The 56,154-nt window shown below is 66.4% G+C and carries 54 protein-coding genes and 1 pseudogene (2 of these 55 running past the window's edge); 33 read left to right on the forward strand and 22 right to left on the reverse strand.

The features are described 5' to 3' along the window. Positions 1–987 carry the 3' portion of a LacI family DNA-binding transcriptional regulator gene (locus tag AC1DD3_RS12320; protein WP_230117270.1) on the forward strand. 24 nt of this gene lie to the left of the window's left edge, so only the last 987 of its 1,011 coding nucleotides appear in the window; its start codon lies off the left edge, out of view; its stop codon occupies positions 985–987. A gap of 61 nt (positions 988–1,048) precedes the next feature. Here AC1DD3_RS12320 and AC1DD3_RS12325 read toward each other — a convergent pair whose 3' ends face one another. Next, entirely contained in the window at positions 1,049–1,975 is a 927-nt protein-coding gene (locus AC1DD3_RS12325; RefSeq protein WP_230117269.1) for an AraC family transcriptional regulator, read from the reverse strand. Between the two features lie 275 nt (positions 1,976–2,250). Between AC1DD3_RS12325 and AC1DD3_RS12330 the strand changes: the two genes are divergently transcribed. From AC1DD3_RS12330 to AC1DD3_RS12370, 9 genes and pseudogenes are all read left to right on the forward strand, one after another. Next, complete coding sequence (locus AC1DD3_RS12330) at positions 2,251–3,600, forward strand: ABC transporter substrate-binding protein (RefSeq protein WP_476881797.1); 1,350 nt, start codon at positions 2,251–2,253, stop codon at positions 3,598–3,600. A 79-nt stretch (positions 3,601–3,679) separates the two neighbouring features. Continuing rightward, positions 3,680–4,648: a carbohydrate ABC transporter permease gene (locus AC1DD3_RS12335; RefSeq protein WP_476881798.1), complete on the forward strand. Its 969-nt coding sequence runs from the start codon at positions 3,680–3,682 to the stop codon at positions 4,646–4,648. After that, positions 4,645–5,586, forward strand: a complete 942-nt coding sequence (locus tag AC1DD3_RS12340) for a carbohydrate ABC transporter permease (protein ID WP_476881799.1) — start codon at positions 4,645–4,647, stop codon at positions 5,584–5,586. Before AC1DD3_RS12335 ends, AC1DD3_RS12340 begins: the two co-directional genes overlap by 4 nt. A gap of 39 nt (positions 5,587–5,625) precedes the next feature. Then, entirely contained in the window at positions 5,626–6,684 is a 1,059-nt protein-coding gene (locus AC1DD3_RS12345) for an NAD(P)-dependent alcohol dehydrogenase (RefSeq protein ID WP_230117265.1), read from the forward strand. A gap of 127 nt (positions 6,685–6,811) precedes the next feature. Continuing rightward, positions 6,812–7,813: a carbohydrate kinase family protein gene (locus AC1DD3_RS12350; RefSeq protein ID WP_476881800.1), complete on the forward strand. Its 1,002-nt coding sequence runs from the start codon at positions 6,812–6,814 to the stop codon at positions 7,811–7,813. A gap of 103 nt (positions 7,814–7,916) precedes the next feature. Then, positions 7,917–8,564: pseudogene (locus AC1DD3_RS12355) on the forward strand (mannitol dehydrogenase family protein); the annotation flags it as partial. A gap of 154 nt (positions 8,565–8,718) precedes the next feature. Next, on the forward strand, positions 8,719–9,798 hold the full coding sequence (locus AC1DD3_RS12360) for a LacI family DNA-binding transcriptional regulator (RefSeq protein ID WP_476881801.1): 1,080 nt from the start codon (positions 8,719–8,721) through the stop codon (positions 9,796–9,798). An 83-nt stretch (positions 9,799–9,881) separates the two neighbouring features. Further along, positions 9,882–10,313, forward strand: coding sequence for a YybH family protein (locus AC1DD3_RS12365; RefSeq protein WP_230117263.1), 432 nt, complete (start codon positions 9,882–9,884; stop codon positions 10,311–10,313). A gap of 103 nt (positions 10,314–10,416) precedes the next feature. Then, entirely contained in the window at positions 10,417–10,788 is a 372-nt protein-coding gene (locus AC1DD3_RS12370) for a VOC family protein (RefSeq protein ID WP_476881802.1), read from the forward strand. Positions 10,789–10,857: 69 nt separating this feature from the next. Here the strand turns inward: AC1DD3_RS12370 and AC1DD3_RS12375 are convergent, their stop codons facing one another. The 4 genes from AC1DD3_RS12375 to AC1DD3_RS12390 all read right to left on the reverse strand — a co-directional run bounded on the left by AC1DD3_RS12375 (position 10,858) and on the right by AC1DD3_RS12390 (position 12,042). After that, positions 10,858–11,022 (reverse strand): hypothetical protein, encoded by a 165-nt coding sequence (locus AC1DD3_RS12375; RefSeq protein ID WP_230117261.1) that lies wholly within the window; start codon positions 11,020–11,022, stop codon positions 10,858–10,860. A 140-nt stretch (positions 11,023–11,162) separates the two neighbouring features. Then, the gene (locus tag AC1DD3_RS12380; RefSeq protein ID WP_476881803.1) at positions 11,163–11,303 is read right to left on the reverse strand and encodes a hypothetical protein; all 141 of its coding nucleotides are present in this window, start codon (positions 11,301–11,303) and stop codon (positions 11,163–11,165) included. Next, positions 11,260–11,412 (reverse strand): hypothetical protein, encoded by a 153-nt coding sequence (locus AC1DD3_RS12385; protein WP_476881804.1) that lies wholly within the window; start codon positions 11,410–11,412, stop codon positions 11,260–11,262. Before AC1DD3_RS12385 ends, AC1DD3_RS12380 begins: the two co-directional genes overlap by 44 nt. Before the next feature lie 42 nt (positions 11,413–11,454). Beyond that, positions 11,455–12,042 carry a hypothetical protein gene (locus tag AC1DD3_RS12390; protein WP_230117260.1) on the reverse strand — a complete coding sequence of 196 codons (588 nt, stop codon included), beginning with the start codon at positions 12,040–12,042 and terminating at the stop codon, positions 11,455–11,457. Positions 12,043–12,256: 214 nt separating this feature from the next. On the opposite strand from AC1DD3_RS12390, the gene AC1DD3_RS12395 reads away from it, so the two are divergent. After that, positions 12,257–12,985 (forward strand): hypothetical protein, encoded by a 729-nt coding sequence (locus AC1DD3_RS12395; protein WP_476881805.1) that lies wholly within the window; start codon positions 12,257–12,259, stop codon positions 12,983–12,985. Positions 12,986–13,003: 18 nt separating this feature from the next. Here AC1DD3_RS12395 and AC1DD3_RS12400 read toward each other — a convergent pair whose 3' ends face one another. The 8 genes from AC1DD3_RS12400 to AC1DD3_RS12435 all read right to left on the reverse strand — a co-directional run bounded on the left by AC1DD3_RS12400 (position 13,004) and on the right by AC1DD3_RS12435 (position 21,986). Further along, positions 13,004–13,960, reverse strand: a complete 957-nt coding sequence (locus tag AC1DD3_RS12400) for a sugar kinase (RefSeq protein ID WP_476881806.1) — start codon at positions 13,958–13,960, stop codon at positions 13,004–13,006. After that, the gene (locus tag AC1DD3_RS12405; protein WP_476881807.1) at positions 13,957–14,643 is read right to left on the reverse strand and encodes a bifunctional 4-hydroxy-2-oxoglutarate aldolase/2-dehydro-3-deoxy-phosphogluconate aldolase; all 687 of its coding nucleotides are present in this window, start codon (positions 14,641–14,643) and stop codon (positions 13,957–13,959) included. The genes AC1DD3_RS12400 and AC1DD3_RS12405 overlap by 4 nt, the downstream gene beginning before the upstream one ends. A 97-nt stretch (positions 14,644–14,740) precedes the next feature. Continuing rightward, positions 14,741–16,129, reverse strand: coding sequence for an MFS transporter (locus tag AC1DD3_RS12410; protein WP_476881808.1), 1,389 nt, complete (start codon positions 16,127–16,129; stop codon positions 14,741–14,743). A gap of 101 nt (positions 16,130–16,230) precedes the next feature. Then, on the reverse strand, positions 16,231–17,283 hold the full coding sequence (locus tag AC1DD3_RS12415; RefSeq protein ID WP_476881809.1) for an alcohol dehydrogenase catalytic domain-containing protein: 1,053 nt from the start codon (positions 17,281–17,283) through the stop codon (positions 16,231–16,233). After that, complete coding sequence (locus tag AC1DD3_RS12420) at positions 17,280–18,797, reverse strand: mannitol dehydrogenase family protein (protein ID WP_230117254.1); 1,518 nt, start codon at positions 18,795–18,797, stop codon at positions 17,280–17,282. Before AC1DD3_RS12420 ends, AC1DD3_RS12415 begins: the two co-directional genes overlap by 4 nt. A gap of 2 nt (positions 18,798–18,799) precedes the next feature. Then, complete coding sequence (manD, locus tag AC1DD3_RS12425; protein ID WP_230117253.1) at positions 18,800–20,017, reverse strand: D-mannonate dehydratase ManD; 1,218 nt, start codon at positions 20,015–20,017, stop codon at positions 18,800–18,802. Then, positions 20,014–20,994, reverse strand: a complete 981-nt coding sequence (locus AC1DD3_RS12430; protein WP_230117252.1) for a 2-hydroxyacid dehydrogenase — start codon at positions 20,992–20,994, stop codon at positions 20,014–20,016. Before AC1DD3_RS12430 ends, manD begins: the two co-directional genes overlap by 4 nt. Further along, positions 20,991–21,986: a LacI family DNA-binding transcriptional regulator gene (locus AC1DD3_RS12435; RefSeq protein ID WP_230117251.1), complete on the reverse strand. Its 996-nt coding sequence runs from the start codon at positions 21,984–21,986 to the stop codon at positions 20,991–20,993. Before AC1DD3_RS12435 ends, AC1DD3_RS12430 begins: the two co-directional genes overlap by 4 nt. A 317-nt stretch (positions 21,987–22,303) precedes the next feature. Here AC1DD3_RS12435 and AC1DD3_RS12440 point away from each other — a divergent pair, with 317 nt between their 5' ends. From AC1DD3_RS12440 to AC1DD3_RS12465, 6 genes are all read left to right on the forward strand, one after another. Further along, positions 22,304–22,684, forward strand: a complete 381-nt coding sequence (locus AC1DD3_RS12440; RefSeq protein WP_230117250.1) for a VOC family protein — start codon at positions 22,304–22,306, stop codon at positions 22,682–22,684. A 51-nt stretch (positions 22,685–22,735) separates the two neighbouring features. Beyond that, positions 22,736–23,524 (forward strand): nucleotide disphospho-sugar-binding domain-containing protein, encoded by a 789-nt coding sequence (locus AC1DD3_RS12445; RefSeq protein ID WP_476881810.1) that lies wholly within the window; start codon positions 22,736–22,738, stop codon positions 23,522–23,524. Positions 23,525–23,662: 138 nt separating this feature from the next. After that, positions 23,663–26,371 carry an ATP-dependent RNA helicase gene (locus AC1DD3_RS12450; protein WP_476881811.1) on the forward strand — a complete coding sequence of 903 codons (2,709 nt, stop codon included), beginning with the start codon at positions 23,663–23,665 and terminating at the stop codon, positions 26,369–26,371. Positions 26,372–26,506: 135 nt separating this feature from the next. Further along, a complete protein-coding gene (moaA, locus tag AC1DD3_RS12455) occupies positions 26,507–27,583 on the forward strand; it encodes a GTP 3',8-cyclase MoaA (protein WP_476881812.1) in 1,077 nt (358 codons plus the stop codon). A 120-nt stretch (positions 27,584–27,703) separates the two neighbouring features. Further along, on the forward strand, positions 27,704–27,859 hold the full coding sequence (locus tag AC1DD3_RS12460) for a hypothetical protein (protein ID WP_230117246.1): 156 nt from the start codon (positions 27,704–27,706) through the stop codon (positions 27,857–27,859). A 175-nt stretch (positions 27,860–28,034) separates the two neighbouring features. Further along, positions 28,035–30,215, forward strand: coding sequence for an elongation factor G-like protein EF-G2 (locus AC1DD3_RS12465; RefSeq protein WP_476881813.1), 2,181 nt, complete (start codon positions 28,035–28,037; stop codon positions 30,213–30,215). 8 nt (positions 30,216–30,223) lie between these two features. Here AC1DD3_RS12465 and AC1DD3_RS12470 read toward each other — a convergent pair whose 3' ends face one another. Together AC1DD3_RS12470 and AC1DD3_RS12475 are read right to left on the reverse strand one after the other, a co-directional pair. Continuing rightward, positions 30,224–30,892 (reverse strand): alpha/beta hydrolase family protein, encoded by a 669-nt coding sequence (locus AC1DD3_RS12470; RefSeq protein WP_476881814.1) that lies wholly within the window; start codon positions 30,890–30,892, stop codon positions 30,224–30,226. 38 nt (positions 30,893–30,930) lie between these two features. After that, positions 30,931–32,802 (reverse strand): amylosucrase, encoded by a 1,872-nt coding sequence (locus AC1DD3_RS12475; RefSeq protein ID WP_476881834.1) that lies wholly within the window; start codon positions 32,800–32,802, stop codon positions 30,931–30,933. A gap of 200 nt (positions 32,803–33,002) precedes the next feature. Here AC1DD3_RS12475 and ligD point away from each other — a divergent pair, with 200 nt between their 5' ends. Further along, complete coding sequence (gene ligD, locus AC1DD3_RS12480; protein WP_476881815.1) at positions 33,003–34,025, forward strand: non-homologous end-joining DNA ligase; 1,023 nt, start codon at positions 33,003–33,005, stop codon at positions 34,023–34,025. Positions 34,026–34,094: 69 nt separating this feature from the next. Here ligD and AC1DD3_RS12485 read toward each other — a convergent pair whose 3' ends face one another. Beyond that, a complete protein-coding gene (locus AC1DD3_RS12485) occupies positions 34,095–34,715 on the reverse strand; it encodes an L-threonylcarbamoyladenylate synthase (protein ID WP_056626995.1) in 621 nt (206 codons plus the stop codon). Positions 34,716–34,849: 134 nt separating this feature from the next. Here AC1DD3_RS12485 and AC1DD3_RS12490 point away from each other — a divergent pair, with 134 nt between their 5' ends. The 4 genes from AC1DD3_RS12490 to AC1DD3_RS12505 all read left to right on the forward strand — a co-directional run bounded on the left by AC1DD3_RS12490 (position 34,850) and on the right by AC1DD3_RS12505 (position 38,848). Further along, positions 34,850–36,835 (forward strand): DUF4118 domain-containing protein, encoded by a 1,986-nt coding sequence (locus AC1DD3_RS12490; RefSeq protein WP_230117241.1) that lies wholly within the window; start codon positions 34,850–34,852, stop codon positions 36,833–36,835. Then, positions 36,832–37,506, forward strand: coding sequence for a response regulator (locus AC1DD3_RS12495; RefSeq protein WP_230117240.1), 675 nt, complete (start codon positions 36,832–36,834; stop codon positions 37,504–37,506). The genes AC1DD3_RS12490 and AC1DD3_RS12495 overlap by 4 nt, the downstream gene beginning before the upstream one ends. Positions 37,507–37,609: 103 nt before the next feature. Then, the gene (locus tag AC1DD3_RS12500) at positions 37,610–38,041 is read left to right on the forward strand and encodes a VOC family protein (RefSeq protein WP_230117239.1); all 432 of its coding nucleotides are present in this window, start codon (positions 37,610–37,612) and stop codon (positions 38,039–38,041) included. Positions 38,042–38,185: 144 nt separating this feature from the next. Next, entirely contained in the window at positions 38,186–38,848 is a 663-nt protein-coding gene (locus tag AC1DD3_RS12505) for a hypothetical protein (protein ID WP_230117238.1), read from the forward strand. Between the two features lie 43 nt (positions 38,849–38,891). On the opposite strand, the gene AC1DD3_RS12510 is transcribed toward AC1DD3_RS12505, so the two are convergent. The 5 genes from AC1DD3_RS12510 to AC1DD3_RS12530 form a co-directional block, all read right to left on the reverse strand. Beyond that, complete coding sequence (locus tag AC1DD3_RS12510; protein WP_476881816.1) at positions 38,892–41,294, reverse strand: phosphoketolase family protein; 2,403 nt, start codon at positions 41,292–41,294, stop codon at positions 38,892–38,894. Positions 41,295–41,401: 107 nt separating this feature from the next. Next, positions 41,402–42,154, reverse strand: a complete 753-nt coding sequence (locus AC1DD3_RS12515) for a maleylpyruvate isomerase family mycothiol-dependent enzyme (RefSeq protein ID WP_230117236.1) — start codon at positions 42,152–42,154, stop codon at positions 41,402–41,404. Then, positions 42,154–42,990, reverse strand: a complete 837-nt coding sequence (locus tag AC1DD3_RS12520) for a fumarylacetoacetate hydrolase family protein (protein WP_230117235.1) — start codon at positions 42,988–42,990, stop codon at positions 42,154–42,156. The genes AC1DD3_RS12515 and AC1DD3_RS12520 overlap by 1 nt, the downstream gene beginning before the upstream one ends. Next, on the reverse strand, positions 42,991–44,118 hold the full coding sequence (locus tag AC1DD3_RS12525) for a cupin domain-containing protein (RefSeq protein ID WP_230117234.1): 1,128 nt from the start codon (positions 44,116–44,118) through the stop codon (positions 42,991–42,993). Between the two features lie 123 nt (positions 44,119–44,241). Continuing rightward, positions 44,242–45,039 carry an IclR family transcriptional regulator gene (locus AC1DD3_RS12530; protein WP_230117233.1) on the reverse strand — a complete coding sequence of 266 codons (798 nt, stop codon included), beginning with the start codon at positions 45,037–45,039 and terminating at the stop codon, positions 44,242–44,244. A gap of 48 nt (positions 45,040–45,087) precedes the next feature. On the opposite strand from AC1DD3_RS12530, the gene AC1DD3_RS12535 reads away from it, so the two are divergent. From AC1DD3_RS12535 to AC1DD3_RS12585, 11 genes are all read left to right on the forward strand, one after another. Continuing rightward, positions 45,088–46,383, forward strand: coding sequence for an MFS transporter (locus tag AC1DD3_RS12535; RefSeq protein WP_476881817.1), 1,296 nt, complete (start codon positions 45,088–45,090; stop codon positions 46,381–46,383). Beyond that, a complete protein-coding gene (locus tag AC1DD3_RS12540; protein WP_476881818.1) occupies positions 46,376–47,626 on the forward strand; it encodes an FAD-dependent oxidoreductase in 1,251 nt (416 codons plus the stop codon). Before AC1DD3_RS12535 ends, AC1DD3_RS12540 begins: the two co-directional genes overlap by 8 nt. Positions 47,627–47,804: 178 nt before the next feature. Then, positions 47,805–48,605, forward strand: coding sequence for an IclR family transcriptional regulator (locus AC1DD3_RS12545; protein ID WP_476876825.1), 801 nt, complete (start codon positions 47,805–47,807; stop codon positions 48,603–48,605). 211 nt (positions 48,606–48,816) lie between these two features. Further along, positions 48,817–49,572, forward strand: a complete 756-nt coding sequence (locus tag AC1DD3_RS12550; protein WP_476876824.1) for an SDR family NAD(P)-dependent oxidoreductase — start codon at positions 48,817–48,819, stop codon at positions 49,570–49,572. 64 nt (positions 49,573–49,636) lie between these two features. After that, the gene (gene chcC1 / locus AC1DD3_RS12555; protein WP_230117228.1) at positions 49,637–51,310 is read left to right on the forward strand and encodes a 4-oxocyclohexanecarboxylate 2-dehydrogenase; all 1,674 of its coding nucleotides are present in this window, start codon (positions 49,637–49,639) and stop codon (positions 51,308–51,310) included. Further along, positions 51,307–51,597 carry a Dabb family protein gene (locus AC1DD3_RS12560; protein WP_230117227.1) on the forward strand — a complete coding sequence of 97 codons (291 nt, stop codon included), beginning with the start codon at positions 51,307–51,309 and terminating at the stop codon, positions 51,595–51,597. The genes chcC1 and AC1DD3_RS12560 overlap by 4 nt, the downstream gene beginning before the upstream one ends. A 99-nt stretch (positions 51,598–51,696) precedes the next feature. Beyond that, positions 51,697–53,082, forward strand: a complete 1,386-nt coding sequence (locus AC1DD3_RS12565) for an MFS transporter (protein ID WP_476876823.1) — start codon at positions 51,697–51,699, stop codon at positions 53,080–53,082. A 124-nt stretch (positions 53,083–53,206) separates the two neighbouring features. Then, positions 53,207–53,713: an HAD domain-containing protein gene (locus AC1DD3_RS12570; protein WP_230117225.1), complete on the forward strand. Its 507-nt coding sequence runs from the start codon at positions 53,207–53,209 to the stop codon at positions 53,711–53,713. Positions 53,714–53,868: 155 nt separating this feature from the next. Then, positions 53,869–55,086: an inorganic phosphate transporter gene (locus AC1DD3_RS12575; protein WP_290369706.1), complete on the forward strand. Its 1,218-nt coding sequence runs from the start codon at positions 53,869–53,871 to the stop codon at positions 55,084–55,086. Further along, on the forward strand, positions 55,083–55,304 hold the full coding sequence (locus tag AC1DD3_RS12580) for a hypothetical protein (RefSeq protein ID WP_230117224.1): 222 nt from the start codon (positions 55,083–55,085) through the stop codon (positions 55,302–55,304). The genes AC1DD3_RS12575 and AC1DD3_RS12580 overlap by 4 nt, the downstream gene beginning before the upstream one ends. 67 nt (positions 55,305–55,371) lie before the next feature. Next, a complete protein-coding gene (locus AC1DD3_RS12585; protein WP_230117223.1) occupies positions 55,372–55,923 on the forward strand; it encodes a dihydrofolate reductase family protein in 552 nt (183 codons plus the stop codon). Positions 55,924–55,997: 74 nt separating this feature from the next. Here the strand turns inward: AC1DD3_RS12585 and AC1DD3_RS12590 are convergent, their stop codons facing one another. Further along, positions 55,998–56,154, reverse strand: partial view of a hotdog fold thioesterase gene (locus AC1DD3_RS12590; protein ID WP_476881819.1) — the final stretch only. Its footprint extends 326 nt past the window's final position; only the last 157 of its 483 coding nucleotides appear in the window; its start codon lies off the right edge, out of view — the gene reads right to left on this strand; the stop codon is at positions 55,998–56,000.

Genomic DNA, 56,154 nt, shown 5'->3' on the forward strand with positions numbered 1-56,154 from the left:
CGCCCGAACATTTACGACGTGGCCTCCGCGGCCGGGGTATCAAAGTCTCTGGTCTCCTTGGTGCTGCGCGGTGCGCCTGGTGTCTCCCCTGCGCGGCGGGCTGCGGTTGAGGAGGCTATCGAACGGCTGAACTACCGTCCGAATCGCGCTGCCGCGACGCTGGCCGGTAACAGATCGCGCACCATTGGTGTTGTCCTTGATGATTACCGGAACCTCTGGTTCGTAGGGCTGTTGTCAGGTCTGCACGAGCAATTTGCGCCGCTGGGGTTCCGCGTTGCCGTCGCCGATCCCTCCTTCAATGCCCACCTGGACCGGACACCCGTGGATGGTCTCATGTCACTGCGTGTGGATGGCATCGTGATCGCAACCGAACCATCGGAGGAGATGTTCGCGGCTCTCGACGTTCCTGCGGTTGTCGCCGGCAACCGTGACATTCCCGTTCCGGGGGCCGACGTCGTGGCCAATGACGATCTGGTGGGGAGCCGGCTCGCCGTCGAGCACCTGGTCGGACTGGGCCACAGGGAAATCGGGCACGTCACCGGCGGCGGAGGCGCCGCCCGTTTACGCGCGCAAGGGTACGAAGCCGCCATGCGTGAGAACGGACTGCGGCCTCATATCAAGGAGGGCCAAGGACTCACAATGGAGTCCGATGGCTACCAGGCATCGCTGAAGCTGCTGGATCAGAACCCATCGCTCACAGCAATTTTTGCGGCCAACGACACCATGGCGCTCGGTGCAGCCGGCGCCGCCCGCGACAGGGGTCGGCGTATACCCGAGGACCTGTCCCTCATCGGTTACGACAATTCGCCTTTGGCGTCGGCCAACCTGCTGCGGCTCACCACGGTCGACGGCCGCAACGAGGAGGTCGGGGCCGGGGCTGCAAAGGCACTGCTGGACCGCATGAAGGATCCGTCGGCGCCGTTAAGAACAATGCTGGTGGAGCCGGAACTGGTCATTAGGGCCTCGACGGCGGCAGTTACGGTGTGACTGATAAGTTCCGCACCGGGACCGTCAGGGCTCGGTATCTCGCAGGCTCCCGTGCGGCGGCTCAGCCGCTCTGGACTCGTTGGCGGTAGTGCCGGGGAGTTTCACCGGCATCGTTGAGGAAATGCCGGTTGAAATTGGACAGGTTCGAGAAGCCCACTTCGTAGCAGATGTCGGAGATGGCTTGGTCGCTGCGCTCAAGGAGCCTCCGTGCATGGGCCAGACGGAGTTTGCGGACGAGGCCACTGAAGTTCTGGCCGGTGGCACGTTTGAAGTATTTCGAGAACGTCGGCTCGGACATTCCCACCAGCGCCGCCGCTTCGGACATCTTGACGCTGCCGGCATGATTGCTGAAAACGTATTCGAGGACTATGTCCACCACGGCCGCTGCCTGGCCATCCAGCTGGGGCCGGAACCATTCGTCGGCAAGGTAGCGTCGTTCCTCCTGCGGTGCCTGAGCAAGAATTGCAAAGAGTTCCAGGAGGTGATGAAGCCGCTCCAATCCGGAGGAGGCACCCATCGCCTCGATGGATGTCGCTGCCCTGCGGGCTGACTTCCCCAGGAATTCGATCCCGCGTGCGGACTGTTCCAGCAGGGGTTTGATCTCGGCCATTTCCGGAACAATCGAAGCTGCTTGCTCGACCCATTTTCCGTCAAACTGGATCACGGCATCGCGCCCATGGAGGACTTCTCCGGGCTCAAGGTCGCTGACCCAGTCGTGTGGCAGCCCCGCTCCCACCAGGGACACCTGACCGGCCTCAAACGTGCCGATGTGGTCTCCCACAATGAATTTTCCGGTGCCTTTCCGGATCAGGTGGATCTCGTATTCGGGATGGTAGTTCCAGCGTGCCAGCGGACTGGGATAGTCATGCTCGTGCCACCGGACCGAATGGTTCGGATCGGCCGGAATGACTTCCCGGTTGGCGCGCATGCCCAGCAGTCGTTCGGCAAGCCTTGCGGCTGCGCCGTCGCTCGGATCTGCAGCGCTCATGGTCGTTCCCCGTGCCTTCACTCTATGAAATAAGGACAGCGCCACGGGCGCCTTCCCCAAGGTTAGCCCCTACATCGAGCATCGTCTTGGGAAAATTAGTATCAGAAAGTGGCAACCAAGACGCTAGTTGTGCCCTGTCCCACAAGCCTAATGTTGAGGAACATCAGCGCGGCACATCGGATTCCCGGTCCCAGGCCTCGCTCCAGTCCGATCCTTCGACACAGCAGTTGGAGTGTGGTGACTGTGCACCCCCATGAAGAACAAAGGAGTCCTTAATGCGCTCAAAAATGCGCGCTGCCTCACTGGCCGCCGGAGCAGTTTGCCTGGTCCTGTCCGCTTCGGCCTGCTCCGGTGCCGGTGGCGGCACGGCTGCCGGTGATCAGAACAGCATTAACGTCCTGATGGTGAACAATCCGCAGATGGAGGACCTGCAGCGGCTGACGGCGGATAACTTCACCAAGGACACCGGCATCAAGGTGAACTACACGGCGTTGCCGGAAAATGATGTCCGGGCCAAGATCAGCCAGGAGTTCTCCAGCCAAGCCGGCCAGTACGATGTTGCGTCCCTCTCGAACTACGAGATCCCCTTCTATTCCGCGAACAACTGGCTGGCGCCGCTGGACAATGTCGCGAAGGATGCCCAGTTCAACCAGGGCGACATCCTTCCGGCCTACACCGCCTCCCTCACGGGCAAGGACGGCAAGCTGTACGGGGAGCCGTTTTACGGGGAGTCTTCCTTCCTGATGTACCGCAAGGACATCTTCGACGCCAAGGGCCTGACCATGCCCGAGAAGCCCACGTGGGACCAGGTTGCTGACCTCGCGGCGAAGGCGGACGGTGCGGCTGCGGGGATGAAGGGCATCTGCCTGCGCGGGCAGCCGGGCTGGGGCCAGGTCTTCGCGCCGTTGACCACGGTGGTGAACACGTTCGGCGGGACCTGGTTCGATAAGGACTGGAACGCGAAGGTCAACGCCCCCGAATTCACCGCGGCGACCGAGTTTTACACGAAGCTGGTGCGGGAGCACGGTGAGGCGGGGGCCGCGCAGGCCGGGTTCACCGAGTGCCTGAACAACATGAGCCAGTCCAAGGTCGCCATGTGGTACGACGCGACGTCCGCCGCCGGTGCCCTGGAAGCGGACGCGTCCCCGGTGAAGGGCAAGATCGGTTACGCCCAGGCCCCGGTGAAGAACACGAAGTCCTCCGGCTGGCTGTGGACCTGGTCCTGGGGTGTCCAGGCTGCGTCGAAGAAGCAGGACGCTGCCGGCAAGTTCATCGCCTGGGCCAGTTCGAAGAAGTACGAGGAACTGGTCGCCTCCAAGCTCGGCTGGGCGAAGGTCCCATCCGGCAAGCGCATCTCCACCTACGAGAACGCCGAGTTCCAAAAGGCGGCCCCGTTCTTCAAGGCCGAACGCTCAGCGATTGAGAACGCGGACCCGAAGAACCCCGGCGTGCAGGAACGCCCCGTCGTGGGCATCCAGTTCGTCGGGATCCCCGAATTCGCTGATCTGGGCACCACGGTCTCCCAGGGTGTCAGCTCCGCCATCGCCGGCCAGGGCAGTGTCTCAGACGCTCTGGCCAAGGGCCAGGACGCCGCACAAAAAATCGGCGACAAGTACAAGAAGTAACCAGTACACGAAGTAATCATCCACTAACCGGTTCCGTGGCCCGCCTGACGGGCGGGCCGCGGGACCGCAGGAGAGCATCATGACTACCGCAACAGCGCGCCTTCCCCGTTCCGGGCACAGCGCACCCAAACCATCCAAGACCGCCAGATCACGTGAACGCGCTCTGGCCTGGGCACGGCGTGCGCCGCTGCTGCCGGCCCTGATCTTCCTCATCATCGTCACCCAGCTGCCGTTTGTGGTGACGCTGGTCATCTCGTTCCTGAACTGGAACAGCCTCCGCCCGGACCAGACCGGATTCGCCGGCCTGGAAAACTACCTCCAGGTCCTGACCAACGCGGACCTGCGCCAGGCGATCTTCACCACCATCCTCCTGACCGTCTCGGTGGTCCTGGCCAGCCTGGTCATCGGCCTCGGACTGGCGCTGCTGCTGGATAAGAAGTTCATCGGCCGCGGCCTGGCCCGGACCCTGCTGATCGCCCCGTTCCTGGTGGTCCCGGTGGCCGCTGCCCTGATCTGGAAGCACGCCCTGCTGAACCCGACGTACGGGCTGATCAACGGCGCCCTGACCTGGATCTGGTCCCTGTTCGGCTCCGACACCCCGCCGCAGCCGGACCTCCTGTCCCAGGCACCGCTGGCCGCCGTGATCGTCTCCCTGGTCTGGCAGTGGACCCCGTTCATGATGCTGATCCTGCTCGCCGGGCTGCAGTCCCGGCCGATGGACACCGTCGAAGCCGCGCAGATGGACGGCGCCACCTCCTGGGCTATTTTCCGGCACCTGACCCTCCCGCACCTGCGCCAGTACCTGGAACTCGGCGGGCTGCTCGGCGCAATCTACATCGTGCAGAACTTCGACGCCGTCTTCACCCTCACCTCCGGCGGCCTGGGCACCGCGAACCTGCCCTACGCGATCTACCAGACGTTCTACTTCGCCAACGAATACGGCCTGGCCTCCGCCGCCGGCGTCGTGGTGGTCATCGGCACCATCATCGTGGCCACCTTCGCCCTGCGCACCGTATTCTCGCTCTTCAAGAAGGAGGCAGCACGATGAGCACCCTCACCCCCGCCACACCCCAAAGCACACCCCGCAGCCCTGTAACAGGCCCGAACGCCACCGGCACCCGCCGCGGATTCGGAAAGTCCGGCCGGGGCAAGTCCCGGATGGACCCGACCCGGAACAACACCGCCGCCGGCATCGCGGCCTGGCTGCTGGCGCTGCTCTTCGCCACCCCGGTCCTGTGGATGATCCTGACGTCCTTCCACTCCGAAACCGACGCCGCCACCAACCCGCCCTCGATCGCGGCCAACCTCACCCTGGACGCGTACAAGGAGTTCTTCGGCGCCAGCTCCGGCGTGAGCCCCTGGCCGCCGCTGATCAACTCCGCCACCGCCTCGATCCTCTCCACCGTCCTGGTCCTGGTCCTGGCCATCCCGGCCGCCTACGCCCTCTCGATCCGGCCGGTGAAAAAGTGGACGGACGTGATGTTCTTCTTCCTCTCCACCAAGATGATGCCGGTCGTCGCCGCGATCCTGCCGCTCTACCTGTTCGCCAAAAGCACCGGCGCCCTGGACAACATCTGGTTCCTGGTCCTGATGTACACCTCGATGAACCTGCCCATCGCGGTCTGGATGATGCGCTCCTTCCTCGCCGAAGTACCGGTGGAAATGCTCGAGGCCGCCGAGATCGACGGCGCCGGCCTGCTGCTGATACTCCGCACGATCATCGCCCCCGTGGCCATGCCCGGCATCGCCGCGACCGCCCTGATCTGCTTCATCTTCAGCTGGAACGAACTGCTCCTGGCCCGCGTCCTCACCGGCGTCATCGCCGGCACCGCCCCGGTCTTCCTCACCGGCTTCGTCTCCAGCCAGGGACTGTTCCTCGCCAAAGTCTGCGCCGCCGCCGTCGTCATCTCCCTCCCGGTACTCTTCGCCGGCTTCGCCGCCCAGGACAAACTCGTCCAGGGCCTCTCACTCGGCGCCGTCAAATAACCGGCCACCCCCACTTTCGATTCGCAGAGGATTACTTCGATGACAACACCCACCGCCCAGACCGTCACCCCTAGCACGGACGTGCCCGCCACGATGCGCGCTTCCGTCCTGAAGCGCCAGGGAGACATGGCCATGGAAACCTTGCCCGTTCCGCAACTGGAGGCCGATCAGGTCCTGGTCCAGGTAGCCGCCGTCGGCGTCTGCGGCAGCGACGTGCACTACTACGAGCACGGCCGGATCGGCGATTACGTGGTGGACCACCCGCTCATCCTCGGCCACGAACTCTCCGGTCGGATCGCCGCCGTCGGAAGCGCCGTCGACGCTGCCCGCATCGGCAAGCGGGTCGCCGTCGAACCCCAGCGGCCCTGCCGGACATGCAAGCAGTGCAAGGCCGGCCGGTACAACCTCTGCCCGGACATCGAGTTTTACGCCACCCCGCCGATCGACGGCGCGTTCGCCGAATACGTGACCATCCAGAGCGACTTCGCCTACGACATCCCGGTCAGCGTCAGCGATGAGGCAGCCGCCCTTATCGAACCGCTCTCCGTCGGACTCTGGGCCTGCGAACGGGCCGGCATCAAGCCCGGCAGCCGGGTCCTGATCGCCGGCGCCGGCCCGATCGGCATCATCGCCGCCCAGGCCGCCCGCGCCTACGGCGCCACCGAAATCCACATCACCGACGTCGCCGAAGACCGCCTGGCCTTCGCCCTGGAACACGGCGCCACCCACGCCCTTAACGCCAAAACCTACACGGTCGAAGGCCTGGACGTCGATGCCTTCATCGACGCCTCCGGCGCCCCGCAGGCCGTCCGCTCCGGCATCAAGGCTGTCGGACCCGCCGGGAAGGTCATCCTCGTGGGGCTCGGGGCGGACGACGTTGAACTCCCCGTTTCGTACATCCAGAACCGGGAGATCTGGCTCTCCGGCGTCTTCCGCTACACCAACACCTGGCCCTTGGCGATCCAGCTGATTGCCGACGGCACAGTGGATCTGGACATCCTCGTCACCGGCAAGTTCGCCTTGTCCGAATCCGAAGAGGCGCTCAAAGCGGGCAAGCAGCCCGGCCAGCTCAAAGCCGTCGTCTACCCTGGCCGCTGAAACGCGTCATCGGTGCCGGCCAGCCGGGCAGGAAGGCCCCGCTGGCCGGCATCGCGGCCGGAAAGTCCACGGCGGCCAGGCTCATCCCTGGTCCTGAGCGAAGAATTAACACTGCAAGGAAGCAGCCATGCCATCACATGACACCTCATCCGCCTCTATCCCGGCTGCCGGGAACACCGTCCTGACGGTCATAGGCGAATCCCTCGTCGACATCATCAGTGACCCCCGCCGGCCGGCGGCAAGCCAGGCGCACGCCGGCGGGAGCCCCTTCAATGTGGCTGTGGGGGCTGCCCGCCTGGGCCTGCAGACGAGTCTGGTGACCCATTACGCCGACGACCGCTACGGGCTCATGATCGGCGAACATCTGCGGTCCAACGGTGTCGATGTGATCAACGGTGGGACTACGCCGACATCCACGGCTCTCGCCACACTGGGCCCCGACGGTGCTGCCGACTACACCTTCTCCATCACCTGGGAAATCAACGGGGCGTCGCTGCCCGCTCTGGCCGCCGTCGAAGGTTCCACCCACGTCCACACGGGATCGATCGCCACCGTGCTCCCGCCAGGGGAGCAGGCCACCCTGGTCCTCGCGGAGGCAGCCCGTGAACACGCGACCATCAGCTACGACCCCAACTGCCGGCCCGCAATCAGCCCTAATGCGGCCGCTGCCCGCCGGCAGGCGGAAAAATTTGTGGCTGCCAGCGACATCGTCAAAGCCAGCGACGAAGACCTGAGCTGGCTCTACCCGGACCGGACACCGGACGAAAGCCTGGAAGCGTGGCTCGAACTCGGGCCCGCGATCGTAGCCCTGACGCGAGGAGCCTCCGGCCCGGTCATCCTCGCCCGCCAGGGGCGGGTGGAGATGGCAGCCGAACCCATAACCGTGGCAGATACCGTGGGCGCCGGCGATTCCTTCATGGCCGGGCTCATCTTCGGACTCGCCCAGCTTCAGGCGCTCGGCGCCGGCGGCAGGCAGCGGCTGCAATCGCTTACGCCGGAACAGCTGCACACCGTCGCCGCTTACGCCAACCGCGCCGAGGCGATCACCTGCTCCCGGCAAGGTGCAAATCCGCCCCGCTCCGCGGAACTCGGCCCGTTGCCCGTGCCGTCAACGGCCCAGGAGGGCTGACAGCATGAGGACCCTCAACAGCACCACAGCAACCACGGCCCACGCCTCCCTGGCCACACCGGGCTACGACCGCTCCGGGCTGACCGCCGGGATCGTCCACTTCGGCGTCGGAGATGTGGCCCGGAAGATGTTCACCGCCTTTGCAAAGCTCAGGGACGCGGAGCTTAGCGCCTGGGTCGCGGAGAACGTGCCTTTTCCGAACAGCATGGTGCACCGGATCACCCCGGTCACCACGGATACGGACCGTGCCGTCATAGCCGAGGAGTTCGGGGTCGAGGACGTCTGGCCGGTGGTGTGCGAGCCGTTCGAGCAGTGGGTGCTCGAAGACCATTTCAGCCTCGGGCGTCCTCCGTTCGAAGCCGCCGGCGTCCAGATCGTGAAGGACGTTGAACCCTACGAGTTGATGAAGCTCTGCTCAATGCCAGCCATCAGGGGATGTGCTATTTCGGCTACCTTGCCGGCTACCGCTACGCCCACGAGGTGGCCCAGGACCCCCTGTTCGCCGGGTTCCTTCTCGACTATATGGACAACGAAGCCACCCCACCCTCCAGCCCGTGCCCGGCATCGACCCAGAGGCTTTAAGCACACCCTCATCGAGCGGTTCTCCCACGAGCACGTCCGGGACACCCTGGCCCGACTCTGCACCGAAAGCTCGGACCGGATCCTCCAATGGATGCTGCCCGTCGTCCGCATCAACCTGGAACAGGGCGGGGAAATCCGCCGCTCCGCGGCCATCGTCGCCAGCTGGGCCTTGGACGACCTTCACCGCGGCGGTGCCCGGGCTGCCCTGGAATCCCTGAAATCCCGTTCCCAGGCTGCACGAAGCCCCGATCTCAACGAAGGCAACGGAAAACTATATGCTCGACACAGCCCACATCACCGGTTCGGGCCGGTCGCGTCCAACGATGCGCCACGTCGCCGCTCTCGCAGGCGTGGGAATCAAGACGGTCTCCAGGGTCGTGAACGCCGAACCCAACGTTTCCCAAGAGACGGTTCATCGCGTCCGGGAAGCGATCGAGCGACTGGACTATCAGCCTGACCTGAACGCCGGCAACCTCAAGCGGGCAAACGGAAAGACGCTCACCATCGGGCTGGTCGTGGAAAGCGTTGCCAACCCGATCTCGAGCGCAATTCACCGCGCCATTGAGCAGAAGGCCTGGGAACGGGATACCGCCGTGTTCGCGTCCAGCCACGGGGATGACCCGATCCGGGAGCACGCCATTATGCAGGCCTTACAGCGTCGCCGTGTCGACGGGATGATCCTCACGACGGCCGGCGGGAGCTGCGCGTACCATGCCGAAGGCGCCGCCCGGCGCACCCCGCTCGTGTTCGTTGACCGGGCATCCGGTGGAGTGGGCGCGGACGCGGTCATCTCGGGCGATTTCACCGGTGCCGCACATGCCGCTCGTCATCTCCTCGGTCACGGACACCGTCGCATCGCGTACTGCGGCCCGGGGGACCACCTGGGGTTTCGGAGCGCCCGCGAACGAGAGCGGGGATTCATGGAGGAACTCGGCCGTTGGGGCGTCCCTACTACCGATGTACCCGTCCTCCAGGACCTGGATGATGCGGAGACTGCACAGAACGCGGTCGCAACAATGGTGCTGTCCGGCTCGCGACCGACGGCGATTTTCACCAGTCACGGTCCCTCAACCATCGGCGCCATCAGGGCGTTGCGCGAAGCCGGCCTCCACAATTCGGTCGCCCTCGTCGGATTTGATGACTTCGCCCTCACGGAAATCCTGGAACCCGGTGTTACGGTCGTCGCCCCCGACCCGGAAAGAATCGGACAAATGGCGGCCGAAAGACTGTTCGCGCGAATCGACGGTTCCCGGGCCGAACCGAACACCTATGTCGTGCCGACAACATTGATAGCACGTGGCTCCGGCGAGTTGTGGCCCAAGATTGACGCCCCCCATCGGAAGGGCCGCCGACTCAGCCCGCATGGGCAAGCGGCCGCCGTCGAACGCCAGCGGAACCGGTAGACATCCCTGATGAACGGTGCGACCATGGCCGAACACCGCAGCCACACGGAGGCGTCCGCTCGCAAGCGAGGCTGGAGGAACGAATGACAGGGTCCGATCTCGATCTGATCGTGGAGCAATATCATCGAGCGCTTGATGCATTCGTAAGGGGAGACCCCGCGCCGAACAAGCAGCTGTTTTCCAGGCTGGATGATGTCACGCTCGCCAATCCCCTCGGGCCGCCTGCACGGGGCTGGAGCCAGGTCGAAAACACCATGGAGCGGGCGTCGTCCCAGCTCGCGGAGGGCGAGCCCACCCGATTCGAGCGAATCTCCGGGCATACTGGCACAGACCTGGCCTACATCCTCGAGATCGAACGAACGCGTGCGAAGGTCGGCGGAGCCGCCGAGCCGTCGCCGATATCACTTCGGGTGACGACGATCTTCCGATTGGAAGAGGGAAAATGGAAGATTCTCCACCGCCATGCCGATCCAATAACTTCCCCGAAGCCGATCGAGTCCATCGTACAGACGTAGATTGTCTGGGGAGCAGGACGGGATTCGGGGTAGCATCCGGACAGTTTCGACACAACACAGAGCGGCCGCACCCATGGTTCGGGCCTGCACGAGGAGGCAGTGAATGATCACGGCAACCATGGTGGTAGCAACGGTCCCGGTCACGGACCTCGAGCGTGCGAAGAAGTTCTATGGCGATACCCTCGGCCTCACATTCCTGTGGGAGACCACCGTCGCCGTCCGGTACCGCTGCGGGACCGCCAGCGAGATTTCCGTGTTCAGGCGCCCGCCCGTCACGACGGAGCATACGCTTGCCCACTTCGAAGTGGACGATATCGAGGCCGTGATCCAGGACCTGGTTGCCAAGGGTGTCGAGTTCCTGGACTACGCTGAAGGGCCGCTTGCCACAACCGGCCACATCGCCCAGCTCGGTCCCGCCCGTGGTGCATGGTTCCGCGATCCCGACGGCAACACCCTAGGGCTCCGCCAAGCATAGGACCAGAGATAGGGGCGAGGCCCGTGGGCAATTTCCCGTCCGGCCCGGTTCGCCGAGCGAACGTCCCGGCTAGGCCCAGGTGTCGGCGCGGGCGGCAATGCGGTCCACGAAGTCCAGGACCGCCGGATGGGCGGGGTTGATGAGGCGGCCGCTGGCCGGAATACCGTCTCCGGGAGCAGTCCGGGCTGACCGGCCGATCGCTCCGGCACCCTGAGCCGAAGGCCGCGGGCCCACGCCTCAGCATCCGGATCGATGGTGAACAGGGCCGGCTCCAAGAGGACCAGTGCCTTAACCTTGTCGGGGAACCGGCAGGCAAGTTCGATGGCGATAAGACCGTCCGCGCGGCGCCCGATCACCACGGCCGGCCCGGCGTGCTACCCGGCCAGGGCGGCCGCGGCGTCGTCGACGTGGTCCACCAGGTCCAGTGTCTCGAACGGCACCGGCGGGGCGCTGCGGTGGAAGCCCCGGCGGTCATAGATGATGCACCGGCCGCCGGGCGAGTTCCATGGCGGCATCCGTCCACGTCACGGCCGAATCGGGCGTCCCATGAACGCCCAGGACGGGGATTCCTTCGCCCTGCTCCCAGTAGTAGAGATCCACGCCGTTGACGCTGAGTCTGGGCATACCACCAGCGTAGGCGGAGGCCTCATCCCGTGGAAGGCCGCCCTACCCGGCCCCCGCGGACGGCAGGAACCGGCGGTTCCTTATCCGTGATTCGCCGAATTCGACCGCCAGCGGTGCAATTTCCCAAGAGCCGCCGCGCCGGGTCCGTGGGCGGCCCACGGCAATATGGGGTGTCCAACGGGGGTACCTGAAGCCAAGGGCGCGTGAGCCAAGGATAAAGTCATCAACATTGTCCACGAGCAGCTCGTCCAGCAGTTCGTGCAGTGCCTGCACGAGGGAGACCTGATAGTCACGTACCCTCTCGGGCACGTCCACCTCAAGTCCACACACGCTTCCGCCGCCGAGCACGATCAGCTGTTCGGCGCTTCCGGAGAAGCCCCCCAGGGTCGGTAGCCCCTGCAACCAGTCAACCGTCCGGCGGCTGGCGTCCGCGGAACTGGTGACGTCTTTTGTCCACTCCGCGACGTCCAGGGAAAAGTCCTCCAGGACACCGAGGTGAAGCAGGGTCAGGTGCAGCCCCTGCTGCCTCCGCAGCCCCTCGACGTAGCTGCCCAGTTGCTCATAGTCGGAGGGGCCGGAGCCGATGCTGAGAACCGGGACCTCCACCGTGATACGCGGGACTGTATGCATCCGGGCCCCCTGGTGTCCGTGCTGGCCGTTGTCTCTCGGCGCAATTATCCTCTGCGTTCATGGGCCTGTGGAGAGGCCGCCGGCAGGTGTTCACCCCCCGAATTGGGGGACACGGAGAGGGGGGTGTCCCAAGGAAACTCCAAGGTTTTTCCAAGCTCACGGATCAAGCATTAGCCCGAGTGGAACTGCCGGATCAACACAGTGAGGATGTGCCATGAGCAATCTACGGAAACTGGGGGCGGTCGGAAGCCTCGGGCTGCTGATGTCGGGCAGCCTGATCTTCGGTTCAGCACACGCCGCTGTTGCGGCCACCTGCCGCCCGGGAACGGCTGCCCCCACCAGCACATCGTCGGGCAAGATATTGACTGCCACCAACTTCGAGGGCAACACCCTCTCCCCGTTCATCGCCACGAGGTCGGGCAACGGATCGGTGAGTGTTGCCAGCCCGAAGGCCCACTCCGGAACGTGTTCGGCCAGACTCCGCGCGACAGCGGATATCGGATCTGTGGCCAACATCGGCTTGGCGCTGCCCTCGGGAACCAAGAGGGCCAGCGCAGACGCGTGGGTCAACATCACCACAGCCGGCCTTCGGGGGAACAACGTGCCCTATGTGCGGTTCTTCTCCGGGGCTACCCGGATTGCGGATGTGTTCCGCGACAACGGCACCGGACAGCTGTGGCTGAGGGTCACGAATCCCAACGGGACGTTTTCGTACACGAATCTCAAGCCCTCAATCGTCCCGCTGAACACATGGCACCGCGTCCAGATGCAGGTCAGGACGAATGGCGCCAAGTCCTCGATCCAGGTCCTGTTTGACGGCGCCTCCGTGTTTTCCAAGAACGTGGGCTTCGGTGCCACTAGCCTGAGCAAGGTTCAATTCGGAGCCGAGCATCCCCGCCAGATGGGAGACAGCTACATCGATGACGTCGTCGTCAGGCGGTAGTCCTGTCCGCCAGGGATGCTAGCGGGAGACGGGTTCCTTGGCGTCGAGCAACATGAGTTCGCTGCGGCGCGGGAAGCCTTCCCAGTCCCCGGGCACAAGGCAGGCAAAGGCGCCGGTTGCTGCTGCGGTTTGAAGCCTGTCCTCGGGGCCGCGGTCTCCGATGAGTTCGGCCAGGTAGCCGGCGACGAATGCATCGCCGGCGCCGACGGTGTCCACCACCGCGACGGTGACTGCCGCCTGTCGGTACACTCGGCCGTTGATCAGCGCAAGGGCTCCTTCCGCACCGAGTTTGATGACAGCCTGGCTGGGCCCGAGTGCGGCTATCCGCCGGGCCAGTTCCTCCGGCTCGGCGGCGCCGACCGCTATCGCTGCTTCGTCGTCTCCTGCGAAGACGATGTCTGCGAGCGGAATGATGTCCCGAAAGACGCTGCTGGCACCTTCGGGTGACCAAAGGTTGCCGCGGAAGTTGAGGTCAAAGGACACCGGCACGCCCGCGGCGCGTGCCGCCAAGATGGCGTATCTGAGGGTTGCTTCGGCTTGCCCGGAAAGGGCCGGCGTGATTCCGCTGACATGCAGCAGGCTGGCGCCGGAAATAAGCTCTGCGTCGATGTCCTCCGGCGTGATCCGGGATCCGGCGCTGCCGGCGCGGTAGTAACTGACGCGCTGTGTGGCGGGGGTTCGGCGTTCCTTGATCATCAGGCCCGTAGGGGCGGAAGGGTCGACGGCGACGCGGACGTCGACGCCTTCCGCGCGGATTTCGCGCTCAACGAGCTGGCCGAGCGAGTCCGCCCCCACGCGTCCGCACCACACACTCTGTACGCCGAGGCGTTGAAGACCGATCGCCACGTTGGATTCAGAGCCTCCGATGCCCAGGCTCATGGTTGACGCGTGGGCCAGCGGGCCGACCTGCTCAGCGCGCATCAGGGCCATCGTTTCGCCGAAGGTGAGCACGTACGGTGCCGGGATGGCGCTCATGGGTTCACACCCATCAGCTCTGCGGTCTGCGCGACGAGGTCACGCACGCGCCGCGCCCTCGCTGTGAGCTCCTGGAGGTCCCCTCCCTGGAAGGCGTCTCCGAGGAGGGGGCCGCCGAGGCTGACGGCGAGGGCTCCTGCCTTGATCCAACCCGGAACGTCCTCGATATTCACGCCGCCGGAGGGAATCACCTGGATGTCGGGGAATGGCCCGCACAGTTGGGAGACGTAGCCGGGGCCTACCGTGGAGGCAGGGAAGACCTTGACGGCGGTGGCGCCCAGCTTCCAGCCGGCGTGCAGTTCCGTCGGAGTCAGGCCTCCGGGATACACGGGGACACTGCGTCGGACGCATGCTGCGATGACATCGGGATCGGTGACTGGCGTGACGATGTAGGCGGCGCCCAGGTCCAGGGCCGTTTCTGCGTCCGTTGCTTCGGTCACTGTCCCCACACCGATCTCCAACCTTTCGCCGAACCGCTCCTGAAGGCGGGGAAGTTCAGCCCATACTCCCGGGGTGCTCAGCGTCAGCTCGATGCTGAGGACGCCGCCGCGCTGCAGCGCCTCGATGACAGGGGCGTAATCGGAGGCGTGACGGGCCCGCAGTACGGCCACCACGCGGGTGTCGCTGAGGATGGTGGACGGGGCCGGGCGGGTGAGGATGCCTTGATCGTCGGGGCGCTGCATGGGAATTCCTTTTGCTGTGGTCGGCTGACTTTTGCAGTGGCGGGCTGAAGGCCTGCCCGACGGCGGCTGGTGCCGCCGTCGGGATCTTGTGGTGGTGCTACTTGGCGGTCCGGGTGACGGCTAAGTCAGCCACGACGGCGGTCGCCGGGGCGGTGAGGCCGTCACGGCCGGCGTCGTTGGGGTCCGTCAGGTCGCGGTTGAGGGTCTCGGGGGAGAGCCTGGTGGCAATAAAGCTGACCGCCATGACCAGGGACATGTAGATGGCCACCGGAACCCATGAGTTGCTGAAGACCGCGAGGAGGCCGGCGCAGACCATGGGGGCGATGCCGCCGCCGATGATCGACGAGAACTCACGACCCAGCGTGACGCCTGCGTAGCGGTAGCGGCTGCCGAAGATCTCCGGGAAGTAGCTCATGTGGACGCCCACCACTCCCTGGCAGGCCAGCATGAAGCCGATGATCATCACCAGCATGATCGCGACCGGCGAGCCGGTGGTGAGAAGCATAAAGGCCGGGGCCGGGAAGAGGATGAGCGCCCCGGTGATGATGGAAACCACGCGGCGGCGCCCGATCTTGTCTGAAAGCATGCCGAAGGCCACGGCGGCGCAGCCTCCGCAGAGTGACCCGATGAGAAGGACCTGTGGGATGAATTTGGGATCCGTTCCCACCACGGTGATCAGGTAGGACGCCATGAAGACCTGGATCGTGTACGACTGGGTGCTGACGCCGAAGTTCATGAGAATGACGCGCAGGACGTTCGCCTTGCCGTTCTTCATGACCTCCTTGAGCGGTGCGGGCGGTTCTGTCTGCTGCTGCTTGATTTCCTTGAAGACAGGGGATTCGTCCAGCTTGCGCCGGATGACGAGGGCTGCGATGGTCACGAAGATGCTCGAAAGGAAGACGAGACGCCATCCCCACGTCATCATGTCGTTGGGGGCCAGCGCCTGGGCTGCGATCCAGACAAGGGCGCCCAACGCTGTGCCGGCGGCAGCGCCGACCATGATGAGGGAGGCGAGCTTTCCACGGGTTCCCGCTGTTGCTGATTCGGTCAGCAGTGTGGCACCGCCGGACTGCTCCGCGCCTGCCCCGAAGCCTTGGGCTGCGCGGCAGACGCACAGCAGGATGGGTGCGAGGATGCCAACCTGCTCGAAGGTCGGCAGAAGGCCGATCACCAGGGTTGCTCCGCCCATCAGCAGCAGGGTGACCACAAGAATCCATTTGCGGCCCAGCCGGTCTCCGAAGTGGGAGAAGAAGATCCCGCCGAGCGGCCGGAACAGGAAGCCGACGGCGAACGTGCTGAAGCTGGCGAGCAGGGCGGCCGCGGGCGAAATGTTCGGGAAGAACAGCTTGCTGAAGACCAGCGCTGAGGCCGTGCCGTAGATGACGAAGTCGTAGAGCTCAAGGGTGGTGCCGATCAGGCCTGCCAGAGCCGCCTTGCGCACCTTCCTCTGATCGATTGTAGAGGGTTGGGGATTTCCTGTGGTCATTTCCATACTCCTTTGAATGGATGTCCTGCGGTGATCGAGCCTGGCGAGATGCGGTTTCTTGGTTTCGACAGGCTCAACCAGCGGGACTCGTGCTGGTGAGCTCAGTAAGTGATGATGATTTTGAGGTTCGTGGGGTCGGTGACCGGGGCCGTCAGGGCTTCCGCTGCCGCCGCGAGGGGATATTTGCCGGTGATGATGGACCGGAGGTCCACCGTGCCGGCGGAGGCGAGCGCGATCGCGGCAGGGAAAGCGTTGGCGTAGCGGAAGGCAGTCACCAGATCGATTTCGTAGCGCTGGAGGAACCCGAGCGGTATGCCGTCCACCGTGGGGCGGGCCTGTCCGACGACTGTGGCCCGGGCTGCCGGCGCCAGTGTCAGGATACCGTCGTGAAGGGCGTGGGCGTTGCCGGAGCACTCGATCAGTCGGTCCATGCCTTTCAGGTCCAGTGGGGTTGCCACGGTGTTCACCGTGCGCGTGGCCCCGAACTTCGCGGCTGCGGCCAGTCGGTCGTCGTTGACGTCCGTCACCACGATCTCCGAAGCGCCTCTGGCCGCCGCGACCTGGGCAACCATCAGCCCGATGGGACCGGCTCCCGTGATCAGCACCCGGTGGCCGGCTTGAACCTGGGCCCGCTGGACCGCCCACACGGCAACGGCGAGCGGCTCGATGGCGGCCCCGATTTCTGCGGGGATGGAGCCGGGCAGTTCGTGCAGGGCGGCTTCGGGCACAACCACGTGGCGGGCAAAGAGCCCGTCCGTGGGCGGCGAGCCGAAGCACGTGCCGGCCGGGCAGAGGTTGTACCGGCCCGAGAGACAGGTGGGGCACGTCCGGCAGGGAAGGGCCGGTTCAATGACGACGGCGGTGCCCGCGGCGATGCTTGCGGCCGTTCCTGCCGCGATGACTACGCCTGCGCCTTCATGACCCAGGACCGTCGGCTGGCGGAGTTCATTGGTGCCGTTGCGCCCGTCGGCGTAGTAGTGCATGTCTGAGCCGCAGATGCCGCCGGAGCGCATCTCGACCAGGACGTCGTTGGCGCCGAGCGACTTCAGGGGTCTGTGCTCGATCCGCAGGTCGCGGGCCCCGTGCAGCACAGCTGCTTCGGTGCCGGCAGGCAAGCCGGCGGCGTGGCTGGTGTTGAGGGTCTGGGTGGTCATTGGGTGCTCCCGATGGCTGCGTGGGGGGATGGATCGCTGGCGTCGGCAATGGCGGCGAGCGGTCCGGAGGAGTGGATGATGTCGATCAGCTGACCTGTGCGTTCGATGAAGTCGGTACGTTGGGCCAGTTCTTCCCCGAGGAGGTGGTGGTCCCCGAGGACCATCCCGGCGAGCTCCCGGCCGGAGCGGGAGCGGGCAGCGAGTCCGGCCAGAAGTGGGCGTGCCGGATCCTCCATGGCTTCCGCGTGCGTACCGGGGTTGAAGCCGCCCAGCGGTGCGATGCATGACAGGTAGGCTGCCGTGGTGAGTGCCAGGAGTTGCGGAATACGCCCGTCGTCGAGCATTTGCAGTGCCGGGAGCGGGATCCGCTGGCGGAGCTTGACGGATCCGTCTGAGCCCACCTGGCTGGTGCGGTGGCCCAGGGCCGTGTTCCGCCAGCGGGAGAACAGCTGTTCCTCGTAGGCATCTACGTCCACCCCGGCCGGTACTGAAACGCTGGGGAGGTATTCGTTTTTAAGAACGGAACGGGCGGCCAGTTCAATGTGGGTTTGAGTGACGGACTCCGGAATGGTGGCGGCACCGGACAGGGCACCGAGGTACGCGATGAGGGAATGGGTGCCATTCAGCAGTCGGACCTTGAGCTGTTCGTAGCTGGCCACATCGCTGGAGAAGACGGCGCCGCCCGCTTCCCAGGCGGGACGGCCGGCGATGAAGTTGTCCTCCACGATCCACATGGTGAAGGGTTCGGCCGGGACCGGGATGAGGTCGGCGTAGCCGCGCTGTTCGGCCACGAGCATGCGGTACTGATCGGTGGTGGCCGGCACGATCCTGTCCACCATGGATGACGGGAAGCTGACGTGGGAGTCGATCCAGGCGAGGGTTTCGGCGGCCTCCGCCGCAGGCAGCATGGACGCGAATTCGCGGACGAGACGCTGCGTATGGTGGCCGTTGTCGGCAAGGTTGTCGCAGCTGAGGACGGTGACAGGCTCGGCGTGTGTGCGGGCGCGGCGCTGCAGCCCGCGGACGATCTGGCCGATGGGCGTCCCCGGAGAGATGCAGTTGGCGAGGTCATGCTGAACGGCCGGGTCCTGCAGGTTAAGCGACCCGGTGGCGGGAGTGTAGTTGTAGCCGTTTTCCGTCACCGTCAGTGAAACGATGCGGGTGGCGGCATCCCCGATGGCGGCGATGACACGGTCCGGGTTGCGGGCTGCGACGAACGCGTCCGTGTGGACCTGTGGGACGCTGAACGTGGAGCCTTCGGGCGAGATCTCCACCACTGTGTAGAGCATGTCCTGGGCGTGCATGGCGTCCGGTAGGGCGGAGGAACGGCTGGAGACTCCGATGATGCCCCAGTCGCCTCCCCTCGAGGTGATGGCTGCGTCGGTGTATACGGCCTGGTGGGCACGGTGGAAGTTGCCGAGCCCCAGATGCACGATCCCGGGTGCGGGAGTGGCAGCACGCCGCAGAATGCCGGGCGTTTTGGCGGACAGCGGGGGCGTTGACGAGGAAGCCACGGTTACCAGTCCTTCATGGAGCCGTCGAGTTCCCGGGCGATGGGCAGATACGCCTGTTTGTACGGGAAGCGCGCCGCGGCTTCTTCGTCCACCTGAACCCCCAGGCCGGGTTCGTCGCCGGGATGGAGGTAGCCGTCCTCGAAGCGGAAGCTGGACCGGAATACTTCCGAGACCAGGGGGTCGTAGCCCATGTATTCCTGGATCGCGAAGTTGCTGGTGGCCAGGCCCAGGTGCAGCGAAGCCGAAAGGTTGATCGGAGAGACATCCGAGGGACCATGCGGGGCACCCTTGATCTGGTAGACCTCCGCCAGGGCGAGGATCTTGCGGACGTGGGAGATGCCTCCGGCGTGGACGACGGCGGTGCGGATGAAGTCGATGAGCCGTTCGGTGATGAGCTGTTCACAGTCCCAGACAGTGTTGAACACCTCGCCGATGGCGAGCGGGATGGTGGTCTGCTGGCGCAGGGTCCGGAGCAGGCGCTGGTTTTCGGCCGGGGTCACGTCCTCGAGCCAGAACAGGTCCACATCTTCCAGCGACCTGGCCAGGCGGGCCGCCTCGGTGGGGTTGAGCCGGTGGTGGACATCGTGGAGCAGCTTCAGTTCCGGGCCAACGTGCTCGCGCACCGCGCCGAGGATCTTGGGTGCGTGGCGCAGGTAGGCGGAGGTGTCCCAGTCTTCCTCAACCGGTCCGGCGCCGCGGCCGGCCGGTTCATAGCCGGCGGCACCCTTGGTGACGCCGTAGACCTTGTCCAGGCCCGGAACGCCGGACTGGGCGCGGACTGCCCGGAAGCCCTGTTCGCGGCGCTGCTCCACGGAGTCGAGGAGCTCGGGAAGGTCCCAGCCGGTTGCGTGCGTGTAGGTGAGGATCTTGTCGCGGGCGGCACCGCCGAGCAGTTGGTAGACCGGGACATCCAGGGCTTTGCCCTTGATGTCCCACAGGGCCAGGTCGATGGCGCCGATGGCGGCCATCGTCACCGGCCCGCGCCGCCAGTAAGCGCCACGGTAAAAGTACTGCCACGTATCTTCGATGCGGTCGGCATCCCTGCCGAGGAGTGCGGGGGCGAGATGGTCGCGGAGGTAGCTGGCCACGGAGAGCTCGCGGCCGTTGAGGGTGGCGTCACCCCAGCCGACGATGCCATCGTCGGTGGTGATTTTCAGGGTGACGAAGTTGCGGCTGGGACTGGTGACAAGGACGTCGACGTCGACGATTTTTCGGGTCATCGGGAAATCACTACATTCTTCAGTGGCTGGTTCAGGGACAGGCGGGTGATGTTGTCGGCGATCTCACGGGCACGGCCGCGGAAGGTTTCCGCTGTGACGCCGGAGGCGTGCGGCGTCATGATGATGTTGTCGAGACGGCTGAACGGCATGGCGGAGGGTTCGCCGCGCCCGTCGGTGTCCGGGTATTGGTACCAGACGTCGACGGCGGCACCCGCGATCCGCCGGTCCTTCAGGGCATCGTAGAGCGCGGTTTCGTCGACCACGGGGCCGCGTGCGACATTGACGAGCTGCCCGTCCGGGCCGAGTTCATCGAGCTCGGCGGCGCCGATCAGAGAGGTCGTTTCGGCGGTCAGCGGGATACTGACGACGAGAATGTCGGACTCGCTGAGTGCTTCGTTGAGGCGGTCTGTGTTGCCTGCCCACCGCAGGGAGTCTTCCTGCGCGTTCACCGAACCGCTTCGGGTGATCGCAATACCTTCGGCGCCGAAGGCCCGGAGGAGGTTCCAGGCGGCACTACCGATGTGGCCGAATCCCAGGAAGGTCACCACCGCGCCCCGCAGCGTCTCTGGCTGCCGGATGTCCGGTGAGTAGACCGAGGAGGCCCAGAGTCCGGAACGGAGGGCAGCGTCCTGGCCGAGAAGGTTCCGGCGGAGGGCTACCAGGACGGCGGCGATGTGCTCGGCGATGGAGCCTTCATGGTGGAACGTGTTGGCGCAGACCACGCCGGCGGGCAGTGCATCTGCGTCGATGCCGTCGTATCCAGCGCCGGCGACGTGAACCAGGCGAAGGTTGCGGGCCTCGGCGCCCATGGCCTCGGTGAACTTGGGTCCGACGTAAACGTCCGCGTCTTTCAGGTCGGTCAGGACGGCGTGTTCATTCCAGCTGTCGTGCCAGGACGTGACTGTGCCTTGCGGCAGCGCGGCCTCAAAGGTGGCCCTCTGGGGCATCAGGTTGGGGTCGGCGATGACGATTCTCATGATTGTTTTCCTTGGAGCGCTTGGTCTGCGGTGCGTGCAGCGAAGGTGGAGCCGCGAACGATGAGCTGTGAATTGAGGTGGACCGCCTCGGTGGCCGTCGGCTTCCCGGCAATCTGTTCGAGGAGGAGTTCGAGTGCGAGGGAACCGCTGCGGTGAATGGGAACGCGGACAGATGTCAGGCCGGGTTCGGCGGCGGCGGCAATGTCGAGGTCATCGATGCCCACCACGCTGATGTCTTCGGGGCAGTGGTAGCCGAGTGTGCGGGCGCCGGCGAGCATGCCGATAGCGACGAGGTCGTTGTAGGCAATGACGGCGGTGGCGCTGCTGGCGACGACCGAAGCGGCGGCGGCCAGGCCGCCGTCGACCGTGGCGTTCTGGTTGCCCACAGTGACCAGCTCGACGCCCCACTCGGTGCAGAGGCGTGTGATGGCCGCCATGCGCTGTCCGTTCGCCCAGGAGGATGCGGGACCGGGAATGTAGGCGAGCTTGCGGTGCCCCAGCGCATAAAGGTGCTCCACTGCCTGGCGGAGGCCTTCGCCGGCTTCCATGAGCACCCGTGCCGCGTGGTCCGCTTCACCGTTGATCACCACGAGGGGTGCGTTGCCGGCCAGTTGGTGGATCTGGTCCGAGGGAAGCCTGGGCGAGCAGAGGATGATGCCGTCCACGCCGGCGGCGAACGACCCGAGGTGCTCACGCTCCCGGGCCGAGGACTCGGCGGTGTCGGCCAGTATCATGCGGTGCCGGCCGTGCCAGGCCTGGTCCTGTATGGACTTGATCAGCGCTGCGAACACTGCGTTGGAAATGTCCGGAACAATCACGCCGAAGGTCCGGGCGCCGGTGAGTCCCGGCACGTCGTACCCGAGTTGAACGGCGGCATCCACCACCTTTTGGCGTGTCTCGGCAGCAAGCCGGCTCGGGTCACCGAACGCCCGTGACGCTGTGGCCAGCGAGACTCCCGCCAGCTTTGCGACGTCCGTGAGTTTTGCCGACATCAGTCCTCCAGTTGCTTCATTGAAACTCTTGCTTCTCCAGTATGGAAAGAGTTGTACAAGTTTGTCAAGGGTTTTCCATGACGTGCACCACAATTGGCGCCGGCCACCGCTGAGGGGCCGGAAACGGGCGGTGCCAGGCCCGGCCATCGACGTGGACGACCGCAACGGGCGACGTTTCTGCGAGCCATTGACTCTCAGCGCCCGAGGCCTAGCATGGTGCGCATCAGGACCTTTCTTGGCGCGCGTCCGCATGTCGCCGCGCTTCCCGGGCAGCGCGGACTGCTCCCCGGGGACCTGTGTAAAAAGGAGAATTCATCATGCTCAAGGAACGTGACATCATCGCTGTCCTTCCCGCGAAGGACCTTGCCAGGGCGCAAGGTTTTTACCGGGATGTGCTTGGACTCGAGCCCTCGGAAGTGCTTGACGATGAGAACCTGATTTACCGCTGCGGGAACGGAACGTCCTTCCTGCTATATATGACTGACAACGCGGGCACCGCGAAGAACACGCAAATGGGGTGGGGTAGCGACAACATCGAGAAGGACGTTGACGATCTGCGCGCCCGCGGGGTTACCTTCGAGGACTACGATTTCCCGGGACTGAAGACCGAGAACGGCATCGCCACCACCACTGCGGGCAAAGCTGCCTGGTTCCTAGACAGCGAGGGCAACTTCCTCAATCTGTTCCAGCGGCTGTAGCCCCACTTCGAGTTGAGGGAGGACAAGCCTGACGCAGTCTGCTTTGACGCCATGACGATCAGCGGCGCCATGGCGGCTGAAAAACTAGGCGTACCAGCCGTCGCCATGATGCCCACGTACGCCACGAATGAGCATTTCTCCTTCAGGACTCTGATGCCTGCGGCACCGTCTCCCGAGATGGCAGAAGTCTGGAAGGCGATGGGCCACGCCATGGCGGAATTCGCCGCGGAACAGGGACTTTCAACTCCCCGCATGTTCGACGGCCCGCCGGCGCCGTTCAACATCGTTTTCATCCCCCGCGAGTTTCAGCCCATGGCGGAGACATTTGATGAACGGTTCACGTTCGTGGGCCCCAGCGTGAGCCGACGCGATGCGGAGGGTGAATGGACCCGCGACGGAACGAATCCCGTGTTGTTCATTTCGTTGGGAACCACCCCCTTGAACCGGCGGCCCGACTTCTTCCGGTCGTGTCTGGACGCCTTCGGCCACACCGACTGGGATGTGTCGATGGCCATCGGAGAGCAGACTGACCCCGCCTCGCTGGGAACGGTTCCCCCCAACGTCCGGCTACGGCCGTTCTTTCCGCAGCTCCTGGTCCTGCGCCAGGCGGATGTTTTCCTCACCCACGCGGGAATGAATTCGACCATGGAAGCACTCTATTTCGGCGTCCCCATGGTGGCCGTCCCGCAACAGCCTGAGCAGGAAGCCACAGCCCGCAGGCTCGAGGAACTTGGCCTGGGCTGGCGGCTGGCGCCGAGGACCTCGCTGCGGCGACGCTTCTCAGCGCGGTTTCAGAGGTCAGCGCCAGCAGCGAGATCCGCCGGAATGTGGCGGCAATGAGCTCGACCGTCCGCAACGCGGGAGGCGCCTCCTCCGCCGCCACCGCAATCGAATCCCACCTGCGGGACCGGATTGGACGCAATACGTAGCGGTATCCGGAACAGCGCCGAGGGCAGTGTTTGTGGGCACAATGGACGGATGACTTCTCCGCCCTTCCCCTTGGATCCTGCGCTCGCCCACGGGGTCTTCGACCTGGGCTCCATCGGGGCCGGTCTGGCCTTTGCGGACTCGCTCGGGGAGTTGGCCGGTGCCCTGCGTGCGGGAGGTGCAGCGGGAACCGCGGTGGTTCAGGCGCCGCCCGGCACAGGCAAAACCACGCTGGTTCCGCCGCTGCTGGCCAACCTCGCGGCCGGCCGTCCCTCTCGGGCGAATGGGGAGGCTGGTGCGAAGGTCCCGCGCGTCGTCGTCACCCAGCCACGGCGCGTCGCGGCGCGCTCGGCGGCACGGCGTCTTGCCGCTCTGGACGGCAGCCGGCTCGGCGACCGCGTCGGCTACACCGTCCGCGGCGAGCGTCAGACGGGACCCGGGACCCTGATCGAGTTTGTCACCCCAGGAATCCTGTTGCGGCGCCTGCTCACAGACCCGGGGCTGGAGGGAACGGACGCCGTGATCCTCGATGAGGTCCATGAACGCGGCCTGGAAACCGACCTCCTGCTCGGTATGCTCAGCGAGGTCCGCCAGCTGCGCGGCGACCTTCCACTGGTGGCCATGTCCGCCACCCTGGACGCGCCGCGGTTCGCCGCCCTGATCGGGTCCCCGCCAGGCGGTTCCGCACAGGCCGGCGCCACCCCGACAGGAGAGCCCGACGGCGGCGGCCCGGCTCCCGTCGTCGACTGTCCGTCCGCGCTGTACCCCCTCACTGTGGACTGGGCACCCGCGGCTGTGCCGCGGTTGGACACGAGGGGAGTGGCGCGCGCCTTCCTGGACCACGTGGCGGACATATCCGCGGCGTCGCATGCCGAAGCGCTCGCAGCCGACCCGGGCACTGACGCCCTGGTGTTCCTCCCCGGTGCATGGGAGGTGTCCTACGTTGCTGCCCGGCTGCGCGGCAGGGTGGCCGCTGAGGTGCTGGAACTTCACGGCCGGGCCAGTGCGGCCGAGCAGGACCGCGCCGTCTCCGGACGGGAACCGGGTGGCCCTCCGCGGATCATTGTCTCCACGGCGCTCGCCGAATCTTCCCTTACCGTTCCGGGAGTCCGGCTGGCCATTGATGCCGGACTGTCCCGCGAACCCCGGCGTGACTCCAACCGCGGCATGTCAGGACTGGTGACAGTGTCCTGTTCCCGCGCATCCGCAGACCAGCGCGCCGGGCGGGCGGCCCGCCAGGGACCCGGGCGGGTGGTCCGGTGCTACGACCAGAAGACCTACGGCGCCGCGCCGGCCCACCGGACCCCGGAGATCGCGGCGGCAGAGCTGACGGGTGCCGCACTGATCCTGGCGTGCTGGGGTTCCCCCGGCGGCCGGGGGCTGGCCCTGCCGGACGCCCCGCCGCGGGCTGCCATGGACGAGGCCGTCGAGGTGCTGCGGGAACTCGGCGCAGTGGGACCGGACGGCCACGCCACCGGGCTGGGCAAGCTCCTGGCCGGGATCCCCGCCGACCCTCGGCTGGCACGTGCCCTGCTCGACGGCGCCGCCGCCGTGGGCCACCGTACGGCGGCCGAGGCCGTCGCCGTCGTTTCCGGGGACCAGCGCGCCCCAGGCGCGGACCTCCACCGCCTACTGGCCATGGTGCGGACCGGAAGCGACCCGGCGGCGCGCCGGTGGGCTGAGGACGTCCGGCGGATGGAGGCAATCGCACGCCAGGAGACGGCCGGCGTCGTGCCCCCATCACTGCCCGCACCCGCAACCGCTGCGGAGGCCGTCGGTTTCGTCGTCGCCCTCGCGTTCCCGGACCGTGTCGCGCACCGCGTCCCCGGCACTGGGCCGGAGCGCTACCTGCTGACGTCCGGGACGAGGGCTGGGCTGCCGGCCGGCAGCCCCCTGACCGGGCATGAGTGGCTGGCCGTCGCCGAGGTGTCCCGCGCTGACGGGCGCGACGCGGCGGGGACCGGCGCCGTCATCCGCTCCGCGGCGCCGCTCACGGCCGACACCGCCGAGGCCGCCGCCCTGCACCTCCTCAGCGAAAACGTGGAGGCACAGTTCAGCCAGGGCAAGGTCACTGCCCGGCGGGAACGCCGGCTGGGTGCGATCGTGCTTTCCTCCACGCCGGTGCGGCCGTCAGCGGAGGAGGGGCGCACCGCGGTTGCCCGCGCCCTGGAGCATGAGGGCCTCGGCACCATCGGATGGTCGACGGCGGCTGACACCCTGCGCCGACGCCTCGCCCTGCTGCACCGGGAACTGGGCGCCCCCTGGCCGGACGTCTCCGAGCAGGCTTTGCTGGCCGGGCTGGACACCTGGCTCCGGCCCGAGCTGGAGGCCCTGGCCGGCGGAGCCTCGACGAACCGGATCGACCTGGCCGATCCGCTGCGGCGCCTGCTGCCCTGGCCCGACGCCGCCAGGCTGGCCGAACTGGCGCCTGAGACGCTCGAAGTGCCCAGCGGTTCGCGGGTGAAAATCGACTACCCGGAGATGGGCGACGACGGCGGCCGGCCGGTGGTGGCGGTCAAGCTCCAGGAATGCTTCGGCTGGGATCAGACGCCGCGGCTGGCCGGCGGGAGGGTTCCGGTGCTGTTCCACCTGCTGTCGCCGGCCAGGCGCCCGTTGGCTGTGACGGATGACCTGGCCTCCTTCTGGTCCGGGCCCTACGCCCAGGTCCGGTCGGAGATGCGGGGCCGTTATCCGAAGCATCCCTGGCCGGAGGACCCGTGGACAGCGCCGGCGACGGCAAGGACCAAAGGCAGGAGCTGACGGCGGCCCGCGGCGGGGCAAGCCGCCCCGGGAGATTCGCCGGGACGTTCGCCGGAACGGCCATTGTCGGAGCCCCGGGCCGGGCATACGCTGGGATAACAAGCGGTGGCTTCCGCCGCTTTGAAAGGGCGCTGAATGGACGCCAATTCCATCACGGACACTTTCCACCGGCCCCTGCGGGACCTGCGGATCTCCGTCACGGACCGGTGCAATTTCCGTTGCGTCTACTGCATGCCCAGGGAAATTTTCGGCAGGGACTATGTTTTTATGCCCAGGGAACAGTTGCTGACGTTTGAGGAAATCACCCGGCTGGCGTCGATCGCCGTCGCACACGGGGTGCTGAAGATCCGGTTGACCGGCGGGGAGCCCCTGTTGCGGAAGGACATTGAAGGGCTGGTACGGATGCTGGCCCGGCTGCGGACCCCCGACGGGCGGGTCCCGGACCTGGCCATGACGACCAACGGCACGGTTCTGGCCCAGAAGGCGCAGATCCTCAAGGACGCCGGCCTGAAACGGGTGACAGTGTCCCTGGACTCCGTCCGGGAGGAGACGTTCCAGGCCATGAACGACGTCGGCTATTCCGTGGCGAAGGTCCTGCACGCGGTGGAGGTCGCCCAAGCGGCAGGACTTGGCCCGGTGAAAATCAACATGGTGGTGAAGCGGGGGAAGAATGACCAGGACATCGTTGCGATGGCCAGCCACTTCAAGGGGACCGGGCTCATCCTCCGGTTCATTGAGTACATGGACGTGGGCGCCTCCAACGGCTGGAAAATGGATGAGGTGGTGCCGTCGGCCGAGGTCCTGGCCCGCATCGGCGCGGTCTTCCCGCTGGAGCCCGCGGCGCCGAACTATCCCGGTGAGACGTCGGAGCGGTGGCGTTACCGGGACGGCAGCGGCGAGATCGGCGTCATCTCCAGTGTGACGCAGGCCTTTTGCCGCGGCTGTACGCGTGCCCGGCTCTCCGCCGACGGCAAGCTGTTCACCTGCCTGTTTGCCACCGCCGGCACCGACCTGCGGGCACTCCTGCGCGCAGGCTCCTCCGACGCCGAGCTGTCCGGGGCGCTGTCGGCGCTGTGGGGCGGCCGTGCGGACCGTTACTCGGCGCAGCGCAGCGCGGACACCCCCGAAGGCACTGTCACTCGCGAAGGCACTGTCACGCCCGAAGCTACTGTGGCGGCCCACAAGATTGAGATGTCGTACATCGGCGGATAACGCCCCGATAGATTCCGGATACAACCCGGAAACGTGGTGTCGTAGCCACGAAACATTGCGCAGCTACGCTGATGCGTGTTGGGACACCGTGGTCTCAGCGACGTATGAAAGGACACAACTATGTTGCTTTGGAGCAGCCTGACGCTCTTTCTCGATTCCCGCCGGAACGACGACGATTCCTCTTCCGGTGGCGGCAAGGCCAGCAGTGATTTCCCCCGCGGCCAACTGACGTCCACCGCCTGGGAAGGATGGTGGCACGACGACGTCGCGTCCTGACGCCGGCGGAAGCCGGCAGGGCTGACCGGAGATCCTCCTCGCCGGCCGGCAATATCTCGCTGCTCGCGTCCCGGGCCGCACGCTCTCCGCCCTCTTGCTCAAACGCCGTCCCAGGGTGTCGAATCTCTAACAAGGGTCGGCTGCGGACCGACGACTACGACGCCAGGAGACGGTCATGTCGGTGAAAGGCACAAATGGCCGGGGCAAGAGCCCCGGCCGCGGCAGTTCGGATCTCCGGCGTGCCGATGCGTCCGCGGGGGCGCCGGCCGATGCGCCGGAGAAGGTCCGCAACGTGGCACTCGTGGGCCACTCGGGCGCTGGAAAGACCATGCTCGTCGAGTCCCTGCTGGCAGCCACCGGCGTCATATCCCGGATGGGCTCGATCGAGGACGGCAACACGGTCAGCGATGCGGAGCCCTCTGAAATCCACCAGCAGCGCTCGGTTGTGCTCTCAGTGGCGCCACTGGTGTTCGACGGCGTCAAGGTGAACCTGCTCGACACGCCCGGGTACGGCGATTTCACCGGGGAGCTCCGAGCCGGACTGCGCGCCGCCGATGCTGCGCTCTTCGTGGTGTCGGCCTCGGACGGAATCGATGCGGCGACCACGGCGCTGTGGGCCGAGTGCGACCAGGTCGGAATGCCGCGGGCAGTGGTCATCAGCCGGCTAGACCATCCGCGGGCAAATTTCGAAGCGACCGTCGCCGCCTGCCAGCGTGCCTTCGGCGACTCGGTGGTCCCGGCGTACCTTCCCCTGGGCACAGGGACCACGGGCACCGGTCTGCTGGGAATGCTCTCCGGCACCGTTTCGGAGTACACCGCCGGCGAACCGGTCCCGGCCGTGAGGGACGCCACCGCTGAGGAGCTGGCCGCGTCGGAGACCGCCCGCGGGGCGCTGATAGAGGGGATCATCTCGGAGAGCGAGGACGAGTCGCTGATGGACCGCTATCTCGGCGGCGAGCAGATCGACGTCGACGTCCTGGTGGGCGACCTCGAGACCGCCGTTGCCCGGGGGTCCTTCTTTCCCGTACTCGCCACGTCGGCGGAGACGGGACTGGGCATAACGGAACTCCTGGAGACGCTGACCCGTGCGTTCCCGTCGCCGGCAGAGCGTGACCTGCTCGCGGTGACGGATCTCGCCGGCATTCCCGCCGGGCCGCTGGCGTGTGATCCTGCCGGGCCGCTGGCCGGCGAGGTGGTGCGCACCACCATCGACCCCTTCCTGGGGCGGGTCTGCCTGGTGCGCGTGTTCTCCGGCACGCTGCGGGAGGACTCGGCGGTGCACGTCGGGGGACGCGGGTTGTCAGAGCGGGGCCACGAGGACCATGACAGCGACGAACGCCTCACGCACCTGTACTCGCCGGCCGGAGCCAGCCTGAAGCCCGTGCCCTACTGCGTAGCCGGAGATATCTGCGCCATCGCAAAGTTGGCGAACGCCGAGACGGGCGACACCGTCTCAGCCAAGGACCATCCGCTGCTGGTGAAGTCGTGGAACATGCCTGAGCCGCTGATGCCTGTCGCCGTTGAAGCGGCCACGCGCAGTGACGAAGACGCTCTCGCCAAGAGCCTCGGGAAGGTTGCCGCCGGCGATCCGACCCTGAGGGTGGAACGCAATTCCGAAACCCACCAGCTGATCCTGTGGTGCATGGGGGAAGCCCACGGCGAGGTGGTGCTTGACCGGCTGCGCGACCAGGGCGTGAAATTGCAGACCGTCCCGGTGGTGACGCCCCTGCGCGAAACGTTCGTCGCACGCGCGGCCGGCCATGGACGCCATGTCAAGCAATCCGGCGGTCATGGGCAGTACGCGATTTGCGACATCGAAGTGGAGCCCCTTGAGCGCGGCGCAGGGTTTGAGTTTGTCGACAAGACCGTGGGCGGGGTGGTTCCCGGGCAATATATCCCGTCCGTTGAGAAGGGCGTCCGTGCCCAGATGCAGCGAGGCGTGTCGGCCGGTTTCCCGGTGGTCGACATCAGGGTGACGCTCATCGGGGGCAAGGCACACAGTGTGGACTCGTCGGATGCTGCGTTCCAGTCCGCCGGCGCGCTGGCCCTGCGTGAGGCCGCCGCCGCAGGACGGATCCAGCTGCTCGAGCCTGTCTCGTCGGTGACCATCAGTACCCCCGACGAGTTCGTCGGGCCGGTGATGAGTGATCTGTCCTCCCGCCGCGGGCGGCTGACAGGAACGACGTCGGCAGGCGGGGAACGCACGGAAGTCACCGCAGAGGTGCCGGACGGCGAGCTGCTGCGTTACGCCGTCCAGTTGCGCGCGATCACAGCAGGAACCGGCCGCTTCCGGCGCAGCTACCTGCGGCACGAGCCGGTGCCGGCGAGCGCGACGTCGGCCGCCGCGAACGCGTGATGCCCGGGTCAGCCGTTGGCGCGCATGAAGGCCGCGACAGTGGAAGCCAGCGAGGCGCCGACGTCTTCTGCGCTGCGCTTCTTGCCGGCCACAGCGAAGGAGTGGTCGCCGCCCTCGCACCATTCCAGGATCGCGGCCTGGCCGATGCGGGCAACCACACCCTCGAGTAGCTCGGCCGTCGCGAAGGTGTCCCGCGTGCCCTGCAGGAACAGCATGGGCAGTTCCAGGCCGTAGAGGTGCTCATCGCGCAGTTTCTCCGGTTTGCCCGGCGGATGCAGCGGGTAACCGAGATACACGAGCCCCGTGGCCCGCATCCCGTCGGCCACAGCCATCGAGGCCATGCGGCCGCCGAAGGACTTGCCCGCCGCCCACACCGGCTCCCCGTTGGATGCGGCCGCCCTGGCCGCATCCATGGCCGCCCGCCATGCGGCGATGGCCACCGGCGGACGGTCGGGGAACTTCCTGCCTGCCTCACGGTAGGGGAAGTTGAAGCGTAAGGTGGCGACGCCGTCGTCGTTCAGGGCGCGCGTGAAGCCCTGCAGGAACGGATGTTCCATGCCCGCCCCAGCACCGTGGGCCACCACAAGCGTTGAGAAGGGGTTCTCGGGCCGGGCATAAACGCCGGAAACCTGGACGTCGCCCACAGTGAGGGTGAGGGGGGATTCGGCAACAGGCATGAGTCCATCATGCCGGATCGCCGCCGAAACACGCCTGCTCAGCCGGCCGGCACCACCCTGAGCCAGACGTAATCCTGCGGGCGAAGTACAAATCCCTGATCGATGCGGACAGGAGCGTCCGCAAGGACGTCCACTGCCTCAGCCTCAAAGCCGGACAGGGTTTCCGCCGAAATCACCTGCGGCTGGTCACTGAAGTTGGCCAGGGCAAGGATCCGCGTCCCTTCACCCGGCCGCTGGTAGCCCAGCACCCCCGGGTTGTTGGTGGCGAAGGGAATGAGACGGGTCCCTGCCAATTCAGGGGCGCTGCCGCGGACGGCTATCATCCGCCGCAGCCCGGCAAAGATGGCACCTTCGGGAGTGGACGGTTCGGTGCGGTGCGCGTAGCGCTCGGCGGGAAACTGCGGCCGGTGCACCCAGCGGCTATCCGCTTCGTGGCCGTCCTCGAGCGCATACTGGTCGTCATTGAGTTGGCCCACCTCGTCACCGAGATACAGCAGGGGGATGCCGCCGGTGCTGAACGCGACCGAATGGGCGAGCAGGATCCTGCGGATCGCTTCGGCCGAACCGTCCTCCAGCCCGCACAGGGAGGCCGTGGTCCCGGAGATGCGGCAGTCACCCGTGCGCGGGTTGTCCTGGAAGGGCACACCCCGGGCGAAGCTGCCCGGGAATCGGTTGACGTAGAACGAATTCAGGAAGCGTCGGTGGTCGAAGCCGTTGATGCCCAGCTCGGCCGCATCCTCATCGGCAAACGTCCAGCCGATATCGTCGTGGCTGCGGACGTAATTAACCCAGGAGGTTCCGGGCGGCATGTTGTGCCGGCGCTCCAGCGCCTGCGCCAACAGGGAAACGTCGCGGGTGGCCAGCGCCTCCCAGATGAGCGCCATTTGCAGGGGGTTATAGGAGAGCTGGCACTCGGCCGCATCGATGTACAGCGCCACCTCGTCCGGGTGCACGATGGCCTCGGACTTGAAGAGCAGTGACGGGGCGGCGATCCGGCAGACGGCGTTGAAGGCCTGCAACAGCGTGTGGGCCTCCGGCAGGTTCTCGCACGGAGTTCCGAGCTGCTTCCAGACGAACGCCACGGCATCCATCCGCAGGATATCCACGCCCTGATTGGCCAGAAAGAGCATCTCCGCGGCCATGGCCCGGAAGACTTCCGGGTTGGAGTAGTTCAGATCCCACTGGAAGCTGTGGAACGTCGCCCACACCCACCGGCCGTCAGGCAGCTGCACGAAAGAGCCTTGATGGTCTTCCGGGAAGATCTCCCGCACGTGCTGCTCGAAGGCGTCAGGCATGGTCCGTTCGGGGAACATCCAGTAGTAGCCGCTGTAGCGCGGATCGCCTTGGGCTGCCTTGCGGGCCCATTCGTGCTCATTGGAGGTGTGGTTGAAAATGAAGTCGACCACCAGGCTGATGCCGTTCGCGCGGAGATGGGCGGCCAGGTCGCGCAGCTGGTCCATGGTGCCGAGCCTGGGGTTGACCTCCCGGTAGCTGGACACGGCGTATCCGCCGTCGGACAGCGGTTCGGGCGCCAGGAACAGCGGCATCAGGTGCAGGTATGTCAGGCCGAGTTCCTTGAAATAGGGGATCCGTGCGCGGACGCCGTCCAGGTCGGCGGCGTACCGGTCCACATAGCAGACGCCGCCAAGCATGCGGTTGGACTGGAACCAGTCGCTGCTGCCCTCCCGCTCGGTGTCGAGGACCTTCAGGTCTGCCGGCCTTGCCTTCCATGAGCGGGCAGTCTCGATGACCAGGGAAGTCAGCTGGTCCTGAAAGTCCGGCCGTGAGCCGTAGAGCGAGTGGAACAGCCTGGACAGATCTGGGAAATGGCGGTCGAAGCGCCGCTCGAAGTCCGCCCAGTCCGGGTCGCCGGGCCGGATTCCGGCTTGCCCGGCGACGACGCTCAGCATATGCCGGCCCGATATCTGGTCCAGACTATCGGATTCAACCATAGAGAGGTCCCCTTCGACTATTCCCGGCCCCCGACGGCGCCCCAATCAGTTCACATCCTTACAGATGCGCCCGCGGCTGCCCAGAGAGAAGGCACGTGTTTCTTCCCTGGGCCCGCCAAGGTGCTGACGCAGCGGGTCACGCGGGGTAGGTTGTCCCCATGGCCAGCGAACAGACCATCCTTACCGTTGACGGACCGAACGGGTCCCGGGACATGCGGATCTCGAGTCCCAGCAGAGTCCTGTGGCCGGAGTTGGGACTGACGAAACTCGACCTCGCCCGCTACATCGTGGACGTCGGGGAGGCCTTCATCGCGGCAAACGGTGACCGGCCGGTGTCACTCCAGCGGTTTTCGGAGAACGTCGACGGCGAGCAGTTCTTCTCCAAGAATCCTCCCAAGGGGACCCCGGACTTCATCCGGTCCGTCAAGGTGATCTATCCGAGCGCGCGCTCGCATCCCCAGCTGGTACTGGACGAACCCGCGGCCGCGGTGTGGGCGGTGCAGATGAACACCGTCGTCTTCCACCCGTGGCCGTCCCGTGCGGAAAACTCGGACAACCCGGACCAGCTGCGCATCGACCTTGACCCCCAGCCCGGCACCGACTTTGACGATGCCGTCCCCGCCGCCCTGGCGCTGAGGGACGTGCTGTCGGAGGTGGGCCTGACCGCCTTCATCAAGACGTCGGGCAACCGCGGCCTGCATGTCTATGCCCCCATCGAGCCGACTCGCGAATTCCAGGACGTGCGCCACGCCGTCATTGCTGCGGCAAGGGAGCTCGAGCGGCGGATGCCGGAGAAGGTCACCACGAACTGGTGGAAGGAAGAGCGCGGCGAACGGGTTTTCCTGGACTTCAACCAGGCCAACCGCGACCGCACCATCGCCGGGGCGTACAGTCCCCGCGCGCTCCCGCACGCCCCTGTTTCCTGTCCGATCACCTGGGACGAACTGGAGAGCGTCAATCCCAAGGACTTCACTATCCTCACGGTGCCGGAACGGCTGAAAACCGTGGGGGATCCCTGGGCGGACATGAACGCGAAGCCCGGGACCATCGACGACCTGCTGGCGTGGTGGGATCGGGACCTCAAGAACGGACTGGGCGAGCTGCCCTTTCCGCCGGACTACCCGAAGATGCCCGGCGAGCCGCCGCGCGTCCAGCCGAGCCGGGCCAAGAAGCCGGAGTAAGCCCGCAAGCCGCATGGGCGGCAGCGGGCGCCGGCGCGCACCGTCCGCGCGGTCAGGCGATCGGGTGTCCTACTCGAAGCGCGAGGGATCGCCGGTTCCCCGGCGCACCACCTCGGCCACGCCGCTCGAGAAGTCGACGACGGTGGTCGGCTCCGCGCCGCAGTCGCCGGAGTCGACCACGGCGTCCACCACGTGATCGAGCCGCTCCTTGATTTCCCAGCCCTGCGTCAGCGGATCCTCCTCGTCCGGCAGCAGCAGCGTGCTGGACAGCAGCGGTTCCCCCAGCTCGGCCAGGAGGGCCTGCACAAAGTTGTGGTCCGGAATGCGCACGCCCACGGTCTTTTTCTTCGGGTGCAGCAACCTGCGGGGCACCTCCTTCGTGGCGGGCAGGATAAAGGTGTAGCTGCCCGGCGTGACAGATTTGATGCTGCGGAACACGTCATTGCCGATGTTCACGAACTGACCCAGCTGTGCGAAGTCCCGGCAGACCAGCGTGAAGTGGTGCTTGCTGTCGAGCTGGCGGATGGTGCGGATCCTGTCCAGCGCCTCTTTGTTGCCCAGCTGCGCCCCGAGGGCGTAGCACGAGTCTGTGGGATAGGCGATCAGGCCGCCCGAATGAAGGAGATCCACGATCTGGGAAATTGCGCGCGGCTGTGGGTCCTCGGGGTGAACATCAAAGTATCTCGCCATGCCAAGAGCCTACGGCCCGCACGAGGTTCACGCACTCATCCCATCTGCGCCCAGGAAACAGCCGCTGGCGCACGCCTATTGATCCCGCCCGCACGGGCGCTTCAACGACGCCGGCCAAGTGAAAGAATGGCGGCATGGCACGGGAACGGATTGTCATTGGCCTGGCCGGCGGCGATGAGGGGGAGACCCTGATCCGCCGCGCCGCCAGGATCCTCGACGGAGCACAGGGCGGAGAGCTGCTTGCTGTGCACATCCGCTCTTCCGACGACGTCACGGGCGAGTCGCCCCGGGCCCTTGAATCCCAGCGCCGGATGGCGATTGAGCTCGGTGGCAGCTACCACACGGTCGCCGCATCCGACCCCGCCCGGGCCCTCCTCGATTTCGCCGCCAACGCCGGCGCCACCCGGGTGGTCATCGGGCAGTCGCGCCGCCGGCGGATGGCAGGGTTCCTGCGGGGTGCCAGCGTGGATACGCGGGTGGTGCGTGGCGCCGGCGACATCGACGTCCAGGTCGTTTCCCGCCCCCTCGCTGGACGTCCCGGCAACCGTGCACGGCAATGGGAGCTCGGCCGCGTGCGGGTCGGCATCGGATTTGGGCTGGCGGCCACTGTTCCGGTTGTTGTGCAGTCGCTGCTCGCCATGGCTGACCACAGTGTGGCTACCGCCGCGCTGCTTCAGCTGGCGGGCGCCGTGGCGGTCGCGCTGGTCGGCGGGCTGTGGCCCGCCGTCGCCGGAGCGCTCTGGAGCAGCCTGCTGGTCAATTATTTCTCCACGCCGCCGCTGGGCGACCTCGCCATCAGCGACCCCCAGGACCTGCTGTCCCTGGGCGTGTTCGTCGGAGTATCCGTGGCGGTGGCAGGCGTGGTGGACAGGTCGGCCCGGCGCTCCAAGGAGGCTGCGCGGGCCCGTGCAGAGGCGACAACGCTCGGCGATCTCGCCCTTGGCGCCTCCCGTTCGGAGGACACCGTCAACGGCCTGCTGACGCAGGCACTGGATGTGTTTGGTGCCAGAGGTGCCGGAGTGTTCGCCGTCGACGGTGGAGCAACCGGTGCCACAGGAGTCCCGGACGCCGCCGGCCACGCCCCGCCGCCGGGGGACGCCGGGGGTGACAAGCTGCGGCTGCTCGCGAGCGCCGGCGAGTTGACGGAACGGGAGCGCGGCGGCGCCGATTTCGCCGGCAACACGGTGGAAAAGCTCGACGGCGGAACCTGGCTCGTGCTGTTCGGCCGGACCGTGCCGGCCGCCGAAAGCCGGCTGCTGGGTGCGTTCGCGGTCCACGTGATGGCCCAGCTTGAACGCCAGCAACTGGCAGCCAGCCGCCTCGAGGTTGTGCGGCTGGCCGAAGGGAACACCATGCGCACAGCGATTCTGCGGGCTGTGTCCCATGACCTCCGGACGCCGCTGGCCGGGATTAAGCTCGCGGTGGGCGGCCTCCTCCAAACGGCAGTGACGTACAGCCCGGGGGAGGAAAAGGAACTGTTGGAAACCATCGATGAATGCACGGACCGGCTCGATGTCCTGGTGGGAAACCTCCTGGACATGTCAAGGATCACGGCCGACTCGGTACGGCCGCTGCTCAGGCCCGTCCGGTGGTCCGAAGTGGTTCCTCCGGCCCTCCGGGGACTTCCCGACGGCGCAGTGCGGGTGGAACTTGCGGCCAACATGCCGGCTGTTGATGCTGATCCGGGATTGCTGGAACGCGTCATCGCCAACATTGCCGAGAACGCAGTCAAGTACGCGCCCGGTTCGGACGTCGTTGTCAGCGGGGTGCCAGGAGGCCTGAGCCTGTCCGACCTTGAAGGACGTCCCGCGGGCGAGCTCCGAATCATCGATCACGGAAGCGGCGTGCCTGCCCGGAATGTGGTGGATATGTTCAGGCCGTTCCAGCGGCTGGATGACGTGCCGCAGACCACCGGCGTGGGCCTTGGCCTCGCCGTTGCCAAGGGATTCGTTACCGCGATGGGAGGCGAACTTTCTGCCACCGAAACCCCCGGCGGGGGCCTGACCATGGTTCTCCGGCTTCCCCTGTCTGCCGGCCCCGTGGGCGGGACCGGCGGGGCCGGGTTCCCGGATTCGGCGGCCGGCAGCGGCGCGGACTACCCCAGGGAGGCGGCCCTGTGACCGGAGTACTGGTGGTGGACGATGACCAGCATCTGCTGAAGGCCCTTCGGATAACCCTGCAAGCCCACGGGTACAGCGTGGACACTGCTGCCGACGGCAGGTCGGCCTTGCTGGCGGCGTCACAGCACCCGCCGGCCCTCGTGGTCCTGGATCTCGGTCTGCCGGACATGGACGGAGCTGAGGTGCTCCGGGAGCTCCGCCGCTGGAGCGCCGCGCCTGTCCTGGTGCTCTCGGCGCGGCACGGTTCCGCCGACAAAGTGGAAGCCCTCGACGCGGGGGCAGATGACTACATCACCAAGCCGTTCGGCCTTGAGGAACTCCTGGCCCGGCTGCGCGCCCTGCGGCGACGGGCTCCCGGGCCGGAGGCCGAACCCAAGGTGACGACGGCCGAGTTCACCGTGGACCTGGGGCAGCGGCTCGTCACACGGAACGGACAGCCCGTGCGGCTCACTCCGACCGAATGGAGCATCCTTGAACTGCTTGTCCGCAACCCGGGGAAGCTCATTACGCAGCAGCAGATCCTGGCGACAGTCTGGGGACCTGCCTACGAGAAGGAAGCCAACTACCTGCGGGTGTACATCGCGCAGCTCCGGCGCAAGCTCGAGGTAGACACCGGTAACCCGCGGCATCTGCTGACCGAAGCGGGCATCGGCTACCGGTTCCGGCCCTGAGCCCAGCGAAGCCCTATGAAGCGCAGCCGGATTGGGGCAACATGTGTAGTGCGGTCCGCCACAGACGTGGCACCTCACCAGTTCAGCCCTTAAGGAGAATCCTGTGCCCACTGTGCTCAACCCGTACCTTGGCTTCCGCGACAACGCCCGCGACGCGATGACCTTCTACCAGTCTGTCTTCGGCGGAGATCTGGTTCTCAGCTCGTTCGGGGATTTCCAGGCCAGCCAGGACCCCTCCGAAGCGGACAAGATCATGCACGGAATGCTGACCACGGACACCGGTATGGTCCTCATGGGCGCCGATACGCCCAACTCCATGGACTACACGCCGGGGAACACCATCTCGGTCTCTCTCAGTGGCGACGACGACGCTGAGCTGCGCGGCTACTGGGACAAGCTGTCGGTCGACGGCGGCTCCGTCACAGTGCCGCTTGAACAGGCGCCGTGGGGTGACACCTTCGGCATGTGTACCGACAGGTTCGGCGTTGCGTGGCTGGTGAACATCGCCGGTTCGCAGGCAGCGCCTGCTTCTTAACAGCGCAGCGGCGCAACGTTACGGCGGCGCAACCGGCACCTGAAGGATCTCTGCAGTCGACCATTTCACCAGTCGATCACTTCACCACGGCCGGTTGCCCGCCGTTCCCTTGAGGTACGGGCGGCCCGGTGCAACGATGGATGCGTGCAGCCTATCCTTGATTTCCTTGCCCACTACTGGTGGCTCGTTTTTCCACTGAGCGGGCTGGTCGGTGGTTGGACCCGATCATGGTCCAAAGCGAGCGAGCGCAGGCACCAGCGCAGGATCGAGCTCTACCGGCTCAGGAACCAGGCAGTGACCGCAGAACGAGCCAGCGAGTCCGAAGTGGCGGCACTGCTGGCCGCACATGATGACGTGAACAGCAGGTGGCTCGACTATGAGCTTGATGTCGGAAAGCTTATCGACTATCCGGTCATGACGGATGTCCGGGAGCCCCTGACTGTCGCGTTCCTGAGGGCAAAGCGGGAAGCGGACGGACTGCGTCCTGCCGGTCCGGGGGATGTGGAGAGCAGGTCGCGCCTCGATGAGTACCGGGCGGCCGTGCGCGGATACGAAGTCGCCTTTGACGTCGCCGAGCGGGAGGCACGGAGAATCAAGGACAGCAACTTTTCCGGGCCAGAGCGCCAGCGTCTGGCCACCGCCCGGAAGTTGCTGCGGATCGCTGAGGATAAGGCCGCTACGCCCGCCGAGCGACAGACCGCCTATAAGCGGGCGCGGCGGGAGCTGGACGGTCTGATCGCCCTGCCGGACGCCACCCGGGCGGCGCTGGAAGCGAAGATCGCGGGGATGCTGGACGCCGCCTCCTGAAACCATCGCGGGCGGCCAGGCGGGGGCGGTCAGGCGGGAGCGCTCAGCGGGGAGGGCTCCAGGCCCACTCGCGGATCTCCGGAAGATCCTCAAAGTGCTCACGAATATACTCGGCGTGGGCTGCCAGCTGCCGGTTGCAATGATCGGCCAGGTCCTCCGCTCCCGGGAGCTCCCGGGGCAGCCGCCGCAGTGCTTCCAGCGCCAGGTGGTAACGGCTCATTCTGTTGACCACCACCATGTCGAAAGGTGTGGTGGTGGTTCCCTGCTGGCTGTAGCCCCGGACGTGGAACCGTTCCGGGTTGGGACGCCCATGCAGCAGCTGGTGGAACGAGCGGGCGTAACCGTGCCAGGCGACAACGACATCGCACTTGTCGGTAAACAGGTGGCTGAACGCAGTGTCGTCGAGGCCATGCGGGTGGGTGTCCCGGGGCGGCAGCACCATGGCGTCCATGACGTTGACCACGCGGATCCGGGCCTGGGGCACGTGACGCTGAAGCAGCCAGGCCGCGGCCAGCGCCTCCTCCGTGGGGATGTCCCCGGCGCAGGCCAGGACAAGGTCAGGATCGGCGGTGGTCGCCGGCTCCTCGTTGCCGGCCCAGTCCCACCGCGATGCACCGGCCGCGGCGTGGGCCCGCGCTTCCGCCAGGGTGAGGTACTGCGGATGGGATTGCTTGTCCACGACGACGAGGTTGACGTAGTCCGTGCTCAGCAGTGCGTGCTCCGCGGCCACGAGCAGCGTGTTGGTGTCCGGCGGCAGATAGATCCTCGTCACCTCGCCCGAGAGTGAAAGCACGGTATCGATCAGGCCCGGGCCCTGGTGGCTGAAGCCGTTGTGGTCATTGCGCCAGCACGTTGAGGTCAGCAGGATGTTGAGGCTGGGAACGGGGGAGCGCCATTCGAGGTCACGCGCATGCTGCAGCCACTTGGCATGCTGGACGGCCATCGAGGCGCTGACCATGGCGAACGCCTCATAGCTGGCGAAGAACCCGTGCCGGCCGGTCAGGGCGTAGCCTTCCAGCCAGCCCTGGCAGAGATGCTCAGACAGCACCTCCATCACCCGTCCGTCAGCGGAGACATGATCCGCCGGAGCATCCCCGGCCTTCGGCGGAACCAGGAGGCACCTGTCGGTCGCCGCGAACACGTCGCCCAGGCGGTTGCTGTTGGTCTCGTCAGGGCAGAAGAGCCGGAACCGGGGCATATCTTCTGTGGCGCGGTAGAGATCGCGGAACAGTTCCCCGAGCGGTTTGGTGGTCTCACTGCTGGTGGAGCCGGGCCGGCCCGGCTCCACCGCGTACTGCGCCAGATCCGGGATGACGAGCGGCACCGACGGCTGGCCGTTGGCCCACGGCGCAGATCCCATCCTCAGCCTGCCTTTGGGCGCGAGCGCGGCCAGCTCAGGAACGAGCCTCCCCTCGGCGTCGAACAGCTCTTCGGGTCTGTAGGAACGCATCCACTGTTCGAGCAGCGCGAGGTGTTCCGGATTGTCCTTGACGCCGGACAGCGGAACCTGGTGGGAACGGAAGGTTCCCTCCACCGGGCTGCCATCCACCGATTCCGGACCCGTCCAGCCCTTGGGTGTCCGCAGGATGATCGCGGGCCAGCGGGCCGCGGCTGTGACACCGTTGCTGCGGGCGTCCGCCTGGACTTCCCGGATGGTGGCATAGGCACCGTCCAGCGCGGCCGCCATGGCCCGGTGGACGGCGTCGGGCTCGTCGCCCGCAACGGTGACCGGATCCCAGCCGTTCGCCCGCAGGAGCGCCTCCACCTCCTTGTCGGAGCGGCGCCCCAGCACCGTGGGCCCCGAAATCTTGTGCCCATTGAGGTGGAGGATCGGCAGGACAGCGCCGTCCCTGGCGGGATTGAGGAAAAACGGAGCCACCCAGGAAGCGGCCAGCGGTCCAGTCTCGGCCTCGCCGTCACCGATCACGCAGGCGGCAATCAAGTCCGGGTTGTCCATGACCGCCCCGGTGCCGTGCATGAGCGAGTACCCCAGCTCACCGCCTTCGTGGATGGATCCCGGCGTGGCGGGCCCGACGTGGCTGCCGACCCCTCCTGGCGTCGAGAACTGCCGTGCCAGCCGCCTCAGGCCGGCAAGGTCCTGGCTGATGTCCGGATAAATCTCGGAGTAGGTGCCTTCCAAATACACGTTCGCCACCACCGATGGGCCGCCGTGTCCCGGGCCGGCGATGAAAAGGACGTTCGCGGCCGTCCTGCTGATCAGCCGGTTGAGGTGGACGTAGACCAGGGACAGCCCCGGTCCTGTGCCCCAGTGCCCGAGAAGCCTCGGTTTGATGTGGAGGGATTCCAGCGGTTCACGGAGCAGCGGATTCTCCTGGAGGTAGATTTGCGCCACCGTGAGGTAGTTGGCGGCATTCCAGTACCGGTGCAGCAGCTCAAGATCTTCAGCCGATAGTGCTTCGGCTGCGTCGGTGTTGTCCGTGCCCATGCCCCGTGCCTCTCGTCGGATCTGCTCCAGCGTTGACGGCCACAGTCTAACCCCGGAGTTGGCGGCCCAATCCGCGGCAAGGTGGGGTCGACGTCAAGAAGGTGAGATCAGATCCAGTTCGGTGCTGCCGGCACCTCGGGTAGGACTGTTCCGTTCTGTTCGGCGGTGACACCGGAGATGCCGCGGCCGGTGGCCCAGCGGACCACGTCTGCGAGCGTGCCCGAGATCACCAGCGGCGCGTCCGCCCCGGTGTCGCCGAACGTGAGCTCGGTCCCCGTCACCTTGATGAGGAGCCCTGTATCGGTGCCGCGGGTGTGCCAGGCGCCGGCGATGTCCTTCAGCAGCCGACTGAGTACCGGTGCGGGGATGTCGGTGAAGGTGGCGCCGTTGTTCAGGTCGACGGCGTGGACCCAGACTTCGCGGGTGCGCATCCACACTGTCTCTTCGGCGGGGACGGTCCGGCCCTGGACGGTCTTGACCTTGTGGTGCCAGGCGTCCTCGGGCAGGTCGCGCCACTCGACGTTCAGGTGCACGGCGGAATGGTCGAAGAGGTTCCGCAGCGCGATGGGGCTGAGCGTGGCACCGAAGTCGATTTCGTGGTCCCGCACCGACGTGGAGGCGTACATGGGTGTCTCCACGCCGGTGCCCGCCCACTCGACCAGCCGCGCGATGGCCCGCGCGTTGTAGCCGATGTGCGCCGTGACGTGGCGTCGGGTCCAGCCGGGCAGCAGCGAATCACCGTCGAGGTCCTGGTCGGAGAGTTCGTTGAGTTTGCGGGCGAAGAACGCCGTGCCCCGACGCGCCTGCAGCAGCCCCTCGAGCAGCTCCGGGTCCGTGGTCTGGTCGGTGCGGGCGGCCATCAGGCTTCCTTGACCACGCGGTTGTTCAGCTGGCCCAGGCCCTCGATGGTGGTCACGAGGACCTGGCCTTCCTGCAGGTACCGCTTGGGGTCCTGGGCGTGGCCCACCCCGCCGGGCGTGCCGGTGGCGATGACGTCGCCGGGGTTCAGCGTGATGATGGTGGAGATGTAGGAGACCAGGAATTCCGGGGTGAAGACGAGGTCGCCGGTGGGGGTCTGCTGCTGGATCTCGCCGTCCACTGCGGAGGTCATCAGCGGACCGGCGGAGAACTCATCCTTGGTCACCAGGGCCGGACCGAACGGAGTGCTGTTCTCCCAGGTCTTGCCCTGGAGCCACTGGATGGTGCGGAACTGGTAGTCGCGCATGCTGATGTCATTCAGCACGGAGTAGCCGGCGATGTGCTCTGCGGCGTCCGCTTCGCTGATCCGGCGGCCCTTCTTGCCGATCACGACGGCGAGCTCGGCTTCCCAGTCCACGGTGTCCGATTCCTGCGGGAGGGCCAGGTCATCGTTGGGGCCGATCAGGGATTCCTGGTACTTCGCGAACAGGGTGGGGTACTCCGGGATATCCCGGCCCATTTCCTTGATGTGGTTGCGGTAGTTGTGGCCCACGCAGATGATCTTGCCCGGGGCAGGGACGACGGCGGCGAGGTCGGCGCCGTCGAGCGGGTGCGTTGCGCCGCTGGCCGCCTTTGCCTTCTCTTCCCAGGCGGAGTCGCGGAGGAGTTCCCCGACGTCGGCGAAGCCGTCGATTTCGGTGAGGGTGTCGCCGTCCTGGCGGACGGCCGTGGTTCCAGTTTTATCCCCAATGGAGAGGCGGAGGGTAAGGAGTCTCATTTACTTGCGTCCTTCGGTGTAGGTGCGGTTGAAGTTCAGGCGTTCGAGGATGGGGGCGTCGCTGAAGCGGAACAGGTCAAACTCCGTCTCGGCCTGGAGGGACCATTCCTGCCAGGACGGGACGACGAACAGGTCGCCCTTGGCCAGGGTCCTGGTTTCGCCGTTCAGCACCACGGTGCCGGTGCCCTCGAAGACCTGCCAGACACTGGAGCCGACCTCGCGCAGCGACTCGGTGGTGGCGCCGGCGCGGAGGCGGTGGAATTCGGCCCGGATGGTGGGCATCACGTCCCCGCCGGTGGTGGGGTTGGAGTACCGGATGGCGGCGTGGCCCTGGGACACGGTGGCCGGATGCCCCTCGTCCTCGAGCAGCAGTTGCTCGCGCAAGGCCCGGTCGGTGTGCTCCCAGCGGTACGCGGCGATGGGGGAGTTCGTGGTGTCATCCAGGCCCGAAAGCGGCCGCAGGCCCGGGTGCGCCCAGAGCCGTTCGGACCGGGAAATGTCAGGGGTGGCCTCGTCCGTGACGCGTTCGGTGCCGAATTCGAAGAACCCGGCGTCCGCATAGTGCACGAACGGGATGTCCAGGCCGTCGATCCAGGCCATCGGCTGGTCGGTGTCGTTGTGGTGGCCATGGAAGTTCCAGCCCGGCGTCAGCAGGAAATCCCCGCGGCGCATTGCCACCGGATCGCCGTTGACCACGGTCCAGACGCCTTCGCCCTCCACGACGAACCGGAACGCGTTCTGGGAGTGCCGGTGTTCCGGGGCGGTCTCGTGGGCGCCGAGGTACTGGATTGCCGCCCACAGGGTAGGCGTGGCATACGGCGTACCGGACAGGCCAGGGTTCGCCAGGGCAATGGCGCGGCGCTCACCGCCCCGGCCCACCGGGACCAGGTCCCCGGCGCGGGCGGCCAGCGGGTACAGGTCGCTCCAGCGCCAGACATGCGGCACGGCCTTCGGGGACGGGACCATCGGCATCAGGTCCGCGATCTCGGTCCACAGCGGGATCAGGTTACCGCTTTCGAAGTCGCGGTACAGCTGCTCGAGCTGGACGGTCTCTTCGGCCGTCGGCTCCGGGACGGTCTGCCCGGCGGCAACTGATTTTTGCGTTGCGTTCTCGGCGCTGATGGACACAGGGGCCTCCTCGGTGGGTGCGGATAGCGTTTGGGCGTACATCCGACTGTAGAGACCTACCGATGTGATCCCCACGATATTCTGCCTGCCAGAATTATCTAGGGGGTAACCCGCTGGGAGCGCTTAGCCCGGCTCGGCGGGATTGGCGGCGATGTCTATTTCCAGCTGCCGCCGCGTCTCCAGCATCACAGCCACCAGGCCGGCATCGAACAGCCTGCGGAACCTGGCCACCGGAGTGGCGACGCTGAGGGCGCCTACCACTACGCCCTTCCCGTTGTGGAGGGCCATGCCCAGGGCGCTGATCCCGTCCTCGGTCCCTTCGAAGTTGGCGGCAAAGCCGTTGGTGCGGACGGTCTCCAGTTCCCGCAGGAAGGCCGGATACTCAGCGTCCGGAATACTGTCGCCGCCGATCTCAGCGTTCTGGCTGCGGAACAGCTGGTCGATCATCGCAGGCTCAAGCTCGGCGAGCATCGCCTTGCCGCCCGACGCCTTGCTGGCCGGCAGCACTGTGCCCTGCCGGTCACCCACGCGGAGAACATTGGTACTTTCAACCGTGTCCAGGAACCGGACCTTTGTCCCCACCCGGATCATCAGGTTGACCGTCTCGTTCACCCGGGAGCACAGCAGCTCCATATGGGGACGGGCCAGGTCTCTCAAAAGCCGCGTCCAGCTGACCCCCGCGGGACCCGCCCCCATGGCGGGCCCCGGCACGTAGCGGCGGGATTCATCCTGGACCGCAAAACCGCGGTACACCAGCATGGCTAAGAGCCGGTGGGCAGTGGAGGGCGCAACCCCGAGCTCCTTCGCCGCATCCTTCAGACGGAGGCTCCCGCCGTCGCGCAGCAACTGAAGCAGCTGGAGCGCGTTGTCCACCGCCTCAATGGAGTATGTGGGTTTCTTCTGGAGGGGCAAGTTCTGCACGACAGAATTTTATAGGTTCCCGATGGCGACTGCCACCACAGTGGTGGGATGAATCACATATCTTCCGCTGCGGCGCCGGAGCGGTCCACCAACGGCGCAACCCTGGCGGCCGGGCCCTCGTCCCGGTTCCCCAAACAAACTGCCATGGCAGTTCTTGTTTGCTGGCTCCTGGTCGTCTTCGACGGCTACGACCTCATCGTGTACGGCACTGTGCAGTCGTCGCTCATCAACGACACCGGCTGGGGCCTGACGAAGGCCACAGCCGGCACCGTCGGTTCCATGGCTTTCCTGGGCATGATGATCGGCGCCATATTTGCCGGCCGGATGTCTGACACCTTCGGGCGCCGCCGGACGATCCTGGGATGCGCGATCGTGTTCTCGGCCTTCACCATCCTGTGCGCCTTCGCTCCGAGCGCCCCTGTCTTCGGCGGGCTCCGGCTGCTGGCCGGCATCGGGCTCGGCGGGCTGGTTCCCTCGGCCAACGCGCTGGTGGCGGAACTGGTGCCGGCAAAATGGCGGTCCACCATTGCCACCCTGATGATGTCCGGTGTTCCGATCGGCGGCTCCATTGCAGCGCTGGCGGGCATTCCGCTCATTCCTGCCTTTGGCTGGCCGGTGATGTTCCTCATCGCGGTTCTGGCACTGCTCGTTGTCATTCCGCTGGGATATCGCTACCTGCCCGAGACTCTGGCCCCGGTGCGTGCCGGTGGCCAGGCCACGGAACCTGCCGGCTTTGGTTCCCTGCTCCGCGCCCCTTACGTGGGCATGAGCGTGCTGTTCGCCATTTCCACCCTGGTGACGCTCTTCGCCTGGTACGGCCTGGGCACCTGGCTGCCCAACCTCATGCAGCTTGCGGGCTACAACCTTGGCTCAGCACTGACGTTCGCCCTGGCGCTGAACCTCGGTGCTGTCGCCGGCTCGGTCATCACCGCCTGGGCAGGCACGCGCTTCGGACCCATTACGACGGCGATAGCGGCGGCCGCCGTCGCCGCCGTCGCCCTGGTGGTCCTGGTGGCGGGGCCTCCCGTCACCGTCGTTTATCTGATGCTGGTTCTTGCAGGCGTCGGAACGCACGGCACCCAGTGCCTGATCATTGCGGCGGTGGCCAGCCACTACCCGGCGCACCTCCGCGGCACCGCGCTGGGCTGGGCACTCGGCGTCGGCCGCATCGGTGCCGTCGCGGCGCCCCAGGTGGGTGGGCTGCTGCTCGCAGCCGGCCTGGGCGTCAATTCGAACTTCCTGGCATTCGCGGGAGCGGCCGCCGTGGCCGCCGTTCTGCTCGGAGCCATCGGAATCAAAATCAATTCAAAAACCCCAACCTCAGTAGGAGCTCACAATGTCTGACCGGAAAACGTCCACCGATGTCCTCGTGATTGGCGGAGGAATGGCCGGCCTGGCCGGAGCCCTGGCGCTGCGCGAGAACGGCGCCGACGTGACGCTCGTTGAACGTGCACCGGAATTCGGCGAGGTCGGAGCCGGCCTTCAGATGGCCCCGAACGCCTCACGGGTTTTGAAGCGGTGGGGCCTTCTGGACAAGGCGCTGGAGATCGGCGTCCAGCCCAAGCACCTTGTTTTCCGCGATGCAGTCACCGGCGAGGAGCTCACCCGCCAGACGCTCGGCGGCGAGTTCGAGGAACGCTACGGCGCGCCGTACGTCGTGATCCACCGCAGCGACCTGCACCGGGTCCTCCTGGAAGCTTGCCAGGATGCCGGCGTCCGGCTGGTCAACGACGTCATGGTGGAAAGCGTGGAGACCGTGAACGGCCGGGGCGTGGCCCACACCGCCGGGGGCACCGACTTCGAAGCCGATGTTGTGATCGGCGCCGACGGCCTCAAGTCCACCCTCCGCCCCGCAATTGCGCAGGACGGCCCCGTCTCGTCGTCCTACGTCGCCTACCGGGGCACTGTGCCGATCACGGAGAACACCCCCAAGGCCGATCTGGAAGACGTCATCGTCTACCTCGGACCGGACTGCCACCTCGTGCAGTACCCGCTGCGCAAGGGCGAACTGCTGAACACCGTGGCCGTCTTCAAGTCGCCGTCGTTCGAGCGCGGCGAGGAGCAGTACGGCGGCGTGGACGAACTCCAGGCCGCCTATAAGGACTGTGTGCCGGCAGTCCAGGAGGCGCTCAAGAACCTGGCCACGGGCATCCGCTGGCCCATGTACGACCGCGACCCGATCGAAAACTGGGTTGCGGGCCGGATGGTTCTGATGGGCGACGCCGCGCACCCGATGCTGCAGTATCTCGCCCAGGGCGCGTGCCAGGCCCTCGAGGACGCCGCTGTGCTGCAGGACGCCAGCCACGGCACGGTGTTCACCGACGGCGGCGTGGACCCAGCCGCCTGGGACCAGGCCATCAGCGACTTCAACGCACGGCGTGCCGCCCGGACGGCCCGCGTCCAGCGCACCGCGCGTGTCTGGGGCGAGTCCTGGCACGTTTCGGGACTGGCTCGGACCCTGCGGAACCTGCTCTTCAAGAGCCGCAAAGACGGGGACTTCCAGTACAACGACTGGCTGTACGGCCAGGACAACGACGGCGTTCCCGCCGCCTCGGCCCCGGCCGGCCGGGTCAGGGTGCCCGCCTGAGCCCTCGGGTTCCGACAACGTCAACAGCTTGTCCAGGAAGGCCGGACGCGGCAAAAACCGCGTCCGGCCTTCCTGTGTCCCCATAAGCTGGAGATGGACCGAATCGGGCGGCTCGGTGTTCAAGGCGCCGTGTGCAGGACGGCGCTTTATCCAAGAGGCACTGTGATCAGGAGGCATCGTGGCCAATTCATCCTCGGGTGAATCCGTCATCCGCCGCTTCGTCACGATCGTCGGCGCCTTCGACGAGATCCATCGAAGCATGACCGTCGCGGCCCTCGCCCGCCGCACCGGACTGCCCGTCACCACCACCTACCGGCTCGTGGACGAAATGCTGTCCGAGGGCCTGCTGGAGCGGGGACCGGCCGGCGTGCAGATCGGCACGCGCCTCTGGGAACTCGTTTTCCGCAGTTCGCGAATGCTCGGACTCCGCGAGGCCGCCCTGCCCTTCATGGAGGACGTCCAGGCCGTAGTCCAGTACTCCACCACGCTCGGCATCCTCGATTCGGACGAGGTGCTCTACATCGAGCGGCTCGGCGCCAGCTCGTCGATCGTCAACATCACCCGGATCGCCGGCCGGCTTCCGCTGCACGGCACCTCGTCAGGCCTGGTCCTGCTGGCCCACTCCGCCCCGGAATACCAGGACAGGATCCTGTCCCGGCCGCTTAAGAAGTACACGGAAACTACCGTCACAGACCCGCTGGCCCTCCGCCGGCAGCTGGCTGAGATCCGGCAGCGCGGGTACGCGGCCATGCCCGGATTCATCGTTCCCGAATCCAGCGGCATCGCCGTACCGGTCACGGGCCCCGACAACACGGTGATTGCAGCCCTGAGTGTGGTGGTGCCGCGCAACGAGGAAAACATCCAGACCCGCGTCCCCGTGCTCATGGCAGCCGCCCGCGGCATTTCCCGGTCCCTCGGCCGGCGAGAACAGCTCACGGGTACGGTGCGGCAGAGCAGGGACGTCCCGGATTACCGATGAACGGAAATGATGTGGTTCCCTTCACATCCGCCCTGCCAGTCTGTGGTGAGAGGTAAAAGAACCGCACCAAACACTGCGGAGCAGAACCGGTAGAGACCCCGTACGGGGCCACCCCACCCCACACACGAGCCGACCCGGCTCTGTTTCGTGCTGCCCGCAGGATCGGTGCCCGATCACACCAGCCGCATCGGAGCGGCAGGAGGAGCATGCAATGAACGCCAGTCGGGTAGCAGGAAAAACCGCGGTGGTCACCGGCGGCAGGGGAGACCTGGGCAGCGCCACTGTCCGCCTCCTCGCAGAGCACGGCGCAAAGGTGGCCAGCCTGGACATCGCCGGAACGCCGCCGGCTGTGAGGCACAGCGGTGTCACCGAGTACGACGTCGACGTCACCAATGAGGACAGCGTCGCCGCCGCGGTGGCCAGGATCCGCAACGACCTCGGCGCCCCCGACATCCTGGTCAACGCCGCCGGCATTATCGGCCCGGCAGGAGCATCGCACACCGCCTCGGTCCCGGACTTCGACCTCATCTTCAACGTGAACGTCAAGGGCGTCTGGCTCATGACCAAGCATGTGGTGCCCGGCATGATGGAAAACAAGGCCGGGAGCATCATCAACTTCTCCTCCATCCACGGGCTCACCGGCGGCCGCAACGTCCCGCTCTACCATGCCACCAAGGGGGCAGTCCGGCTCCTGAGCAAATCAGATGCCGCCGCCTACGGCGCCCACGGAATCCGCGTCAACTCCATCCATCCCGGATCCATGAACACCAGGATGAGCCGGCGCTCCGCGGAGCAGTCCGACGTCGGAGCCGAGCGCTACTACAGGCAGCTGGTGGGCTCCAACCCGCTGCCCCGGCAGGGCGAGCCGGACGAAATCGCCTACGGCGTCCTCTACCTGGCGTCCGACGAGTCCCGGTTCACCACCGGCTCCGAACTTGTGATCGACGGCGGCTACACCGCCGTCTGATCCGCGCCTGCGAGCGCCGCACCATTCCTTCCGCACAACCAAGCTTCAGCTGAAAGGCCATGCCATGAAATTCCTCTACGGAACCCCCGCGGACCGCTACGACGTCGTCGTCGTCGGCTCCGGCGCCGGTGCCCTGACTGCCGCCGCCACCGCGGCGCACGCCGGCAAGTCCGTCGTTGTCCTCGAAAAGTCTGCCCTGCTGGGCGGAACGTCCGCCGTCTCCGGCGGGATGTTGTGGGTGGCGGACAACCACCACGCCAGGGCTGCCGGCATCACCGACTCCAAGGAAGCCGCCCGGACATACGTCGCCGCAGTGGCGCGGGGGCGGGGGCGCCGTGAGCTCCTGGACGCCGCCCTGGACTATGGGGACACCATGCTCCGCTACACGGAAGAGGAACTGGGCCTCAGGTTCCTGTTCCTGAACAACTTCCCCGACTACCGCCAGGACCTGCCAGGCTCCGTGGAAGGCGGACGCACCGTGGAGCCCGAGCTCTTCAACATCCGCGAAGCCCTCGGCGACCTCGCCGCGCACGTGCGCTCCGACGGCCGGGCACCCTTCACCATGCAGGAATACGAAAACTGGGGTGCCTTCACCAAGTTCCCGTGGGCCGACCTCAACCGCCGCCAGGCCGAGGGCCTCGTGGCCAAGGGACACGCCCTTGTTTCCATGCTGCTCGCCAGCCTGGTCCGCGACGGCGCGGCCCTCGCCGTCGGCGCGCGGGGGCACCGGCTTCTGACCAGCGGCGGCCGGGTGACCGGCGTTGAACTGGAGACCGGGGAACAGATTCAGGCCAACGACGGCGTGGTCCTTGCCACCGGCGGCTTTGAATGGGACCGTCAGCTGGCCGACTCCCTGCTGGCGTCCCGGCTGTACGCGATGTGCTCCACGCCGTCGAACACCGGTGACGGGCTGAAGATGTCCCAGCGCGTTGGCGGCCAGACCCGGGGCACGCGCGAAGCATGGTGGGCTCCGATGGCGATCACGGGGGACACCCGGGACGGACAGCCGGTGGGCACCCTGCTCCGCTTCGAACGCCAGGGTCCCGGGTCCATCATGGTCAACCGCAACGGCGAGCGCTTCGCCAACGAATCCCAGAACTACAACGACCTCGCCCGCTGCCTGCAGTCGTGGGATTCGCCCAACAACCGGACACTGAACACGCCGGCCCATGTGGTGTTCGACCACACGTACCTGGAGCGCTACGGCGTCCTGGCCCACCGCGCAGGCATGCCCACGCCGGACTACCTGATTGAGGCGCCCACCCTGGCAGAACTGGCAGTCAGGATCGGCGTGCCTGCGGGCAAGCTGACCGCCACCGTGGACCGGTTCAACGAGTTCGCCGTCAAGGGCGAGGACCCCGATTTCGGCCGGGGTGAGAGCGCCTACGACAAGTACTGGGGTGACGACGACTGCCCATGGCCCAACCCGTCCCTCGGACCGCTGCAGAACGGTCCCTACTACGCCCTGGAAGTAGTCAACGGTGCGTTCGGCAGCAACGGCGGCGTGGCCACCGACGGCCGGGGACGGGTGCTCGACGTCGACAACCAGCCGATCGCCGGGCTGTTCGCCGCCGGCAACACCACCGAAAATGCCTACGCGGCCGGTTACCCGGGCGCCGGGGCGACCCTGGGCCCCATCATGACGATGGGCTACCTCGCAGGACGGACAGCCGCCGGCCAAAGTGCCAGCTACCCGGCCGGGGAGCGGGCAGCCGCTCTCGCCGGAGCCCGGCCATGATGCGGCACGCCGTCCTGTTCCGCTTCAAACCGGACTTCCCGGCGTCCGACCGGCAGGCCTGGATCGACGGCCTGAACCGCATGGATGGAAACATCCCCGGCCTGCTGTGCCTCACCCACGGCCCCGACGTCATGGGCACCGAACGGTCGTTCGACTACGCCATCGTGGCCGACTTCGCGTCAGTGGACGACGTCGCCGTCTACAACACGCACCCGCTGCACGAACCGCTGAAGAAATACTCCTTTCCGAACAGCGAACAAATCCTCTCGGTCGATTTCCACCTCTAGTCCCGTCCATCCGGATACGGTCCCGTCCGGGTGGACAAGATCCCGTCCATCCCGACAAGACCCCGTCCGCCCGGACTACGACGTCCCAAGGAGATTCACATGTCCACAAATTCACCTGCCGGCGCAGCAGAGTTTGCGCCACCGCGCAAGACGCCTGGCAAGGCCGCCCTCGCATCCTTCCTGGGCAGCACGCTCGAGTACTACGACTTCTTCATCTACGGCTCTGCCGCAGCGCTGGTGTTCAGCCACTTGTTCTTCCCCAGCGGCAACCCGGCCGTCGGACTGGTGGCCTCCTTCGCCACTTTCGGCGTCGCCTATGTGGCGCGGCCCATCGGCGGGCTGGTCATGGGGCACTTCGGCGACAGGCTGGGACGGAAACGCACGCTGCTGTTCACTCTCGGCATGATGGGACTGGCGTCGCTGGGCATCGGGTTCCTTCCCACCTATGAGCAGGTGGGTGTCTGGGCGCCCATCCTGCTGACCGCCGGCCGGCTGCTCCAGGGATTCTCCGCGGGCGCAGAGTCAGCGGGTGCCTCCACGCTCACGCTTGAGCATTCCCCGGAGGGGCGGCGCGGCTTCTTCACCAGCTTTGTCATGACCGGTTACGCCTCCGGCATGGTGTTGGCCACCCTGGTATTCATCCCGATTTCAGCCCTGCCGCAGGACCAGCTGATGAGCTGGGGCTGGCGCGTCCCCTTCTGGCTCTCCGTGGCAGTGCTGGCCATCGCTTACTGGGTCCGCACGCATCTGGACGAGACCCCCGTCTTCGAAGAGGCCCAACAGTTCGACGAGGTCAAGTCACTGCCTATCCGCGATGTGTTCAGATTCCAGACGCCTGACGTGCTGCGCGTGATCGGCATGTCCATCATGTCCGTCATGCAGACAGTCTTCACGGTGTTCGGCCTCGCCTATGCCACCGGCACGGTAGGTCTGGACAAGGCCTCAGTCCTCACGGTGAATGCCGTCTCCATTGGGCTGTCGATGTTCGTGATGCCCGTGACGGCTCAGCTCTCGGACCGCGTGGGGAGGCGCCCGCTCCTCATCACGGCAGCCCTTGGCTGCTCTGCGACCATCTTCGGGTACTTCTGGGCCCTGGGCACCGGGAACATGACCCTGATCTTCCTGGCCGCCTTCGTCAACATGACCCTCTTCTACTCATGCTTCAACGGCATCTGGCCGGCCTTCTTCGCGGAACAGTTCGCAGCGCCCATCAGGTATTCCGGCATGGCCATCGGAAACCAGCTTGGCCTGATGGTGGCAGGATTCGCCCCGATGATCGCCGGGCTGTTGCTGGGCGCTGGACGGAACGGCTGGATTCCTGTGGCCCTGTTTGCCGCAGCCTGCATGGTGATCGCCGGAATAGCTGCCTACTTCTCCCGGGAGACGGCCCGGACGCCCATAGCGGATCTGGGCGGCCCATACCTGAAGGGCGTGGCGGACCGTCGAAGTGCCAAGCCCTTGCCCGCCCGGACGCCAGTTCCGTAGCGTTGGCCTCAGAGCCTTGGGCGGCCCGAGCCCGGGCCGCCCAAAGCCGGCGTCCGCCCAGACGCATCGCCAGGCGGCCTGGCGGGAGAGGCCGTGGCCAGGACCGCGCCGGAAGGACCAAGCCATGGGAAACGTGTCGCTGTACCTGGACGTCGACGGCGTGGTGTGCCCGTTCGGGGCCACCGGCGACACCCCCTGGGGCTCGGCGTGGACGTACGCCTACGCCGGGATGCTTGAGGTTGCGTATGCGGGGGAGCTGGTGGTGGCCCTGAACCGGCTGGCACCGACCCCCGGTCTCCGCTGCGTGTGGCTCACGAGCTGGGAAGAACTGGCACCGGCGGTCCTTTGCCCGGTCACCGGGCTCGACGGCGGCCAGTGGCCGGTGCTGACCGCGGACGGCGCGGGAGGCGGGGCGGACTGGTGGAAGCTCGAGGCAATCCAGGCGGACGTCGAATTCACCCGTCCCGAGCGGATCATCTGGATTGACGACCAGCTCGCCTTCGAGGGCCGGGCCCAGGCATGGGCAGGAGTGCTCGGTGCCCGCGCCCTGCTGGTTTCGCCTGACCCGAGGCGCGGACTGTCACCGGTGGAGCTCGACTCCATCCGGATTTTCGCGGAGGACACGGTTTGACCTGATCCTCAGGGCGCGTACGATCTATAAGGTTTCAAACCCGTCCTGCAACCACCCGCAAGTCACACCGGCCGAACAGCCGGTGAACTATGCTTTGCAGGGCAGGCAGGGGAAAGTGGAACTGCTGACCGTCGACTCTGCAGATTGGGCAACAGGTGGATATCACCTTCATGGTGGCGCTGGTCATAGCGCTGGCATTATTTTTCGACTTCACCAACGGCTTTCACGACACGGCGAATGCGATGGCTACACCCATTGCCACCGGTGCCATCAAACCGAAGACGGCAGTTGCGCTCGCGGCGGTCCTGAACCTGGTGGGCGCCTTCCTGTCAACGGAAGTGGCAAAGACCGTCTCAGGCGGCATCATCCGCGAGGGAGCCGACGGCGTCCAGATCACCCCGGACATCATCTTCGCGGGGCTCATGGGTGCCATCCTCTGGAACATGGTCACCTGGCTCAAAGGGCTGCCGTCGAGTTCCTCGCACGCCCTGTTCGGCGGACTGATCGGCGCAGCCATTGCAGGCATCGGGTTTAATTCCGTGAACCTCGAGACCCTGCTGCAAAAGGTCATTCTGCCGGCCGTCTTCGCCCCGGTCATCGCCGGCGTGGTCGCTTACATCTGTACCCGCATCGCCTACGCGCTCACGTCCCGGCACGATCCCGAGACCGGCAGCAAGCTCACGCAGAAACGCGGCGGCTTCCGGACCGGCCAGATCTTCACCTCAAGCCTGGTGGCACTGGCGCACGGCACGAACGACGCCCAGAAGACCATGGGCATCATCACCCTGGTGCTGATCGCGGCCGGCACGCAGAGTCCGGGCACCGGACCGCAGCTGTGGGTCATCGGCGCTTGCGCCCTGGCCATCGCCGTTGGCACGTATGCGGGCGGCTGGCGGATCATCAGGACCATGGGCGCCGGGCTTACCGAAGTGAAGCCCGCGCAGGGCTTCGCGGCAGAGTCCAGCACCGCCTCCGCCATTCTTGCCTCGTCGCATCTGGGCTTCGCCCTCTCCACCACCCAGGTGGCCTCCGGATCAGTGATCGGCTCGGGGATGGGCCGCAAGGGCACAACCGTCCGTTGGGGGATGGTGGGGCGCATCGCCCTCGGCTGGCTCTTTACCCTTCCCGCTGCCGGCATCGTTGGCGCCCTCACCGCGCTCCTCGTCAAGACAGGTGTTGTGGGCGTGGTCATCGCTGCGGTCGCCGGCACCGGAGCCGTGCTCTATATGTTCCTGGTTTCACGCAAGTCCGAAGTGGGCCACCACAACGCCGTGGAGGTCGAAGAAGCCGGACAGGCTGTCCGTTTCGCGAAGAAGAAAGCCCTCGCCCGGGCACGTGCCAAGGCGAACAATCCGAAGGATTCTCAGCAATGAAGTGGTTGGAACTCCTCACAGTAGCCGGAGCCACGCTCGTGGCCGCGGTAACCGTAGTGGTCCTCTATTCCCTGGGTGTCCGCCTGACTGCCATTGCCGGAGACCGCCAGGTCACCGCTCCCGTGTGGGTCCGCTACCTCGCCTACGCCTGCTTTGGGCTCTGCGGCATCGCCGTACTCTTCGGGCTGTACCTGATCATCCCTTACTTCAGCGGCTAACCCACCGACGCCACACAAGCCTCTGCGGCCTCTGGGAACCACGGCCGGGGATGGCTAGTCTTAGACCATGCCCAGCGTCCAGTACTACGTTGCATCGTCCCTCGACGGATTCATCGCCACCGCTGATGACGATCTTGCCTGGCTGCTCCAGTTCGACGGCTTCGACGGCGGCAAGGAGAGCTACGACTCGTTCATGGCCGGCGTCGGCTGCATCGTCATGGGCGGCACCACCTACCAGTGGCTGATGGACCACGAGTCCGGCAATTGGCCCTATCCCGAAACCCCTTGCTGGGTCTTCACCCACCACGAATTCACAGCACCCCCGGGCGCAGACGTCACCTTCGTGCGGGGGCAGGTCCAGGAGTTCGCCAGGGACTTCACGGGCGATGCCGCCGGGAGGAATGTGTGGGTGGTGGGCGGCGGTGACCTTGCGGCCCAGTTCGCCGATGCCGGCCTGCTGGACGAGCTCATCGTCTCGATCATCCCCGTGGTGCTGGGCCAGGGGAAGCGGCTGCTTCCCCTGAACGTCCCGACGCCGCCACTTGAGTTGGTTGAGTCCCGCACCCAGGGGCGGGGGATCGTGGAGCTCCGCTACCGTTTCGGCGGAGAGGCCGGATAGGCCGGATAGCGTACCCGGCACGCCGGAAGGCGGCCTGAGCGCCGCCAGACGCCAGTGTGGCCGGCCCGGTGATGCTACGTGTTGATGTCCCGGATCAGGTTGGTGATCCGGGCTGTCGAAAGCCTGCGGCCGTGCTCATCGGTCATGACGATTTCGTGGGTGGTGAGCGTGCGGCCGAGATGGATGGCCGTGCAGGTTCCCGTCACGGTGCCAGCCGCGATGGCCCGGTGA

Source organism: Arthrobacter sp. 05T444 (assembly GCF_056395905.1).

Excerpts from the sequence above, each read along its gene's own strand:
- AC1DD3_RS12325 (WP_230117269.1), bottom strand. The coding sequence starts at position 1,975 with ATGAGCGCTGCAGATCCGAGCGACGGCGCAGCCGCAAGGCTTGCCGAA.
- AC1DD3_RS12330 (WP_476881797.1), top strand. The coding sequence starts at position 2,251 with ATGCGCTCAAAAATGCGCGCTGCCTCACTGGCCGCCGGAGCAGTTTGC.
- AC1DD3_RS12335 (WP_476881798.1), top strand. The coding sequence starts at position 3,680 with ATGACTACCGCAACAGCGCGCCTTCCCCGTTCCGGGCACAGCGCACCC.
- AC1DD3_RS12340 (WP_476881799.1), top strand. The coding sequence starts at position 4,645 with ATGAGCACCCTCACCCCCGCCACACCCCAAAGCACACCCCGCAGCCCT.
- AC1DD3_RS12345 (WP_230117265.1), top strand. The coding sequence starts at position 5,626 with ATGACAACACCCACCGCCCAGACCGTCACCCCTAGCACGGACGTGCCC.
- AC1DD3_RS12350 (WP_476881800.1), top strand. The coding sequence starts at position 6,812 with ATGCCATCACATGACACCTCATCCGCCTCTATCCCGGCTGCCGGGAAC.
- AC1DD3_RS12360 (WP_476881801.1), top strand. The coding sequence starts at position 8,719 with ATGCGCCACGTCGCCGCTCTCGCAGGCGTGGGAATCAAGACGGTCTCC.
- AC1DD3_RS12365 (WP_230117263.1), top strand. The coding sequence starts at position 9,882 with ATGACAGGGTCCGATCTCGATCTGATCGTGGAGCAATATCATCGAGCG.
- AC1DD3_RS12370 (WP_476881802.1), top strand. The coding sequence starts at position 10,417 with ATGATCACGGCAACCATGGTGGTAGCAACGGTCCCGGTCACGGACCTC.
- AC1DD3_RS12380 (WP_476881803.1), bottom strand. The coding sequence starts at position 11,303 with ATGCCGCCATGGAACTCGCCCGGCGGCCGGTGCATCATCTATGACCGC.
- AC1DD3_RS12385 (WP_476881804.1), bottom strand. The coding sequence starts at position 11,412 with ATGCCCAGACTCAGCGTCAACGGCGTGGATCTCTACTACTGGGAGCAG.
- AC1DD3_RS12390 (WP_230117260.1), bottom strand. The coding sequence starts at position 12,042 with ATGCATACAGTCCCGCGTATCACGGTGGAGGTCCCGGTTCTCAGCATC.
- AC1DD3_RS12395 (WP_476881805.1), top strand. The coding sequence starts at position 12,257 with ATGAGCAATCTACGGAAACTGGGGGCGGTCGGAAGCCTCGGGCTGCTG.
- AC1DD3_RS12400 (WP_476881806.1), bottom strand. The coding sequence starts at position 13,960 with ATGAGCGCCATCCCGGCACCGTACGTGCTCACCTTCGGCGAAACGATG.
- AC1DD3_RS12405 (WP_476881807.1), bottom strand. The coding sequence starts at position 14,643 with ATGCAGCGCCCCGACGATCAAGGCATCCTCACCCGCCCGGCCCCGTCC.
- AC1DD3_RS12410 (WP_476881808.1), bottom strand. The coding sequence starts at position 16,129 with ATGACCACAGGAAATCCCCAACCCTCTACAATCGATCAGAGGAAGGTG.
- AC1DD3_RS12415 (WP_476881809.1), bottom strand. The coding sequence starts at position 17,283 with ATGACCACCCAGACCCTCAACACCAGCCACGCCGCCGGCTTGCCTGCC.
- manD (WP_230117253.1), bottom strand. The coding sequence starts at position 20,017 with ATGACCCGAAAAATCGTCGACGTCGACGTCCTTGTCACCAGTCCCAGC.
- AC1DD3_RS12430 (WP_230117252.1), bottom strand. The coding sequence starts at position 20,994 with ATGAGAATCGTCATCGCCGACCCCAACCTGATGCCCCAGAGGGCCACC.
- AC1DD3_RS12435 (WP_230117251.1), bottom strand. The coding sequence starts at position 21,986 with ATGTCGGCAAAACTCACGGACGTCGCAAAGCTGGCGGGAGTCTCGCTG.
- AC1DD3_RS12440 (WP_230117250.1), top strand. The coding sequence starts at position 22,304 with ATGCTCAAGGAACGTGACATCATCGCTGTCCTTCCCGCGAAGGACCTT.
- AC1DD3_RS12445 (WP_476881810.1), top strand. The coding sequence starts at position 22,736 with ATGACGATCAGCGGCGCCATGGCGGCTGAAAAACTAGGCGTACCAGCC.
- AC1DD3_RS12450 (WP_476881811.1), top strand. The coding sequence starts at position 23,663 with ATGACTTCTCCGCCCTTCCCCTTGGATCCTGCGCTCGCCCACGGGGTC.
- moaA (WP_476881812.1), top strand. The coding sequence starts at position 26,507 with ATGGACGCCAATTCCATCACGGACACTTTCCACCGGCCCCTGCGGGAC.
- AC1DD3_RS12460 (WP_230117246.1), top strand. The coding sequence starts at position 27,704 with ATGTTGCTTTGGAGCAGCCTGACGCTCTTTCTCGATTCCCGCCGGAAC.
- AC1DD3_RS12465 (WP_476881813.1), top strand. The coding sequence starts at position 28,035 with ATGTCGGTGAAAGGCACAAATGGCCGGGGCAAGAGCCCCGGCCGCGGC.
- AC1DD3_RS12470 (WP_476881814.1), bottom strand. The coding sequence starts at position 30,892 with ATGCCTGTTGCCGAATCCCCCCTCACCCTCACTGTGGGCGACGTCCAG.
- AC1DD3_RS12475 (WP_476881834.1), bottom strand. The coding sequence starts at position 32,802 with ATGCTGAGCGTCGTCGCCGGGCAAGCCGGAATCCGGCCCGGCGACCCG.
- ligD (WP_476881815.1), top strand. The coding sequence starts at position 33,003 with ATGGCCAGCGAACAGACCATCCTTACCGTTGACGGACCGAACGGGTCC.
- AC1DD3_RS12485 (WP_056626995.1), bottom strand. The coding sequence starts at position 34,715 with ATGGCGAGATACTTTGATGTTCACCCCGAGGACCCACAGCCGCGCGCA.
- AC1DD3_RS12490 (WP_230117241.1), top strand. The coding sequence starts at position 34,850 with ATGGCACGGGAACGGATTGTCATTGGCCTGGCCGGCGGCGATGAGGGG.
- AC1DD3_RS12510 (WP_476881816.1), bottom strand. The coding sequence starts at position 41,294 with ATGGGCACGGACAACACCGACGCAGCCGAAGCACTATCGGCTGAAGAT.
- AC1DD3_RS12515 (WP_230117236.1), bottom strand. The coding sequence starts at position 42,154 with ATGGCCGCCCGCACCGACCAGACCACGGACCCGGAGCTGCTCGAGGGG.
- AC1DD3_RS12520 (WP_230117235.1), bottom strand. The coding sequence starts at position 42,990 with ATGAGACTCCTTACCCTCCGCCTCTCCATTGGGGATAAAACTGGAACC.
- AC1DD3_RS12535 (WP_476881817.1), top strand. The coding sequence starts at position 45,088 with ATGAATCACATATCTTCCGCTGCGGCGCCGGAGCGGTCCACCAACGGC.
- AC1DD3_RS12540 (WP_476881818.1), top strand. The coding sequence starts at position 46,376 with ATGTCTGACCGGAAAACGTCCACCGATGTCCTCGTGATTGGCGGAGGA.
- AC1DD3_RS12550 (WP_476876824.1), top strand. The coding sequence starts at position 48,817 with ATGAACGCCAGTCGGGTAGCAGGAAAAACCGCGGTGGTCACCGGCGGC.
- chcC1 (WP_230117228.1), top strand. The coding sequence starts at position 49,637 with ATGAAATTCCTCTACGGAACCCCCGCGGACCGCTACGACGTCGTCGTC.
- AC1DD3_RS12560 (WP_230117227.1), top strand. The coding sequence starts at position 51,307 with ATGATGCGGCACGCCGTCCTGTTCCGCTTCAAACCGGACTTCCCGGCG.
- AC1DD3_RS12565 (WP_476876823.1), top strand. The coding sequence starts at position 51,697 with ATGTCCACAAATTCACCTGCCGGCGCAGCAGAGTTTGCGCCACCGCGC.
- AC1DD3_RS12570 (WP_230117225.1), top strand. The coding sequence starts at position 53,207 with ATGGGAAACGTGTCGCTGTACCTGGACGTCGACGGCGTGGTGTGCCCG.
- AC1DD3_RS12580 (WP_230117224.1), top strand. The coding sequence starts at position 55,083 with ATGAAGTGGTTGGAACTCCTCACAGTAGCCGGAGCCACGCTCGTGGCC.
- AC1DD3_RS12585 (WP_230117223.1), top strand. The coding sequence starts at position 55,372 with ATGCCCAGCGTCCAGTACTACGTTGCATCGTCCCTCGACGGATTCATC.